Source organism: Deinococcus betulae (genome assembly GCF_020166395.1).
Classification (GTDB): domain Bacteria; phylum Deinococcota; class Deinococci; order Deinococcales; family Deinococcaceae; genus Deinococcus; species Deinococcus betulae.
In genome coordinates, this window is record NZ_JAIQXU010000016.1 from 1 (window position 1) to 57,671 (window position 57,671).

Genomic DNA, 57,671 nt, shown 5'->3' on the forward strand with positions numbered 1-57,671 from the left:
CCCCCTTTTTGCATAGCGTTCTTGGTACCTTCTAAGAACCGACGTGAAATTTATGGTGGCGAAGGCGTCCCAACCCGCGCAGTCTTTTAACCGCAGGTATCTCTAGAAGAAGAGGCACTGAACTACAATGAAATAATTGCTGATGCTATTGAGCAGATATTGCAACATGCAGCTGAATTCGCTTGGATTGAATGCGGTACTAAGGAGAGTATAAATAAATTACTGAAAAATCTCACGATTGATTGATAAACTTTTCCGAAATAATATCTTCCGTAGCTTGACGCAGGGATTCCCTTTCTACGTAGTCTGCCAATTGCCTGATAAGCTCAGGATCTCTTCTAGTAGGCGCAATAATCTTCTTTGGATCAACATACGGGCGGATCTTAGGTTTCAAGAAGGATAATGGAATATTCGGAATCAATCGTTCTTCCTGTTGAAGGACTAGCTCTCGCAGTGGATCTGTAGCGTGCTTCATACTTACGAACTTGCTTCTCCCTAAATTTCGGTCTTTCCGTTTTGCATACTTCAAATCAATGTGTTTAATAGCTTCTTTGGACGAAAATATACTGAGCTATCGCAATTGAGAACCTGAAGACCGTTGAGAAGCCTAATATCTTCCTGAGAACACTCGAAAAATTCCCCTTTTGCTTTATAGGCATCCTCGTCAAAGAGAATGATCATATATTGAGGAGACAAGGGGATAAAAATCTGTAAGCCTTTTGCAAGAAAGCCTAGGCATGGGTGGGTTTTGTTGTAGGCACGGAGAATCTGATTGTGACGGATAACCGGATTGTCGCTGGTCACGAACTGAGCGTCTCTTGAATGAACTAAGATAGGTCTCATTCCATCAAGCGAGATGGCAAAGTGCGACAGATGACCGATTGCAAGGTGAAAGAATCCATCGTACTGAATCCTTAATTGATCCTTGTATTCAGGGTAATTGTTATCGACAATTTGAGATACTAGATTATTGAGTGAATCATCAAGATACCGCTGTTGTCTGGGAGTGCGAAGAAGTGAGAGAATTGCAAAATATCTTATGTACAATTCTATATACGGTTCACGAAGACTTTTAGCACCATCACTAATGACGGTTCGAAATACAGAAGCGAACTCACCCTCAAAATCTTTCAATAGATTTTCAAGCTCAGGACCTTTGCCATAGAGATAAGGGGACTGACATTGATCCTTGAGGCCTATATTATATCGCCATGTTAAGTTATTTACATCTAGCTGATGAATTTGGACTCTTTTTTTTGAAGGGAGGTCAAGCCGGGTAGCGAAGTTCCTCAGATAGAATTTTGGGACATAATGATGTTTCTTATTGTCGGGCATATTTACTGAATATAAAGTGGTTTGGCCATCAGAAACCTCCATTTCGCGTTAAGCCCTGTCCAATCAGTGGCTAGGTTGCATAGCGCAACGCGACTATGCTCACAGCACGCGCCTTTCGTGATCCTGGAACGGGGCGTCAAGGGGTTATTGGGAGATGCACGGCCCAATTGCATATCTCTTCTGCCGATTCTTCGCATGGAATTCGTACTTTCGTTTTCCCTTATGGCCATCAGGACCCTAGATTGGTGCCGGAACATGCCGCCATCTGCTATTTCCGGCACGTTGAGGCCCCCTGTCCTTGGGTTTGGCAAGGCGGGTCTCCGATTCCTGTCGATCTCCACCATGCATCTGCTCGGTTGGTCCTCTCTGATCAACGTGCTCGGGCAACCTTCACCTGCCCCAGGTAAGGCGCCAGCAGCACCTTCAAGCTAGCGGACGAGTGGGGGTCACTAGTTTTCAAGCGGAGCAAAGGCAGGCCGCCACTGCGGAAGATGACGTCCTTGACCTGGTCGCGGTACTTCTGAGCGGCGGCCTCATGGCTGGCCCCATCCAGTTCGATGGCCACGAGAGGGCGGAAATCCTGCCCAGCGTCCACGATCACGAAATCCACGTGCTTGTCCCGCAGGCGGCCCAGCGTGGCCTGATGGGCCGTGCCCTTCCCCTTGATCAGGAACAGGTCGTTGAGGCGCACATTGGGAAAGACCTGATAGGAGGTGCCGGCGAGCATCTGGGTCAGGAGGTCGTACAGGGCGCGTTCACTGCGGGCGAAGAAGTACCGCTTGGCCTGAACGGGCAGGCTGGTGGGGACGGATCGGGTACTGACTCTGGAAGACTTCCCCTGGGCGGACAGCCAGCCCACCAGCACCGAGACGAGCAGGACACCGAGAATCAGCAGGACGATGGACACGGCTCCAGGGTAACGCTGCCCTGGTTCAGGTCAGATGGGTGGAGCCCCAGGCGGCTACAGACACGTCATGACCTGACACCGCTTGACATCCGCTGGGACGCTCAGCGGTCAACCGCCCCTCGCGGGCACATCATCCCCCCACCGCCCCGACCAAAGACGGTGCTGGAAACCTGCGTCGGGTCCACTTTGAGCGTGGCGGTAATGGTCGTGCGCCCAGGTTCGCGGTTGCAGACGGAGCGCAGCATGCCGCTCTGGTCAATGGTGGCGACGTCAGGGCGGCTGCTCGTCCACACCACCTTGCGGCTCACGCTGCCCGGGGCGTCTAGGAACGTTGTGTACCGCTGGAAGTACGGCCAATACCCCACGACCATCAGGTTGTCCGAATTCACGTTGACGATACGGAACTCCCGAATGACGGGTGCGCCGGGCACCGGTTGAAGGCGCGCGACGACCCGCGTGGGTTTCGCCGGCCCACAGTCATCTCGCATCACCTTGATGTTTGGGATGGTCTGTGGCTGATACCAGCGGCGGTTGATCGTCACGGTGTAGCGCTCACCAATCTTCGTCACCTTGAGCCACGCGGCCTCCGTGACCGGCCAGCCGAACTGGCTGAGCACCTGACCCCGTTCGTTTTTGACGATGAGCTCCAGGGCTGGCCGCAGCATGCCTGGACACACCACCGGAGGCGGTGGCGTGACCGGGGCAGATGACGCGTTGGCCAACACGGCGAGAATAGAGAGCAGGGCCATGCCTCACCGTAAGGGCAGGACCTGAGCGCCCGCTGATGGGCCAAAGACGAACGGGCCACTGCAGAGCGGGTCAATGATCAGCGACCCTCCACCACGGCCTGCGCCAGCGTCACGACCTTTTCGGAGTGCCCTACCAAGCGGTAGCCCAGGTGCGCGGCGGTGCGGGCGTGGTCGCGCAGCGCGCCCTCAGTGGCATGGGGAATCAGGCGCTTGACCTCGATCTCTTTTCGGGTCTCCGAGGAGAGGGGTTTGTCACCGGCCTTGCGGTGGCGCCTCTCGAGGGCGGTGGCATCGCTGGACAGCCCACTGACGCCGTCGCCGCGCAGAAGAGTGAGCGGACATGGAGCGAAGGCGCTCCAATTCAAGCGGAGCAAGATGGGGATGCGCTCGCCCCGGGCGCAGTCGAAGATGGGCAGGACGTCATGGGGGGCCGGGCCGGGTGGGGCATAGGGATAGGGGAAGGGGCGCACGGGTCAGGTGTGAGCGTCTGTTCGGTATTGAAGGGAGCCTAGACGAGGTCAGGCCCATCAGCCAGTGACCAGCATCCAGAGGGCATTGACGCACGCAAGCACCGCCGCCGCACGCATGACCCCACGGAGGTAAGCAATTCCTACCGCCCACCAGGGTTGACCCCAGCTCAGCAGTGCGAACTGGCCTACCAACCCCAGAGCGAGAAGGACGAGCTCAGGCAATCCGCTCTCCATGGCGACGGCCAGGACGACGAGGAACTGGAAACTGGTGCGGGTCATGAGCATGGACTTGTTCACCCCTGCACCGTGACTGCACTGGGGGTGACGCGTGTGGGGTGACCCCATCGGACCTGATCAAGTTCGCTGCCAGGCTCTGCTTGCCTGCGCCCCACCACTCACCCTTGCACCTCGGCCAGGACGGCCCCCAGTGCCTGCTGCGCCACCTCCAGCGTGCCCACCTGGACCTGCACCCTGGCCCCCGCCAGCGCCGGGCCCAGGGCCGCTTGCAGCGCGGGCGTTTCGGCCAGCAGCGCCGCCGGCCGGCCGAGGGGACCCACCATGGGTTTGGCGCAGGCGTTCAGGACCAGGGCGCCCAGGGCTTCTACCGTGGGCGCCTGCGCGCTCAGCGCCCACGCCCGCACGCTGCAGCCGCGCGACACGACCAGGGTCAGCCAAGCGCCGCGCCGCTGGCCCTGCGGGGTCCAGTCCAGCAGCCCGCTCGCCTGGGCCAGCGCCCAGGGTTCGCCCAGGGCCCGCAGGACCCCCACCTCGGCCACGGTGCCCGGCGCTTCGACCTGCAGGGCCTGCGCAGACGCCAGGTTGGCCTGATAGGTCTGAAAGGGGATGGCGCCCAGCGCCGGGCCCAGCCAGACGTCGGCCTTCACCGGCACCGGGCCGAAGGTGACGGAGGCGATATCACCCATGCCCTGCCCCACCTCGGCAACGAACGCCAGCAGGTCGTGCAGGTCGCCCAGCTGCCGCCGGCAATCCTGGCAGCGCCCTAGCTCGGTCAGGGTGCCGAAGGTCTGCCCGGGAAACCGATGTGGAGGGCAGTGGGCTGCGCGCGCACCACCCCGCTGCACACGGGACAGACGCCAGACTTGGCCGCCGTCCAGAGCAGGTGGGGCTGGGTCAAGGCCACGAGCTCGGCGGCCACACTGATCAGGTCGTTGAGGTCGCGCGTCACCTCGGCCAGCCGCGCCCCCGTGGCGGCGTCCGGCTGCTGGGCCGCCCACTGCCCGGCCGTGATCAAGAGGGCCCGCGCGTCCACTTCTGCCCGCGCCTGTGTCCAGGCCAGCCGCTCGCGCAGCTCGTCGTCCAGGTCGTGAACCGCTTCTCCCGCCTGTTGCAAGGTGTGGCTCGACGCGAGAAGTGAGACAGAAACCAGCGCTTAGGGCGTAACGCTGCAGAGCCATTGCCCTCTTCCTGTGATAAGTGTTCAACTTTCGTCGAGCAAGCCGGGCTCAGAAGCTGTGTTCTTCAGGCCGGTGGCGTCGATTTCCTGCGATAACATCAATGACAGCAGGCTCAGTTTGAGACGGCAGTGGATACCCACTACACGAGAGGAAATTCCTGAAAATATCGTGTAGAAGAGGGAAAATCCCCTAACTTATTTCTCTAAGCGCGGGTTCCTGTTTCACTTCTCGCGTCAGGGCGGACCATCCAGGGGCGCTGGTCAGTCCGTCAAGGGTTGGAGCCGACGCGTCACCCCCAGTGCAGTCACGGTGAGGGCATGACCACACCACGTTGGCTCGCAATGCTCGTTTTTTTCCTCATTCAAACAGTGATGCCGCTGGCAATGGCCTGGCCGCATCCTGTTCTGGTCGCTGGCGTGTATGTCGGCCTGGCGGCCCTGTTCGGCCTCATGCTCTGGATCCACTGGACGGACCTGTGCATCGGCTGGCTGCACGCCACCGTGCCCGCACTGGTGGTTAACGCCTCCATTGGCACACTGCTGATGTTCCTCAGTCTGTGATGTGTCACCTCCACACACAGCCGCTCGCCTCCGCTCAGCGGTCCCCGTACGCTGAATCCATGACCCATCCCCACCGCCCCCCAGCCCTGCCCCCGGACGATGTGCTGCTCACCTTTGACCGTGCCCGCGGCGACTTCGTGCACTTGGGGCTCCCCGTTCCCCTGCGCGCGTTCACCTGCTGGACCCGCCCCGCCACCATTCCCCTGCCCCTCGATCACACCTGGAGCGCGAGTTACAAGACGATCAGCGCGCAGTACACACCAGCTGATTTTCATCCGGACTACACGGCCACGTTTTCGCTCGCCCCACGCGGTGAAGCCATCATTTCCATCCTGAACGACCGTCTGGAGATTCAGACCGTCAAAACGGTTGGGCCGGGCACCCTCCAATCCCGCGCGGCCGACATCGCCGGGCACATTCGCACCTCTCTGCTGCGACTGCTGCGCCCCGTCGCCGTCACCATCGAGCAGCCGGGCATCGGTCCACGACTCACCGGCCACGCTGCCCACCAGTGGCTCGCCGAGCAGGCCCTGCAGGACGCGGCCCTTCTTCAGCCTCTCCTTGAAGGTCTGGGCGCGGCCGCCGATGCGAAGACCCCAATGTTGCGGCGCTCTGGTCCCAATGTCCTGGCGCTCGCCGGCACCCCGCAGCTCCTCACCGTCGTCTGCACGCCAGACGTAATCCAGGCCGCGCAGGTCGTGGCCCTCATGACGCCGCACCACGACCCGGAGACCCGGTTCAGTGGTGAGTGACGCGGCTCTGCTGCCAGTACCGCAGAAACGCGTCAATCTGCTCCAGGAACGCCACGAACGACCCCGCCTTCACCAGGTACGAGCTGGCATGCAACGTGTACGCCGCCGAGACATCTTCCCGTGCATTCGATGTGCTCAGCATCACCACCGGAATCAGCGCCAGGCGGGGGTCGGCCTTGAGCGCCGCCAGGACTTCGAAGCCGTTCATGCCCGGCATGTTGACGTCTAGCAGAATCACTTCCGGCAATTCAATAGCCATCTGGAGATAAAACAGAGCCTCCGTGCCACTCCCTTTGACGGTGAGGTGGCAGGCCGGGCACAGTTCGAGAAACGCCTCGGTCGCGAGCAGCTGGTCGTGGGGGTTGTCGTCAACAAGAAGAAACCGCTGAGGGGCCGTCATCCCTTCCAGAATAAAGCCCAGCTAAAGATGAAATGAGAGTCGGGCACAGAGAGGAGACGGGCAACAGACCGCCTAAGCCTTGAGCCCAGACCGCGTCAGGAAGTCCTGCACGAACGTCCGCATGCTATTGAACTGGTCGGGTTTGGCCAGCAGCGTCATCCGCGCCGCGGCCGCCTGATCGCGGTGCACCGCCGTCAGATCCTGCCCCCACCCGAACAGCGGGCCTTGGAATCCCTGGCGCCACGCTGGCCACCCGGCATCGCCCAGCAGCCAGGCGTTCACCAGCACCACCTGAGCTGGGTCGTGTGGCGGCCAGTCGGCCAGCGACGTGACGTGCGTCAGTTCCACCTGCGGCGCTACCTGCTGGAGCATCTGACGAAAAAGCGCAGCGTCCACCCCTTTGGGTTCAATGAGCAGGACGCGTGTAAGACCAGCAGACACCGACATGGGCCGCAGCGTACCCGCCCATCTTCTCAGTTCCCTGAGCGGCGTCTCAATGTCGAGTCACCAGACGTGAAGTGACCGGATTGTCTCCCCCTCCCCCATTTGGGGGCACCCCTGCCGCACCAGCGCCCCCTGACCCTCAGGCCTGACAGCGCGGCGGTGTCCTCTCCCCTGCCAGCGCCCCGAGGCTTCCATGAACACATCCGCTGCCCTCCTCGACATCGCCCGCCACCTCACCCCCCAGACCCCGGTGCAGGTCTTGACCCTCAGTGCCCCGGCCCAGCCACCCACGCAAGTTGCCCTCAAAGGCGAGCATGTCTGCGGCATTCAAGGCCCCGTCACTCCGTCCTGGCAAACCACCCTGCGCCACTCCGGCGTGCACCCCGCTGCCCTGCACGACGCCCAACAGCGCGCCCACTCCCTGGATGACGCGCTTGGGTCACTCATCCGCCGCGGTCAGATCACGCCCCACACCCTGCACGGCCTCGCCCGTGACCGCCTCCTGCACGCCCTGTTGCCGCTCCTCCACCAACCGGTCACGGCCACGTTGCAGCCCAGCCTGATGGACCATTGGGGCGGCACCGCCACGCCCCGTGTCCCCCTCCGGGACAGTGTGAGCGAAGTCCTGCGCCTGGATGACGCAGCACCGCCCGCGGTCCCCCTTTCCCAGGCCTACGCCGCCTCGCCAGCCCACGTCCCCGCGGGGGATGACGAGAGCTTCGACCTCATGGTCTACCGCGCCGCTCTGCAAGGGCAAACCCTGCAGACGATGGCCCAGCGCCTGCCACTCCGCTTTGACCAGCTGCGCCGCACCCTGGCGGCTTTAGAGGTGGGCGGCTACCTGTGGCCGGCCACCGGGGCCCCCACGCGGCCGATGGCGCACCCTCAGCTCCAGGTCGGCGACGTCGCCCCGGACTTCGTGCTCGCTGCCCTGGGGGGCGGCGAAGTGCGCTTATCAAGCCTGCGGGGGCAGCGGGTCTGGCTGAGCCTGAACCGGCAAAGCACCTGCGCGATCTGCAACCCCCGGCACGCGGAAGTGATCGCGGTGCAGGACCAGCTGGTGCCCCTGGGCGTGAAGACCGTCAGTGTCTGGGGGAGCGGCTTGAGCGACCTGGGGCGGGGCATTGGGAAGCAGCAGCCACCGTATGCCGTGCTGGCCGACCCGGCTGACACCACCTACGCCCGCTACGGGCTGACCTTCAGCCTGGCCGGCACGCTGGACCCCCGCAACCTGAGCACCATGTCCAAGGGCTTCCGGATGATGGGGCTCTCGGCCCTGAAGTCCGATGGAGAGCTGTTCCGGATGCCCGCGGAATTCCTGATCGGGAAAGACGGCCGGATCGAACGCGTGCATTACAGCGCCTATGGGGCGGATTTCCTGCCCATTGAAGAGGTCCTCGCCTGGGCCCGGCGCCCATGACGCTGGTCACCTATTGGCAGCGCCACATTGAGCGCCGAATCGCCCAGTACCGGATCGCCGCGCTGGGCCTGGACCAGACTGAAGACCTGTCAGACGAGGCCCTGCAGGACCTCTCGACGCTGCTTGAGCACTGGACCGAATGGCAGTACCTCTTCCCCACCCCCTTTCCAGATGTATGGCGTTTCTGGGCCACCCTGGGGGCGCCGGCGGATCAGTTGCCGGCCCTCCGCTTGACGGCCCTGCCCCCTGAAGTGACGAGCACACTCCGTCCAGGGGACCTCTACATGCTGTGGCGCGCCCTGCTGCTGACCGATCTCATTCTGATGCGGCACTGGCTCACGGGACCGGATGTCGCCCTGGGGCGCCGCACCGTGCTCAGTGGACTGCACCAGGGGCTGACGGACCGGCAAAGTCCCGTGGCCGACGTGGTCGCTCTGCTCCAGACTGCGCCGAACCTGCCCCACGAGGGGCTGCACCAGGAAGGGTGGTGGCTGGCCGAACTGCTCGCGCACACCGGGGTGGCCATCACGACCACCTCGCTCAACCGCCGGGTGCCTGGCCTGGGCTCCCGACCAGGGGCTGATTCATGACCCGCCTGCCTGCGAGCTGGGCCGGGGTGGTGGAGGGGTTAAAGCTGGCCCCAATTCCCGACGGGGTCAAGCCCCCACTCGACTTGGCGGCCCTGGCGGCCGCCCTGCAGGCCGGGGTGCGCACGCCTCAGGGCTGGGACGCGCTGCTGGCCCACGCGGCGCGGACTCCGCTCCCAGAAATCGCGCGGCAATGGCAGCGCACCCCCACGCGCGTCGAGCAAATCCGCCGTAAGGCCCGTGCCCAACTGCGCTGCGCCGCCCACGGCCGAGCGGAGGGTGACGTGCTCTGGAACTGGGCCGCCGTGCCCCAGGTGGTCGACGTGCCCGCCCAGGATCAGGTGTGGAGCCTCCTTGTGAGCGCCTTTCCTCTTCAGGCCACACCGCGCCTGGGCCTGCACACGGTCCAACTGGGGCCGGGCCGCTGGGCGCTGTATCAGGGGGACGCCCCGCACACCTTCCGGCACGCGGCTCTGCCACTCGGCGCCGCTGTTCCAGGGCCGGAGGCCGCCGCGCAATTAACGCTGACCCCAGCGCTGCTTGCCGCCGTCTGGCCCGCGCTGGGGGTGCAACAGCTCCGGAATGGACGCTACGTCAGCGCCCTGCCGCAGTGGTCCAGCGCGCACTGGGTGGAGGCCTTGCTTGCGGCCTTGCAGGACATCGGCGAACGGGCGTGGGATGAGCACCTGCTGCTCACCGCCTACCGGGCGCTGCCTGGCGCGCCGGACGTGCAGGACCACACCCTTCGACTGGCGCTGCGCCGCTCGGCCCAGGTGATTCGGGGGCCACAAGCCGGGCTCTGGGTTGCGGTGGCCCCACCCGCGCGGCAGGCTTCGTGACCACCCGACTCACCACAGCGCCACGTCTTTTCACCCAGGAGACCTCCATGACAACGTCACCACTGGACGCGGCCCAGCCGCTCCTCACGCCCGACGAGTACCGCCGGGACCTCCGCGCCGTCGCCCACCGCATGGCCGAGTTTGATGCCGAGCGGCCCACCCTTCAGCTGCTCCTGATCCAAGAGCGGCTGGCCCGGCAAGACGACCCCACCCCCGACGATCTGGCCACCTGGCCGGACACGCGGCGGCAATGGGTCCGGCGCCGCCGCGCAAGGCTGTTTCAGAGCGTCCTCATCCTTGTCCTCGCCGGCGTGGCCCTCTGGTGGCTGTTCTCCTCCGACCTGGCCGGTCTCTCTTGCCTGCTGTGAGCGAACGGGCACCCTCTCCCAGCACCGGACCCCTCATGACGCCGGATTGGCTCCGCCGTCTCCAGGCCCGATTCGGTCGCGCGGTCGCCCTTGTCCCCGCCGCTGAGGGTGGACTGCTGGACTTTCACCTCAGCCCCCACCTGCTCCGCCTCCTGATTGACCACCAAGCCACCAGCCTCCCGCGCGCCGTCGCCGAGTGCGTCATGAACAGCGTGGACGCCGGCGCTGGCCGCATCGACGTCACCCTGCACACCGACCAGCATCACCGGATGCACGCCCTCACGGTTCAAGATGACGGCCGCGGCTTCACCACCCGCCAGGACGTCGAGCAGTATTTCCGCACCTTCGGCTTCGACCACGACACCGACGCTGAACGCGGCCGGCGCCAATACGGCCGGTTCGGCATCGGGCGCGCGCAGCTCTGGGCCTTCGGCGCCGTCCAGTGGCGCACCGGCCCCTTCGAGCTCGGCGTCAATACCCAAGAGCACGGCGTCGCCTTCACCTTGACAGCGGACCTGCCCCAGCAGGTCGGCACCCAAATCCACGCCACCCTCTTCAAGCACGCCCCCACCTTTACCCTTCAGGAGCATCTCGAAGACCACCTGCGCTATGTCGACGTTCCCCTCTTCCTGAATGGCGCCCAGATCAATCAGCCGCCCAGCCAGGAAACGTGGGCCTTTGAGGACGAGGACGCGTATTACGACCTGCGGCCCGGCGGCGGGGTCCACCTCTACAACCTGGGCGTCCTGATCGGCGAAGTGGACGAGAAATTTGCCGGCGGCGGCGTGATCGTCAGCAAGAAGGCCCTCCGCCTCAACTTGACCCGCACGCGCACGATTGAACGGGACGAGTTGGGCACCCGCATCCTGGCCACCATGCACCGCTTGGTGCTGGCCCACGTCAAAGCGCAGGCCAAGTTGTCTGAAGGTGAGCGGGCCTTCCTGGCCCGCGCGTATCTGAAGGGTGAAGTGGCGTGGGCCGAGGTGCAGGGCCTCAAGCTCATCACCACGGTTGACGACCGCGACCACACCCTGAGCGCCTTCGCCAATCTGGTCGCACAGCGGGGGCTGGTCGGGGCCGCCACGCGGGGCGAGGCGCTGGCGGACAAGGCCTCCCAGCACGGGCTGGCGGTGGTGCTCGCTGAGCGCACCCTCACCCGGTGGGGCGTGTCGAGCGTGACCGGATTCAAAATCGCTCTGTGCCGCGCCATTCTCCCCAACGCTGATGTCGACGAGGCCACTGTGGCCGACCAGTGGGACGCGAGGGACGCAGCCGAGCAGGACTTCTTTGAGGCCATCCAGCACGGCGTGTGGGCTGAGAACCTGGCCCAGCACGTGGATGACCGCGTGTTCCGGCACGCCCAGATTCCCCGCGGAGAGTGGACCGTTGAAGAGCGCGCCGTGCTGGCGGGCTTGCAGAAAATCGTGCCGCGCGCGGCCCAGGCGCTGCGGCTCCGGAACGGCAAGCGCAAGGTGATCCTGGGCGACAGCACGGGCGCTCAGGCCTGGACCGACGGCCGAAGCTTTATCGCCCTGGACCGGCGCCTGGTCCCGCTCGCCCAGCGAGGCTTGCCCGGCTTCACCCGCTTAGCTTTGCTGATCCTGCACGAGATGACGCACGCGCAGGAAAGCCTGGGCAGCGACGTGCACGACGCGGCCTTCTACTCGGCTTATCACGACGCGAGCCTGACGGACGTGTTCGGCCCCGCACCTCAGGACGCCCTGGACGTGTATGTCACCCGGCTACTGGACAAGCAGCTGCCGCTGAGCCGGGCCGCCCTGAGAACATCCAGCGTGCAGTACAGAGTGCGGAGCCTCCCCGACTTGCTGGCGCAGCATGGGCGGCGGGACCGTCCCTGGGCCTGCACGGTGCGGCACCACACCTGGCACGGGCGGGTGCTGATCATTCACGAGCTGCGCCGAACCGAGGAACGGCGCTGGTGGGGGCAAGCGTCTCTGGTGCGTGGCACGTTGTATGCCCAGGATGGGGCATGCCTGGGCGAGCTGGTCTTGACCGAGGAGGTGGACCTGGCCGTCTGGGTTGAAGAGTCACCGCCCAAGACCCTTCAACCAGCGCCGCCGATCCAATTGCCGAAGGCGCTGTCCAGGGCGGTGCAAGGGCGGCTGAGGGCGTATATCCAGGCAAGGACCGGCCCCGTACAGGTGCACGTCAGCTGCAAGGTGGACGGTTCAGGGCCCCGGTTTCGGGTGGGGTTGCATATTCCGTCGGCCCGAGACGCGTACTGGAGTGTCACCCCGACGCACCTCACGGCGGCGCCGACCCTGGCGGCGGCCGAGCGCTTGGCGGAGTTGGCCCAGGTGTGGCTGCACGCACAGGGCCGAGCGGCGACACCTGCTGAGCCGGAGCCGTCAGAAGCGCCACACGAGCCACCACGGCCTGACTTGGCCGGGGTCGACACCCCACCGCCCTTGTCCACAGGAGTCACTGCATGAACATGGACCCAGATGTTCGTCCCCCCGCCCACCCCACGGCGCCGGTCACCGCGTCTTCTCAGGCACAGGCCAAACTCGGCGCCACTCGGGCGCACCCTTCAGGAGGGTCTTTCATGCTCCAGCAGCTCTCTGCACTCTTTTCACGCCGCCCGCAGGCGCCTGACCCGGCTCAAGCCGCCCTGCAGGCGGCGCTGCAGGCCCTGACCTGTGCGGCCGCTGAACACACGCTGGTGAGGGGCGAACTACACGTGGACCACACGCCGTCCGGCGAGCCCCGGGTGTTGGCCGAGGCGCTGCTTCAGGATGCGCAGGGCCGCTGTCACGTGCTCACCTACGGTGAGGCAGCCACCGACTTGAGAGACACCCTTCAGACCCCAGACACGTATCAGCCTGGAGTCCTGGCCACGGGCCCGTCTCACCTGGCGTTCTGGTACACCCTCCAGTCGACCCCGGAAGGGTTGATCGCGGTCCTGAAAGACGAGCAGCCCCGGTGGACACGATGACATCGGTCGCCTTTGAGGGGGCGCGGTGACGGCCCCTGCCCCGCGCCCCATGAGGCCTGAAGCGGAGGCGGTCTTACGGGTCATGCAGCAGCGGCCGCTCGACTGGTGGTACACCCGCAATGTCGGCATTCAGGATGGCCTCACCGGCCGTGGTCGCGTCTCCATCTGTTATGTGGGCCTGGCGGTGCTGGAAGACCATGGCCTGGTCACCCACCGCTACGAGCCCGCCCCGGGTGAAACCGAGGCAGAGGCCCGGCAGGCGGTCACCGATGGGGTGGCCGCGCATGACGCGGCCCGCGCCGCCCTGCCGTGGTGGCAGCGGTGGTGGGCGCCCCCCGAGCTGGGCCGGGAGGATGAACCGCGCCGCCGCAGTCAGTACCGGCTCACCGAGAAAGGACGCGGCACCGTGATGCCCTCGCCCGTGCCAGCAAAGGCCCGGTTTCAGCTGGGCCAGCCGCTGATGCCTGTACCGGTCCCGCTGCCCGTCAACCGGTGAGCACCCGGTGGCCGTGGCCACCACCTCAAGGAGACCCATGACCCCTCATGACCAGCATGAACCCGTTCGACTCCACGACGCCATCGCGGCCGCCATGCGCCGCCGGCAGCTCAACACCGTCGGCGACTTCGCGGACGCCAGTGGCCTGTCCCGCAACGAGATCTACGCTCTCCTTCGACCAGACGCGACCCCCAGCCCCCAGACAGTGCAGACACTGAGCACAGCACTTGATCTCTCGGTCCTTGAAGTCCGGGCGTTGTTGACGCGGCCACCACATCTCCAGGTGGAGCCTCACGTCCATCCTGGTCTTCAGGCTGCGTATGACACGCATGTCGGTGTCGACACCGTGGAGATGTTTGCTGCTCGACACCAGCTCTCGCCCCTGATGGTGGCCCTGGCCCTGGAAGGCCGCGTGGTCACCCTGACGGTTGGGGATGTCACCCAGATCGCCGCCGCGCTCGGCTTCGCCCTCATCCCGTTCTTGCAGCAGATTGAGGCTGGAACCCAGGGGCCGGGTGAAGGCGCTAGGCCCTGACGTGGGCGCCGGGGCCAGACGCAGGGCACTTCGCCTTGACCGGCGATAAAGGGTGTGGTGTGCTGCACATCCAGGCGGCCGGATGGGGATCTGGTGGAGAACTCGCGCCTGGTGAGGGTCCCCGCACAGGGACCCTCTTCCATTGGTATAGGTTTGGCGAATCCTGCATACCGTGCTACACTGTGCAACATCAAAGGCGACCCATCGGTCGCCTTTCTTCATTCCAACCCTGGTCAGCGGCACCGGCATCACCGCCCATTCGGTCACCCCGGCAGCAGGCAAACTGCGCTAACGTGCAAGCCACGACCTTTGTCCGTTCAGTGCCCCGCAGACCACCGCACCCCCTGATCTGAGGAGAGACCCCAGCGTGACCCGGCGGATTCCAGCGCATTTCACGGGCGAGCAGCAGCACTTTATGACTATCGTCCGCGACACTGGTCGGCACGTCTTCCTGCGCGCCACCGCCGGCGCGGGGAAAACCACCACCCTGGTCGAAGCGGCCTGGCATCTTGGGCGAGGCGTCTACTTCGCGTACAACCGGCACGCGGTGGCAGACCTCCAAGCTCGGCTCCCGCCCCGTATGCGCGCCCTGACCCTACACGCGCACGGCTACCGCCTGCTGCACGACGTCGCCGCCGGGCCCGTGCAGCTCCAAGACGACAAAGCCCGCAAAGTCGCCGCACTGACCAGCACAGGGACGCGCAAGGTCCACAGCGCGGCCGCACGCGCCTGGAGCATCGCCCGCGAGGAGCACTGGCTGACCCCGACGGCTGACCAGGCCCAGCAACTGGCCGACCGCGCCGAGTGGGAAGGCAAACCGGAAACACTGGTGACGCTCATTCCCGCCATGCACGACACCGGGCTCCGCCTCTGGTTGGAGCAGGGCTTGGCCGACTTCACGGACATGCTCTGGTTGCCCGTCACGCAGGGCTACGGCGCTGGATCACTGCCCTTAGCGCTGGTGGATGAAGCCCAGGACTTAACCCCGCTCCGCCAGCAGTATGTGCTGCATCTGCTGGGCCTCAGGGGACCGCATGAACGACCGGGACGCCTGATCTTCGTCGGCGACAGCGACCAGGCGATTTACGTCTGGAGTGGCGCGGATAGAGAAGCCCTCAGTCGCCTGAAAACAGCCGTAGATGCCGTCGAACTGCCGCTGAGCGTGTCCTTTCGCTGCCCGCATGAGGTCGTGCGGTACGCGCGGGCGCACTCCGACTTCATTCAGCCGGCGCCAGGTGCGCAACCAGGGCGTGTTGAGCACGTCAGTGCAGCCGACGTGACTTACATCCGGGGCGATGTCGTGCTGTGCCGTACGAACGCGCCCTTAATTCGCCTGGCCCTGGAATTGATGGCCCAGCAAGTCAGCGTGGCCGTGACCGGGCGGGACCTCGCCCAGCGGCTGCGCGACGGCCTGGAGGGGACGCTGCCCGCCCAGGGCCCCTTTGCCAACGACGCCGTGACCGAGCGGGTGCGGACGTACCTGGCGCCATTGGCCGACCCCCTGGCCACCCGCTCGGCTGACGGCGATCAAGGGGCCAAGCGCGCGCTGACGGAACTCCTCGACGTCGCCCGCTGCCTGCGCTACATCGCCTGGGTGGTGTCCAGGGGCACGGGCGAGGGAACCCTTCAGGACGCGCTGGCTCTCCTCGCTCAGCTGTGCCGGGAAGACAGTGACGCCGACGTGCTGCTCACCTCTGTGCACCGCGCCAAAGGCAAAGAATGGCCGCGCGTGACCATCCTCTATCCGGAACTCATGCCCATGAGTCAGGGCGACCCGGTTGAAGAGCGTGCCGTGCAGTTCGTGGCGGTCACGCGGGCCCAGCAGGTGTTGCGGTTCGCGTACGGACAGGAGCGCTGGGCCGCGCAAGAGTTTGCCTCGCCCGGTATTCTGCCAGCAGCGGAGCTGAAAGCTCCACCTGTTGTTGCAGTCTGCCCAGCTGCTCAAGTGCCCACGGTGGGCCGTCCAACACCATTAGCACCGTCCAAGAGGCGTCAAGCTGAACCCCCTGACTTCTCTGCGCCCGGCGTGCCCCCGCTCCCTGCACAGAAACCGGCAGTCGTGCAGCTCGTAGACCCCCGGCGAGCCTGGCCCCTGCTGGGCGGAGAGACCCCTATTCCACTGGCCCTGCTCCAAGAACGCCTCCAAGCACTGGCCGAGGAAGAGCGCGCCCTGTTCCGCTGCTGGGCCGGCGACAGCTTGCACCTCCTGGATGGGGTACAGGCCCCCTTCGTGGGCATCCACCTCGCGCACCTGGAGTTGTACGAACGCGCGGCTCGGCAGGCGCGGGTCGCGGTGCCGACGAAGCCGGGGACCGGCATCGTCCTGTGCGTGTACGAAGGGCCTCTGCTGCGTCTGCGGCTGGCCCGAAAGATTCGAGTGACCAGCCGCGCCATTCGCCTGGCCCTGGGCGAACAGGAATACAAATTTGACCGCGCGAGCGGGGAACTGGTAGACGGGGCCGCGCCCCTGACGCCCTTTATCTGGCCCGCCGATCTCCGGCGCCTGCAGGCTGGCTAGCTGGCTGGCCCGCTCACCCGCCACAATGCCGGGATGACCGGGGACGAGATGGAGATCATCGAGGTGCTGGAAGTGGACGGGGCGCTGGCCAGCGTGCGGCGCCCTGACACGCGTCTCGAAGTCTGGGCGCTGGTCAAGCTGCCCAGCGGCGTGGTGCCGGGCGACCGGGGTGCAGTCCTGATGGAGGTGCGCCTGTAGATCGAAGACGACGTGCGGCGGGCGCCGCTGTTGCCGGTCAGCGGCGCCGAGCGTCAGATACTCCGCAGGCTCCTGCGCGGCACGGACCACATGCATGAGACTGTGGACGCCCTGCGAGCAAGCTTGACAGAAGGCTACCTGGACCCAGCAGACCGTGAAGGTGCTCTACGGCCTCATCAAAGAGCGGCTCAAGCGCCTCTCGGACCGGGGTAGGCCGCTGCCAGGCAATCTTGTGCAGGTCTATTACCGCCTACGACTAGGGGGTGTTTTAAGGAAGCTGCTACCAAGTGCAAAGTGAAATGTTTTCACAAGCAGGGACCTGAGAAAGTACCTGCTTCAAGCAGTGTCGGCACTTTCTTCAAGTGCTGCTTGGGCATTTCTGGAAGCAGACCAGGTGGCAAGTGGCTTGCCAGGCCCGAAGTGCCATCGCTCTTGGCCTATCCGGTCCTTCCAACTTTTGAAGTGAATCATCGCCTGCCGCGTCCTACAGGAGAAATTCGTCACTTCGCGTTTCTTCAAACACCCCATTTTGTCGCAACTCGGCCTGGACGCCCACTTCCACGAATTGCACACTATACCGTCCAGTCCGCTGAATTTCGGCCTCAAAGCCGTTTAAAACTGTCCGGACCATTGGAAGGATCTCCGGTCGTCAGTTAGACCATCACAGCTGCGTCAAGGCATCTGTGGGCCGGCCTCGGGGAGTGCTTCGGCGCTGTCGAGGCTGTCGAGCAGCAGGGTCATCACCCGCTCCAATGCCTGAGGGGACGCTGGGTGCAGAGCGCTAAACCGCACCTCCCATTCATTCTTCCGGTCCCCGGCCCGGGCTGGATCCTCTAACTGTCGGAAGACCTCCAGCAGTTCACGGCACCGCGCTGGCTGGTCAAACGGAGGAATGGCCGGAATGACCGATTTATTCAGTGAGAGTGTGCCATCGCTATAGAGGTACATCAGGCTCTGTGAGGAAGCCGGATGACGGAGCTGAACGGAACCCATCTTCTGGCCCCGGCCCCACTTCACCTCTACTTGCCGGGCAGCCGCCACGTCCAGCAGGCGATGCATCAGAGTGAGCCCCACCAACTCACCACGCTCAGTCAGCTGCGCCGCCAGTCGCGCCTGCGTCCAGACCTCGCCCGGCTTCGAGCTGGCGGTAAGGCCTGGTTTGCGGTCCTGCGCCCTCACGCTCTGTCCCACCACCTGCGGGACCAGCACCTGCGCGCCGCCTCCACGGAACTGCCGCACCTCGACGCCCAGCACCTCGATCTGCGCGAACGCCCCATTCAAGAACTCGATCACCCGCCGCAACTCCGGTGGGATGAGGTCCGCCACGAACAGCAGCCGCAGGCGACCCTCGCTCAGGTTCTCCTCGGCCCGTGCCCAGAAAGTCTCCACGTCGCCATCCCAGATGGACTGCACTTCCTGCACCGGATCGAGTCCCTGCGCGGCGCAGCGGCCCTCGAAGGCCGCCCGCAGCCGCGAGCCCGGCCAGTACCTGCTGGCGTGCGCTGCGTAATCCAGCATCTGCCCAATGACCTCGCGCCGAATGCGGGTATCGGTGCTGCGCTTGACCTCAATCAGGGTGGGGCGCGCGTCCTGATCCAGAAACAGGTGATCAAGCGCCCAGCGGCCCACACCGTCCAGCTGGTCGGGCACGGCAATCTCTGCCTCGATCAGCAGCCAGCGGCGGGGCGAGCCAGCGTCGATCTGCTCGCCGGCTAAGAGCGCCGGGTGGGCGCTCAGCAGGTCCTGCAGGATGGCTTCGGAGTCGTAACGTTCCTCGCGCATCTGGGTAAGTTGCCCTCCCTGAACCTGGTAGACGATGCCGTTCACCCGATCAGCATAAACATCAAGTAACAAGGGGGGGTTTTAAGGAAGCGGCTACGAAACGCGAAGTGACGAATTTCTCCTGTAGGACGCGGCAGGCGATGATTCACTTCAAAAGTTGGAAGTACCGAATAGGCCAAGAGCGATGGCACTGCGGGCTTGGCAAGCCACTTGCCACTTGGTCTGCCTCCAGAAATGCCCAAGCAGCACTTGGAGAAAGTGCCGACACTGCTTGAAGCAGGTACTTTCTCAGGTCCCTGCTTGTGAAAACATTTCACTTTGCACTTGGTAGCAGCTTCCTTAAAACACCCCCTATTTGGCGAGCGCTCAGAAGACGTGTTGGCGGCGCTGCTGAGTTTGCAGGCCTTCGCACAAGGGGAAGACCGCCTGGGTATGCTCCTCGCCCGTTGGCACCCTTACAGCGAGGGGCGTCCTGAGCGGCCCGCTCAACCCTTGTGGGCGTTGGCGCAGTACGAAGCTCTCACCGGTGATGTCCGACCTCCTGAGCAGTCGCCTCACTGAGCTGGGCTGCCGAGTGCGGAGGTGATAGGTCGCTGCTAACTACCCTTCAAAACGGACTATAGGCAACAGAAAGTCGGCTCCTGTACGGTGTTTCTGCGTTGAAAACCCCTGGGAGCCGACCACCTCACGATACCTTGCAGACCGCCTTGCGGTCTGTTTTTCCGCTGGACGCTCGCCGTCTTCACGGCACTGATTTCAGGCGCGTATCGTCGTCCTGTACCGCTTGAAGATGCGCATGCCGCACTCCCAGGATCGTTGACGACTCGGGATCAGCGGCTGTGCCGGTTCGTCCAGTTCCCGTTTCCTGAGGCGCTGTTCCCCCGATTCGCCTTGTCCTTCCTCTCGACCGGTCCAGTTGACCTTATTCTCGACCACACCAACTGGAAACTTGGCCAGCGAGACGTCAATATTCTCCTGCTCTCTGCCGTGTGGAACGGGTTCAGCTTGCCCCGATGTGGACCTTGCTCCCGCACGGTGGGGCCAGTCGTTCCTGGACACGGGAAGCGCTTGTAGAGCGCTTCCTGAAGCGCTGTCCAGATCGGGAGATCCGGTGTCTGCTCGCGGATTGTGAATTCATTGGGCAGCACTGGTTTCGATCTGACTACCAGTCAAAACTCCTGACAGCCATGGAAAAGTCGGCTCGTGTAGCGTGTTTTCTGCGATGAAGACACGACCCTCACGATACCTTGCAGACTGCCTTGCGGTCTGCGTTTCCTATTGACGCCCGTCGTCTTGAGGTGTTGGCGGCCCTGATCCTCGCGATGATTCAGGCGCGCAGCGTCGTCCTGTACACCCTCAAGACCCATGTGCCGCTTCCTGGCTCGCTGGAGACGCGATACCAGCGGTTGCGACGCTTTGTCCGCTTTGACGTCCCCGATCACCTGTTTGTGCGCTTTGCTTTGTCATTCCTCCTAGACGGCGAGCTGCACCTGATTCTGGACCGGACCAACTGGAAGCTGGGCCAGCAGGGGATCAATATTCTTCTCCTGTCCGCCGTCTGGGACGGGTTTAGTCTGCCGCTGCTGTGGACCCTGCTCCCCCACGGGGGGAGCAGTTCGCAACAGGTGCGCGAAGCGCTCCTGACCCGATTTGCCCTGAGCGACGCATCGGAAGCCTGCTGGCGGACCGGGAGTTCATCGGCAAAACATGGTTCACCTTTCTGGATGGGCACGGCATTACCCCCTGTATCCGCCTCCCGGCCACCGCCACCATCGGGACCGGCAACCTGCCGGTCTGGGCGTGCTTCAAAAAACTCCAGACCGGCGAGATTCGCCGCTGGCACCGCCGGATGGTCGTCTACGGCGTGTCCTTGCGCCTGTGTGCCACGAAGAATGCCGCTGGCGACGTCCTGTACCTCGCCTACCGAGGCCACGCTTCAGTGAACTTGCGCCGTTATGCGCAGCGCTGGCAGGCGGAAAACCTGCACTCTGCTTTGAAAACCAGAGGCTTCAATCTGGAAGACACCGGTCTGACGCAAGCGGAGCGCGTGTCGACATTGCTCACCTGCGTGTCCGCCGCCTTGATCTGGGCCTGCGTCACCGGCCAGCTGCTGGCCGCCAAGCAGCTCGTGAAACGCAAGAAACACGGACACCGTGTGGTGTCCGTGTTCCGACTGGGCCTCGACCATCTTCAAGATCTCCTGCTCCACCCCTCGCCTTCGTCCTGGCGCGCCCTTCACGCCCTCATGCCCAGTTTTGACTGGTAGTCAGGGTGCAGCGGCTTGCTGCCGAGAGTGAAAGCGGTGAGGACGTAGCTTTGCTGCTGGCTGCCGTAGTTGTTCCGTAGTTGCCAAGCAAAGAATCCGCCGTGCGGCGGACTCTTGGGGAAGCAGTCGGAAAACAGTTATCAGGAGTGTGGTGCAACGGATGGAATGAGTCTTGTCACTCCAATCCACTCTGGCGGACGAATAATTTGAAATTCCGCCTCTACTGGAACAGATAGTTCAGAAGGAATCCAGTTTGTCCAGTTTATACCCTCATACTGGCTTAGCTGTTCAACATTAAGGCTGATTAGATAGCCCATCTTTGAGAAGTTTTTCCATGAGGCCAATGCAACATCCAAGAAGCTTTCCAAAGACATAATTACGGAATCTAAGTCTCCGTACCCGCCAGCTACATACCCTTGAGTGAATTGGCTGTCATCGAGATTTGCGTCGCATTGATAGGTCAGATAGCGTAGATATACTGAATAATCACCATTTGATTTGTGGATTTCCGTTGCTCTCGGCGTTCTGGCATCTTCATCAAATCGGAGATCAACGCATAGTATCCCGCTACGCCTTCCTAGATATCTTGTGAAGTCATCTGCATCCATGTCATAAACCTAAGCGGCTTCTCATTAAATTTAGCACCCACCCGTCGCAATCTTGATAAGACCATCCTTGCCATCTTGGGATTTGGGGAATTTAACATTGTAGTGAGGGAAAGTACTATCAGCACCGGCAGGGTGAACTAGACCATTCTGAGCAAGCTGGCCCGTAATCAAACCACGTGTAGGATCAGTATTGATACCAATCAAATCACCGCGATAAGTAGGGAATTTGAAAATACTATCTTCCATACCAAATTGAGTAGGTAATGGCCTAGCACCCGGAATCGCATTGAGAATTTGTCGTGCCTGAGCAGGGTTGCTAACAGTGACAGTTCCTCCGTTACGAATCGTTTCAACATATTGGGCCACCCGCTCAGGCGTAAGTGGGGCGGTAGGTCTAAAAGTTGTGGGAACTGGAACATTGTAGCTAGTTCCGCCTGCATTATGCACCAACCAGCCGTCCTGCCCAACGTAATACGTATGCGCCTCGCTGACGGTGAGGTTGAACATCTCCTGGGTCTTTTGAACGTTGATGACGTTGGCAACAAGCCCAACCGTGCCATCAGCCTGCTTGATCTGATCACCAATTTTGAGGTGACCGGCGCCAACCCACTGGTCACTGAGGTCCTCATGCCCCTCCGACTTAGGCCGGGCCTGAGTATCCGAGCGCTCCGTGACGTAGAAGGGATGCTCTGGCGTCGTTTCAATGTATTCCAGCTTGTGGCTCTGGTCTGGGTCGGTCAGCGTCAGGTATGTGATCGCTGGATCAACGTTCTTGTGGACGGCGGTGATCGGGTAGTAGCCGTTTTCTCCAGTCTGCTCGTTGAACGCCAAGACTGGCGTGCCAATCGTCAACGCCGAAATCGCTACCAGACCAGACAATGTCTGAACAGGAGTCGAGGGTGAGAATGAGTTGATGCTAGCAGCAAGATTACGACAGGTTCTTCCAGCAGCAATATCATCAAACCTACGGCGAATCAGTTCTGAAAGGGAGCGAGCGACTCTTGCCGTATTCACCGTGAGTTCCCCCAGGCGACCCGCCCGAATAAACTTCACACCACTGTTAATAGCCTTAAAGACAAGTAAAGCGTCTGCGGGAAGTGTAGCGAAGACAAAGAGAGTCTCCTTCAATTGATCCTCATACTGGTCTTGATAGTAGTAGGCAGCGGCTGTTGCTAGCAGAGCCTCTTTCATCAGCTCTCTTCCCTCTACATTTCTACTGCCTAGAACGCGAATGTTCTGGGCCATACTTAAGATGGTGGAGGTCGCCGTCTTCGTCGCCGCAGTCAGAGCTTTAACATTTAGCCCGAAGCCTCCACGTGTCGCCGCTTCTGTTTTATCAAGAAGTATCTCAAGTCCTGTATAAAATACCAGACGATCCGCAGGTGACATGGCTTTGTTGGTCCAACTCACGATGTCATTGACAGCGTCCCACACTTCCCTCATCGCCGGTTTGCCCTGTTCATCAAAGAAAATTATATTTTTAGCTTTTTTGAGAATCGTCTGCGCCATTTTATCCGCAGCTTCTTCTTGTTCAGCCAATTGTCGCCTCAGTTGTGCTTCATTGGCAAGTGCGAATTGAGCGAGACCCGCTTCAAAACCGTAGGCAGAAATGTAATCTGCCGGGCTAAAGGTTTGAGACAATGATTCAACCGCATAGATAGGATGCTCATACCCCTGACCATCATCAAAATCGCTATCTATGTCGGCCACCAGAATATCTGTCGATCTGTCGCCAGAAGATTGAGGTGGAGTAACTGATTGATCAGTTGATTTTACAATTTGTTTTTCGTTTTGATTTGAACCAACTCGGACTTCTTCAAGAATACCCTTCTGTTCAACAGGGGGGCGAATTTGACTTGGGTTGACCAAGTTTGGGAGACTGGGTGTAAGAATATTATTAGGCTGAATTTTGAGTTGTTCGCTTAACGAAACAATTGGCGCAGATAGTGCCACTACCTGCCGAGGCACTGCGAATGGTTGGACACCCATCCAATAGTAGCCATCCAAGCTCGTATCTATCAGTGAAACGCTTGCAGACTGCGTTCTAAGTTCGTTCGTTCGGTAAGTGTCGACGCTAGAGCAGGGCTGAGACTTGCAGCTGTAGACGAAGGCACCAGCTCCACTGAGAATCAATTGAATTTTACCAGCTGCGTAGGTGAGGCTGCTCCAATCTCTAAAAACGGCATGCTGCCTTTTTTCAGCATCTGTCGTTCCGGAGTCTTCACTAATTTGAGCCGTACTTGTGAGAATAAGATTTCCAAAGGGATCATATCTAAAATCATTATAGCGGGCATCTACACTATTCTGAAACTGTGGGAAGAGGTTATTTCCCGTTTTATAGAATTGGGTCACCCGTCCATCAGCATCATACCGTTTGAAGAAATTTGACTCCTGACGAACAGCAGTACCACCGATAGCCAATCTATTGCCTCTGGAATCCAATTTATAGGCGATAAATGACTGATCAGGGTATTCAGTCGTCAGTAAATCGCCATCCAATGTGTAAGTATTCTTACTGACCTCACGCATTTGGCCACGCGCCCTCACAGTTTCAAAGTTGGCCCCCTGTTGGTCATACCAATAGTCTTGCTGAACTGTTGTATTTGAGCCATAGAGGTTATAATCGTAGACCGTTTTAATAGGCTCTTCAGGTTTTACGAAAATGCCGTCAGATGTATGATTGAGTGTTTCCGATTCTGCCAGGGCACTAGAAATCCCATTTTTACCATAGACAAATCGACCAGTATTTTTGCGCTTGTACTCCAGTCTACCTATATAATCATGATAACTTACAGAAGAAACGATTGTGCTTTCATACTGCCTATTGCCGCCAACCGTTATTTTAATTTCTTGAGAGTATGCAGATTCATTATCTTGCGTAAATCGAGCTTTCACCGTGCCGTCTTGAAGATATTCAGTGTAAATAGTGCCAGGCGACGGACTCCTGAAACTACCATCACTGTCGTAGACTTCTATCTCTCTTCCCAAATTATCATATTTTCTTACCGTCCTAAAGCCTAAAACTTTTGAACTGTCTCCAGTTCCACTGTGTCTTAGACGCCCATCAAGATAATATGTATAAAATTGATTTCTATTAGCTGTACCATTGCTTTTATCCTGCATTGGCATATCGGCGGAATCTAGCTTAGGGAGACCTTTCTCTTCGGTATCCGAGCTCTTAATTAAATCTCTCGGATTGTATTCTGTTTTGGTAGCCGAATCACTTGAGGCTAAAGCAATTCCCTCGCCGCCCCCATGCCAATTTAAATAATTTCCAATTAACTCACTCCGATAACGGACATCTATCTTTTTAGTCTGTAATATTTCCTTGTTGCTCACACTATATTGAAATGCGAATAGATTCTGTTTGATATCTAAATCAATAGCGGTTTTACTATCTGATTGAGCTGGTGTGTCCCAGGAGCTAATCAAGTTACCGTTCTGGTCATAACTCCAAAATGACCAGTAGGCAGGAGTCATAGACCAAGCCTTCTTCTGCTGCTGAATCTTGTAAATCTCAGAGCTACCATTAAACTGCCTAAAATACTTTTGTCCAGCACCGTTGAAGGAAGTATATTTTGTATATTCCCAAGCCCCTTGAGGCCCATAAAGGACTTCGCTGGTCTGAAGTCCGCGTGCATCGTAAGTCAGGCCTTGAGCGTTACCTTTTTTCGGACGAACACTGGGATCATAGGGATCTGTAGCGCTTGAATTTGAGAGGAGATTGCCCTCATAACTATAATTGGTTTTAATGACCGGTAGTCCATCAAGACGGTAAGTGGTGATTTTCCAATTGGTGCTTGTCTGGTTTCCTACTCTGGGCCTGCTTTCGCTAATGATTTTTCCAAGAGTATTATAGTTATATTCAGTAATCAAGCCGTTTTCTGATTTAGCAATCAGGTTTCCGACAGCGTCATACTGATAACTACTCACCAGACCATCTTTCAATCCAGCCGCCTGATCTACTGCATTACCACTTCGTGACTTTTGATGTCTCTTGATCAGGCGTCCAGCCCAGTCATATTCCATACTCGTTGGAAAGCCTTGAGCATCAACAGTTTCTACGATTTGCCCATTGCTATGATAGGAATGCGTAACAGTTGCAGCATTGCCATTTTGATCTTTCGGGAGAGTAATTTTGGTAGGCTGACCAGCGAAGTTATATTCATAAGCTGTCACAGAGCCTTTGTCTAGGCCTGCCTCGACATCCATATGAGCGCGATAAATTTTCTGTGGAAATATTCTGGAACCGTAATCACGGTATTCTGTAACGACAGAATTATCCCCGAAGTTATTCCCCGGTTCCGATATTGACTGTAGCAATCCATCTGCAGTATAGGTGTAGGATTTAACTGTAACTCCCCGCTCGTCAACCTCGGCAGTCGGGCCAAACACACCGTATTGCACACTCTTACTATTTCCACGTCCATCAACAGTTTGAACGATATTATCAAGAGCATCATAAGCATTTAGGACAACGGTTCGATCAAAACCTTGATGGCTCTGTGACCACTGGGGCTCATGCTTCTGCCAAACCTCACGATCAGTCTTGATAATATGTCCAGAATTATCGTAAGCTAATTTTGTTTCATAGCCTTCAGGATCCAAAGTTCTAACCGGGCGACCTTCGGAATCATAAAACGTTTTCGTCCATGCGACAACGGCATTCTCAGGAAGGGTCATAGATTGGGGCGTAACGTCAGATCCACTGAGTAGAACACCTTTGGATTTTTGATTATTTAATTCATCATATTCAAAAACTTCAAAAGGCCGTCTGCCGTCGATATAGAGGTTGTACTGGTTGGCTAACGGAGTTGACAGCAACTTGGGAGCAAGCTTGCTAATAAGATTTCCGCTACTATCATATTTTAAGTATGTACTTCGACTTGATTCATTTGTGCTATTCATCACCAATCTACTATCAGTGATCTTAACTGGTCGGTCATAGGCATCAAAGTAAGTCCGGGTAATCCCTGTAGGAGTCTCTGTCAAATATTCTCTACCAAAAGAATCATTATTATGTTTTACGGTAGATGTTTTACCATCATTGTTTATTACGCTTTCTTCGCTGATTTGACCGGTTTGATCATAAGAAATCAATTTATTAGTTGAATCAGGTAGAATTAATCTGATAGTTCGATCTAGCGTATCATAGTCAGTGGAAGTGATGAAACTACCATCTACTGTTGACCTGACCTGACGTCCATATTTATCGTATTCATATTCACTTTTATAGTGGATGGCCTCTAAATTAAGTGTATTGGGGGTAGCGACACCTTTTTTAACTCCGACAATACGACCGAGTTTGTTTTCACTTACTCCATATTCGTACACCGTTAAGTTAGACGCCGTCCCATTCCATTCAGCTTGAATCTCCCCACTATCATGATAGATCCATTGACGTGCCAAGAGCTGCGGCCACGGCCCACTGGTCGGCTGTTCCCAAATAGCCTCCCAAACACGCTGACCAAAGCCATTGTAGCTGTACCAAGTATGTCGAACGGCCTTGTCACTCTCGGCACCACGCCACTTATAGACGTAAGCTTCAGGTTCATATGTGAAGACGACATTTCCGTATTCGTCGTAGAGATAGCCCGTCCCAACGCCATCCTTGTCCAGAAAAACAACTTGGTCAGGATATATTTTAACTTTTCTTCTCGCGTCGTAATGAGGCGTAAAATTAGTACTTGGGTAGACGATTTCCCCTGTTTTTACTCCACTATTGTAGCCATAACCTACATTTTTATACGGTTTACCGTCTACATATAAAACAGTGTTGGTTGTGCGCCCATGAATGTCAATTCCAGTGTGAAAACTGCTTTTTAATTTATTGCCAGAATAAGTGTTCTCAGCAATGATCCGATTGGCTTTGAACACAACCTCTCTTGTATCGACACTCTCATGAGGAACGTATTCATATAATTTTTTATTTTCCTCATAGTTGTACGTGGCATCAGTTGCCACTTCCAGATTTGAGAGTCCTTGACCTTCAGCTGCATCCTGTTTAATTGACTTAACCTGATTGTCGTCGTCATATTCGTATCGAGTGATCCGCGTGTAACCTGTCGGTGGAGGATCCGACCAATTGGCGTCTGACTTATATTCAGCGAATGTTTTTAAGTTCCCGTGGGAATCGTATGTGTTTTGTATCTGCTTGCCACCAGGCAGAGTTTGAGCAACAACACGCCCAGCAGCGTCATAATAGGTGCGAGTATTCTCGCCTTTCCCATAGCCGTTCCGTGGATCAAGATCTACTTTCGTTATGGGATTAAAATTTCTTACGCTTTTATTGCGTAGCCAGCCGTTGGCGGTGAATTGAAAAACAGTGACTTTATCACCCTGTTCTTGAATAACCTGCAGTCCATCTGTTTCGGCGGACGCACTGTATGTAAAAGTAAGATTAGGCTCGCTTTCGGTCTCGGCACGAATGACACGATTTTGGTTGTCGTAAAAGTAAGTGGTTGATTTCCCACCATCAACACCTAGACCGCCTTCGTTATGGCTTTCCAGGACAGGTCTCACAACACTGCGGAGTAATATTTCCTTGTTATTTCCAAGGATATAACTCAGATCAAACCAGCGTCCAATCATTTTGCCATGTCCATCGAAAGTACGATGAACCATATAAGAGACCACACGCTGATTACCGATGATCTCATAAGCATACTCAATGCGCCGACGCCAGCTTCCAGAATCAGCTGCGTCCTGAAGCAGCATATTGACAGCGATCAGTGTTCCTAATCCTTCATCCCATTGATATGTGGTGACCCGCCCCCAACGGTCTTGCACTTTACTCAGATGACCGTTGCCGGAAGATGTATAAGTGAATTCCGTTTTTGGAACATCTGCTCCTAGACCATCTGCACTCTTCTTCTCTTTAGCTCCACTATATTGCTCAAAAAGAGATTGTGTAAAATCAGCATATTCTCCGTCATCATAAAATGTAGTTCTTTTCCCGTCTCGGTCGTATTGATGAGCAATAAGACGACCATTAGGGAGGCGGTACGTGACGAGCCATTTTTCATCTATTCGAGTTCCAGCAAATGGCTTACTACGATAAAAGCTAACCGACTTTAAGACTTTTTCATAGCGCTTAAAGATCCAACTCGGACTGCTAGATAGGTCAATACTTGACACTGTACATTGAGTCGGATAATCCATAAGCTGAAGCGAGACATTTTCATTAGATAATTCTGGGGCCGCCGTACCACGCTGCTGGATGAATTCCTGAAAATTCTTTGCTCCACTCACAACATGAATTTCAACACTTCGTGTTCCCGAAGCATTCTTAACAAAGCCAATCAGATCAGGTCGACCATCTCGATCCCAATCATTAATATCAAGATCCCAATTGTCACTCAACGCAGGCAAGGCAGTAACGGTTTGTACCAGAAACTTTTTGAATCCATCTGCGCCCGAGAGGATGTGGACTTCCACTTTTCCCAGGGACGCGTTTCTCACAAGCGCAACGAGGTCGGCAGTGCCGTCACGATCCCAGTCGGTAAAGCGAATAGTTGTGGACGGGGGTAAAGGACCGAGGCCTGTACCCGTTTGCAAGAGAAAATCGGAAAATTTACTTTTACCGTCAAGGATGTGGACTTCAACGCTGTTGGTCCCCGTATTGCTGAGTGGGGTGCCGGCGATATCCAGAATGCCGTCCCCGTTCCAGTCAATAATATTAAAATTCCAATTTGCAATTGGCAGCGCAGTGGCCACATTTAAAATATAGGTCTGAAAATTTGACGCTCCAGAAGCAATATGCACTTCAGTCTTGTTGCTCTGCGTTCCGGTACGCTGAATTTTAATTAAATCAGGGAGGCCATCCCTATCCCAATCAGCCAGACGATAGACTTGATTGGCATCCAGATGCATGACTGTGCCCGTCTGGTTGAGATGAGATGTATAATTCTTTTCTCCATCTAAAACATGGACTTCAGTTCGGTTCGTACCCGAATTTTGTTTGACAAAGTAGGCGATGTCAATTCCCCGATCTGTACAGAGCGCCGCCTGACCGCTGGCGACCACGCGTTCATACAGTTCCTGACCGCCGTCTCCAGTGCCCACGCTCCATTCGCGAGGTTGAGCAGGGTTGTCACTATTAAAGCCGTAGAGCCGCAGGAGGCTTGTGGTCTGTGTCTTAGGTGACGGGGTAATCGTGCTACTGGCACTTTGCGTCGCAGTGCCATTGGTTGTTCCCGTCGACATCGGCTGCGGCCCTACAGGATCGTTACATGGTTTTCCCGGCTGGCAAGGTGTCACTGGCGGATCAATGGTCCCACCACTCCCAGTGCCACCAGTGCTACCACTTCCAGTCCCGCCGGACCCGGCCACTGTTCCTGAAGGCAGCAAATTGTTCCAGTTCAACGTGGCCGTTTCAACATAGGCGTTACCAGTCGCCACGTTAACCGCGTCACTGATGTCACCGAATGAGGGATCATTGAAGGCGGCAAAACTCGCGGGCAAGCCGGTTACGCCTGGGCCGGCCCGTACGAAGATCTGGGGTGCGGCCAAGGCCACCACGCCAGGCAGATGGGTTGTCGTCAGGAAGAGCAGCGCGAGGAGAGCCCCGCCGTAGCGGCGGGGAATGGATGATGAAACATGAGATCGTCGTTTGCGTATCGTCATACTTCTCACCCATAGCACAAGCGTGGAAGTTGCGTTGCCTGATTTGCCCATTTCATGGGGCAGCGCTGGACAGACCATCCCTCTGACACAGTGGTTTTAGCCCGGTAGGCTGGCGAGCTGTGTTTGACCGGAGGCTATACCGCCACCGGTTCCCCTTGAGCGCCATTGGAGTGGTCTGCCCCATTACTCCACTGTGCCCTGAACCCTCAAGCGGCTGGGTGACTACGAATGAGGTCTTGACTCTCACCATCGCCCAAATCGGCGGTAGGGCTCGGTACGTGTAGTGTCCGCGTCCGTCAAGCACGAGGAGAACACCACCTGGGTGTGCTCCTTGCCCGTTGGCACCCTTACAGCGAGGGGCGTCCTGAGCAGCCCGCTCGACCCTTGTGGGCACTGATGTCTGACCTCCTGAACGGTCGCCTCACTGAGCTGAGTTGCTGAGTGCGGAGGCAGTGGGTCGGCTTCAGAGAGGCACACTGGTCGTCCACAGTTCAAAGGTGAAACGGCCGTCGTTCCATTCCAATAAGCCGTCCTGCAGCACATAGGGCCAGTCCTCAGGCGTAACTGGGGAGGCCCAGGGCTGCTGCTGAAAGGCGAGGTGGACATTGAACCCACCGTGCATAGGAGAAATTCGCCTGATGGTATACGCGCCCGTCATCTGCACGCGTGCGGGAAACCCTTCGTCATCCCAGCCCCCACCTGCTTCCGAGAGGTCTGTCACCATCTCCTCTGCACCTTGCTGGAGACAGGACAGAACCTCAGGCCAGTGGCTGCTGAGGAAATGGCGATCCTCTGCGGACAGCTTCTCAAGGTCAGCCACCCTGTTTAAGGGCTCAAGTTCAACGGGATGAAGCTGAAGCCGGGTCAGGGCACTCTGAGGTTCGAGGTCAGGCGCCATGTGGTCGTGTTGGCTTGCAGGGTCCCACAGAAGGGTCAGCAGGTAACGGCGGTAAACCACCTGGCGACCATCGTCCAGGGACAGCAATTGGCAGATTTCAGTCTCAATCCAGACGGTGTTGGGCGCATGGGTGGCCCAGGAGAAGACCTGCCGACCGATGAAGTACGGCATGGGTTCGACATTTGGCATCTGGTCGCCGAAGACGCGCTGAATGCAGATTTCAATGGCCCCGCGTTGCTGCTGCGCCAAGTCTTTCAGGTTGGCATCGTCCAGCGGAAACGTGACGGTGTGATTGGCCCACGCTGGAGCCGGGCACCAGAACGACGGGGAGTCCAGAGTCACAGATCGAGTATGCCCTGAGATTCGAGCCCTGAGGAAAGGAGTTTCGACTTCATGGGCTTAGGAGACCGTTTCAGAAGGAATGAGCTCTCTCCCGAAGATCATCCGCGTCGCTCACGTTTGCCAATCTCGTCTAAGAACACTGTCCTCTACGACAATTTTGCGGCAATCGTCTAGTCAGACCAACTCCGTTCAGCCGCTTGAAGTTGAGCGCTCTCATCCCTTGAGACGTCGTCATAGGGGTGCGACACACTTGGGGAATTCTGTCCACAGGCTGTGGCCGTTAACTGCAATTCAGACCAGAGCCACAGGGGAAAAACCCGTTCCAGCCATGTATCTCCGCATTCAGAACTGTCCGGCCAACATCCGAAGAGGTCTGCGACACACTTGGGGAAATACTCGCCTGGGAGCACGACAGACTTGGGGGATTTGAAGCTATATGTGCGACACACTTGGGGGAAAGGCGTCAACGAGTGTGCGACAGACTTGGGGCGTTCAGGCTCCTTTCCTGCGACACACTTGGGGGATTTCCTCTTCAAATGTGCGACACGCTTGGGGCATTCAGCCTCCTTTCCCGCGACACACTTGGGGGATTCCACCCCTTTTCCGCGACACACTTGGGGAATAAATCGGAAAAATGCCGTTATAGCCACCTACGGCTCGCCCGCTTGATGATGATCATCAATTCTTTTTCTTTAAAACAAAATCACTGAAAGGCACCAATCAGCGGGCATTTCTCTCAAACCGGATAGACTGCAGATCACCGGAGCCCCGATGACCACTGAGCGCAGACGCAAAGCAAAATCGAACCGTCTCGCACAGCACCTGACCGAGGCGAATGTGGCTCGGCTCGGCCTCATCAGCATTCAGGAGCGCATTCCGGCAGACTTCACCCGCTGGGAAGTGGAGTTTGAGGTGGATGGCCGTCAGGGTCAACTCTCCTGTTTCAGTCCAGCCGAGTATGGGGGCGTTCCTCATGGCCTGGACGGTGACCTGGCCAACGCCCTGATTGACCTGTTTATCGAGCAGGGCGCTTCGGAGGATGGGGTGGTGACCACAACCGCCAGTCAACTGCTCCTGAGGGCGGGACTACACAACAACGGGCATTACCACCACGTCCTCACGGCTTCGCTCCGGCGGCTGAAGCAGGCGACCTACACCATGAGTCACGCCTGGCGTGACCACGAGCAGCAGCGCTGGACCAGCGGCACCTTCAGCTACATCCTGGCGTACGAGGTGACCTCGACAGAACGCGACACCGTGACGGAGGGGGCAATCCTTTCAATCACGCTGGCGCGCCAGATCGTGAAGTCGATCCGGTCGAAGTACGTGAAGCCCCTGGACTATGTGCTTCTGACCTCGCTGGAGCGGCCGCTGACCCGGGCGCTGTACCGCCTTCTGGATGCCCGCCGTTACGACGCGCAGGAACTGGTGCCGTCAGCCAGCGTCTATCAGGTCAACCTGCTGGAGTGGGCTGCAGAGTGCAAGATCGTCGATCAGCGCACCGATAAGATTCGGCGAACGCTGGAAGGTGCCCACACGGAACTGAAGGAGCGCGGCTATCTCCAGGACGTGCTGATCGAAGGGCGGGGCCGCAAGCAGACATTGACGTATGTCTTTGGGGCCACGGCTGTGGAGCGCACGGAAGACCCTGAGGTGGTCGCGCAACTGGTGGGTCACCGCGTGGCCCGGCCAGTGGCTAGGAAACTCGTGGCTACGCATGGTGAGGCGCATGTGTTGGCCCGACTCAAGCGGTTCCGCGCGCTTCTGGCGTCTGGGTACAAGGCCCGCAGTCCATCGGCGGTCCTTGTGGACGTGATTCAGGATACTGAGGGGAAATATCAGGATCCGCTGCTGACTGGGGAGATTCATACTCCTACCAAATCGGCCGTGGTGGCGGTGCCAGCGGTTGACGTAGAAAAGGAAGAGCAGCAGCGAACCGAAGCTTTTCAGGCGCTGCCGCTGCTGGCACAGGCTGATCAGGCGCTGTCGACCCTCCAACTTCTTTTGAAGAATCGGTTGGACACGGCCCAGTATGCTCAGCTCAGAGACGCTCTGGCAGATGGGCGGGCAGACGCTGGCCAGGTTGTCAAAGCCGTGACGAAAGCCGTGTTCGAGCGTCGGGTCGATGAGGCAGTGCAGGACATCTTTCTCCTCATAGGCAGTGAGAGCTCTTGAGATTCTTCCACGTCGCTACTGCACCTCAGTGCTGTTGGTTGACGGAAGCTCATGTAGCTTCCTGACAGTCTGCGTGTCGTGGAGGTGCAGCCTTTGGCGCCTTACCAACCGGACCAGGGATGTTCGACTATCTCCAGCGTCCAGCTGAGATCTGTTTGGCAGTTTGCCGGTGGTGCCCGTGTCAGCTCAAAGGTGCTGCAGGTGCGGCAAGACCTTTGACAGACCGCGCAGGATTGCCCCCATGCGATCTTGGATATCTGCTTCATGCACCTTGGTCGCTATGACCAAACCCAGCTGTCGACAAGCAAGTGACGTTCCTGGCCACTGACTGTCTTGCCACCGTCATCTCCATAGGGTCTGCCGGCCTCGGTCGTTTCTACCGATAGGCTGTCGATGACCGCTGCGCTTGGGGTCGCCTCGCGACCTTCTCGCTGACGTACCTACTCCCGAAGGGTGACGTGTCGCGTCTCCCAGACGCCGCTTCGTTGCCAAAGGCGGTGGTCGTCAGAGATCGTCTGCTCTGGCGGCATGGCCTGGCGGGCCATGCCGCTGTGCATGACAGAGAAGATGACGTTCAGAGGCTCTCGCATCGGCCACCTCTGGAGGAAGCGGGGAAAAAAGACGTTTCACTCGGCGGCCGTGAGACCGTTTGGGGACGCAGGGCGGATCAGAGGCGCACCACCTCCGACCCTCACCGTGTCCCCTCTAATCCTCAGGGAAAACGTGCTGGCCCAGGTTTCTCAGACGCACGGTCAGCACAGATCAGTCATTCAGGGCTGCGTCGGCGCTGCGGTCGGGGCCAGCGCGGGCGGCGTTTCATTCGCGCTCATGACCAATCTGGGCGTCACCACGATGATCAGGTCACTCCGGCGCGTGTCCGTGCGCGTCGTCGTGAACAGTTTGCCCAGCAGCGGGATATCCCCCAGCAGCGGTACCTTCTGCTCTCCCGTCACCGTCCGGTCTTCCATCAGGCCCCCAATCGCAATCGGTTCCCCGTTCCCCACCCGCACGGTCGTCGTCGCTTCCCGCGTGCTGAACTGCGGCACCCCCTGACTCGTCGTCCCCGTCGGCACACTCACGCTGATCGTCAGGTTCGTTTCCACCGTTCCGTCCGGGGCCACCTTCGGCGTCATGCGCAGCGTGATCCCGGTCGTGATGCTCTGCACGCTCGTTCCCCCACTGCTGTTCGACGTCACCACTGGCGTCGTCTGCGTCGAGTTGATGCGCGCTTCCAGCCCGTCAATGGTCGTGATCCGGGGCCGGGCGAGCACCTGCGCGGCCCCACTCGTCTTCAGCAGGTTGATGCCGATGCTCAGACTGAGTGGACTGCGGCCAATCGTGCCGATCTTTTTCAGCGACAACCCTTCGCCCTCGTTCAGCTTGAAGGTGAAGATGCTGTCGTACTGAATCCCCAGGCTGTCGGTCGTGTCCCGGTTGACTTCCAGGATCTCCGCCTCAAACTGAATCTGCGGCCGGCTGGTGTCCAGCTGCCCAAGCACGCTCAGAATGAGCGTGCGGTCCGCTGGATTGGCAATCACGATTAAGCTGCGCTGCCGGGTGTCCACCACCACCCGGGTGCCCGGGTAGATGGTCTGGAGGAGGCCCGCGACCATGCCCGGCTCCGCGTAACTCAGTGGATAGAAAATCGGGGCACGCTCATCGGTGGGAATCGGCGAGACGGCGCGCTGGCCCGGGGGGGTCAGGATCAGACTGCGGCCGTCAGGACTCAGGGCGTACGTCGTGCCGTCCGGAATCACGAATTGGAGCGTGCCGTCTTCTCGGGTCCAGGTCAGTCCGTCGGGCAGCGCCGTGCCGGGGGCCAGCACGGTCTCTGGCAGCACCAGCCGGCGGGTCAGGGGGTCGGTCTGATACCGGATCTGGTCGGTCGACTGGATGACGATGGTGTCACCCGCGCGAATCACAGTGACGGGTGTCGGTGTCGTTGCCGCTGCGGCCACGGGAGAGAAGGCGAGCAGGAGGGCCAAGGTCAGGGTGTGCAGGCGCATGGGGTGTCCTTCCGTCGTGGCAAGCCCACGACCATCAAAGTAGAGAGAGGGTGGTCGCACCGCCGCTTGCGGCGGTGCGGGCCGGGTGACTCAGCGGGGCAGGGTCAGGGGGGTCTGGCCTGTGGCCGGTTCCAGGGTCAGGTCGGCCTGGCCGACCTGACCTTTCGGGGTGGCGCGGGTCAGCGGGCGGCTCAGCAGCTCCCCCGCTTCCCCCAGGACGCCGTCGGCGTCCTGGTCGGTGCCGGCCTGGAAGCTCACGGGTTGGTCTGGAGGTAGGCTCTGCAGGGTGAACTGCCCGTTCGTGGTGCGGGCGTACGTGATGACCTGCCCCTGCTCGTTGAGCGCGACCACGTAGGTGTCGGGATCCTGCTGGGTCGCGCGGGCGTTCACCAGGCCCCAGCCGGTGGTCAGGTCCAGGCCCGGCACCCCGAGGTCTGTGGCACTGCTTTCGAGAAGGGCCTTGACGGTCTGTCGGGGGGTGCCCTGCGCGAGCAGCAAGGCGGCGATCCCGGCCACCTGGGGTGAGGCCATGCTCGTGCCCTGCCGCAGGGCGTAGGCGGGCTTCCCGGTTGCATCCAGATCTGTCGAGAGGATGCCGTCCCGCTCGCCATTGCCGTCCTGATCGGCATTTAGGTCGCCCCCGTACGCCGCGATGCGGGTGCCCGGTCCCCGGTTGGCATACCCCGGCTGATAGGTGGTCACGGGGCCGTTCACACTCGTCACCGCGATGACCCCAGGAATGTTGGCGGGCGCGTACGGCAGACCCCCGTCGTTGCCGCTGGCGGCCACTACAAGGACACCCGCATCCAGGACCTTCTGAACCGCCTGGGTCAGCAAGTCGCTGTACTCCGGGGTGCCCAGCGACAGGTTGATGACTTGCGCTGGCGTGGGATTGGGGTCGTCTGGCTCCAGACCGGCGGCCCAGAGCAGGCCCCGGACGAGGGCACTCACGGTGCCCCCGCTGGGCCCAATGACCCGCACAGGGAGGAGCTTCGCGTCCGGAGCGGCGCCCTGCACCTGACCGTTCGCGCCGATCAGGCCCGCGACATGGGTGCCGTGACCACTGACGTCCTGGGGCACGCGGTCGTCGTCAACGAAATCCCGTCCAGGCAGCAGATTCGCCTGCAGGTCGGGGTGGCTGAGGGCCACCCCGGTGTCCACGACAGCCACCGTGACGCCCTGGCCCTGGGTTCGGGACCAGGCGTCGGTCACCCCGAGGCGCGACCAGTGCCACTGTCGGTCGGTCGTCGCCAACGGTTCGACCCGGCGGTCATCCTGAACGCGAACCGGCTGGTCGTACTCAGCGCCGATCCCTTGACGCCGCAACTGAGCCAGGGCGGCTGTGGCGGCCTGGACAGTGGTGTAGGTGGCCACCTGACGGTCTAAGACCGCGCGGCTGGACACGAGGCCCGTCTGAGGCACCCGTGCCTCAGGACCGACCAGCAGGACCGCCGTGGGTTCGGGGGCACTGGGGACCCGGGGGGCGGGCTGGCCCAGGCCCGCCAGGCTCTGCGTCCCTGGGCGCCTCACGGTGCCCGTCACCTTCACCGCTTCCTTGCGGATCGTGACCGGCTCACTGGCCCGTTCGCCCACCAGCAGGCGGACCGTCAGGACGCCGTACAGCTCGGTCGCCAGATTTGACCCGGTGGCCGAGCTGTTAACCATGACGGTCAGTGTCTGGCCACTCACTGTGGGAGACAGTCGTTGGCCGTTGACCTCCAGCACCGCTGCCTTGACCTGGGTGCCCCATCCATTGCCCTGCACGGTCAGGGTGCGGCCGTCCAGGGTGACAGTCTCGAGCTGGGGCACCACGTCGAGCGTAACGGTCTGGTCCTGGACGGTGGAGAGGCTGACCTCGTAGAGGTCAGCCCGGACAGTCGTGGGGAGGGTAAACACCAGGCCATCAGCAATGGACGTGGCCGTCAGCGTGGTGGCCTCGCCTTGCTCGGTCTTGAGCACGACTTGCCGGGCGTCCTTGGGTAGCCGGCCGTAGAGGGTGACCTCTTGCCCGGGGGTGGCGGGCGACGGCAAGGCGGCTGTGAGGACAACCTCGTCCTTGGTGGTCGGCGTTTCGTCCCCACAGCCGGTGAGGAGGCCCGTCAGGAGCAGGAGGGCGGCACTCGTGGCGTGCCGCTTCACGGCACGACCAGGCGGCGCTGTTCGCTGTAACTCAGGCTGACGGCTTTCCCCCCTTCCATCCGGACCCCGGCCACCCACCAGTGATAGGTGCCGGGCAGGAGGGGCTCACTCTGAGCGGGATACACGGCACTGAGGTCCGAGGTCAGCTTGTCGGGGTAGTTGGTCCAGACCGTCTTGGCGCCGTCGCGCGTACAGGGCCGGTCACACACGAAGAACAGGTAGCCACTCACGCCCTGCAGGGCGGGCCAGGTCAGGATCGGGCGTCCGTCGGCCACCGTCTGGCCGTTGGCCGGACTGGCCACCTGCTGGGCATCAAGGAAGACGGCCGCGCCCGCTGTGGAGGTGGCCGACTCCGCAGTAGCGGTCCCCAGGCTGCGGACGGTGCCGTACACCCGGTCGCCGATGTCACTGTCCTTGAGTTGGACCTGAAAGCGCTCGGACGCGACACTCCCGGCGGAGGCCGCCTGGTTTTTCATGACCTCGTAGGGCCCAGCCACGCTCTTCTTCGACATCAAGACCCGGTAGCCGGTGGCGCCGTCAACGGGTTTCCAGGACCACTCGGCCCACAGGGTCCGGTTGGTGGCCACCTGAGCCTGAAGAGAGGCGGAAGAAACGGCAGCCACTGGAACCGCGGCGCTTGCGCCACGGATCTGATGGGGATCCAGCCGGCTGAAGGGCGAACGGGACTCCACGGCGAGCGCGGAGAAATCGGCCGGAAGATTGTAGGCGACCAGGTACTCCAGCGTCGGCGCGCTGGCGTTCTGGAGGGTGACCCGGACCGGGGTGCTGACCCCTTCGGCCCCATCGACCAAGCCTTTGGCGTAGATCTCGAGGTCGCTGCCGACGGGATACGCCGCTGTATTCCAGCGAATCAGGTAGGGCCGACTGTTCGCACTGCCTATGAGTACACCTGTCTCTTTGCTGTCGCGCTTCCGGGCATAGACCCGAACTTCACCCTTGACCTCGTCGTCCAGGCTGACCTGAACGGCCGTGGTGCCACTGAGGACCGCGTCGTTGGCGGGGGTCACGACAGCGACGGTCGGGGGTGGCCCACCATCCCCACAGGATGAGAGCAGCATCAAGGTGGTCAGCGAGACCAGTGGCAAACGCGAAGCCATAGGGATCAGCTTTCCATAGTTTTAAGGGGCGTGTTGCCCCACATCATGCACGCTGTCCTTCCAAACAGACAGCGTCAGGACGCCGGGCAGATGAGGCAACAACGGCCTCACATTTGTGATACGGGTGAGAAGTATGACGATACGAACACGACGATCTCATGCTCCACCCTCGACTCCCCGCCGCTACGGCGGGGCGCTGCTCGCGCTGCTCTTCCTGACGACGACCCATCTGCCGGGCGTGGTGGCCTTGGCCGCACCCCAGATCTTTGCGCGGGTTGGGCCAGGCGTGAGCGGTCTGCCCGCCAGCTTTGCGGCGTTCACCGATCCCTCCTTTGGCGAGCTGAGTGACGCCATCAACGTGGCCTCGGGCAATGCCTATGTCCAAACGGCGAATCTCAACTGGAATAACCTGCTGTCCCCAGGAACCAGTGTCAGTACGGGCGGGACAGGAGGCTCCAATGGTGGTGGCACAACGACCCCGCCCGCCACCCCACCGCCGCCGCCAACGCCCTGTAAACCGGGGAAGCCTTGCATCGACCCGGTCGGACCACAGCCAGCGTCGACGTCTGCCTCGCAGGCCAGCACAGCGAGTACGAGCAACACGAACACGACGCCAATCAAAACGCAGACCACGGGGCTCTTGCGCCTTTTTGGCTTCAAGACAGCGCCAGGCTCACCGACGCTCAATGAATATGCCCTGGGATTGGGCGATGGTGGCCAGCAACTCTTCCGACCAGCAACCGCAGCAGAGGTCAGTGCTGGACCAAGCTGGGTGAAGGAGCGGTATGCCAACAAATCTGGCGTGGTGTTCTTTATCAGCAAACCACAGAACGGGGTTCAAACAGATGAAACCTGGCTGCTGGGGTACACCCTGAGTAGTGGCCGGATCATTGCGCACTACTACGACCACCAGGGCACGCGCACGACCTTCTACGACGATGGTGAGTTTGCTGATTACACCCAGACGCCACATGAGCAGTACCGGGGCGCCAAGGACAAGACCGATCCCGATGGCCTCGCCACCTCAACGCCCAAAACTGAATTTACGTACACTGGGCCTGGAAACGGGCATCTGCGCAGAGTGAAGGACAGCTGGGGCCGCGTCACGACTTACCAGTGGGACGAGAGCGCCGGCGTGATTAAAGCCGTCAACATGCTCCTCCGGGACGAGAACGACGACACTAAATGGGCCCGCCGCACCGAGTATGACTATGGCACTGAGGGCAATCAGCGCGTGGTGACGAGCGTGACGTACCGGACCAGTGATGGTCGGGGCGGCACACTCTCTCGGGAGTTCAAACTGGCCTATCAGACTGGAGCCAACAGTGAAGTGCTGCTGACCAGCATCAAGCGTCCTGTGTTGGGAAGCCAATCCAGTAAAACCACCACGTACTTCTACGACACTCAGAACCGAGTGATTAAGACGACGGTCCTTGGTGAGCCCGATCTCACCTTGACCTATGGCCAGTCACCAGCCGAGCCGCAGGGCGCGGGGGGCCTCATGGTGACCCAGACCCAGCAGGACAAGATCACGGTCTATCACTTCTCACCAGAGGGCTGGCTGCGCCGGTACAGCGTGCGGGATCTGAACCCGGTGAGTGCAGAAGACAGGGATTCGACTAAAGGGACAGGCCTCACCACGGTCTCGACGTATGACGCCAATGGTCGTGTGACCGCGCAAACACTTCCTGGGGGAAAGCAAGTCCGGAACACTTATGACCGTCACGGGAATTTGGCAACGACGGCGGAATACCGGGCCGCAACGGACACGACTCCCGAACGGCAGACCACGTATGTGTACGACGATGACAATCAGGTCAAGAGCGTAACGCAGGAAGCGACGGCCAGTGGGAGTCAAGGACGCTTCAATGACCAACTGGCGTCGGATGCCACATACAGCTACGAAGCTGTACAAAAGGCCTACACATATGTCTCTCACGCATCGGTGCCGATCGACAATCAACGGTTTGTCGCCAATCAGTTGATCGGAGAGGCTCTCTCCGTCGGAACGGTACTCAAGCACACCACCCATACGGCGCTCGACATTCGCGGGCGAGTGACCGATGTGCAGTTATACCTCGGTGGCCAGAACACGCCGTACACCAATACAAGTTATAGCTATCCAACGGAAGGAACGACGCAGTGGTTGGTTTATCCCAGTGCCATGACGGTGGTGGGTCATGACAAGGGTCAGTCCATTCGCCAGTACGCTGACCAACCGTCTGTCAAAAATGACAATGGGCTTAGCACCGATTATTTCTACGATGAATATGGAAATGTTGTTCGAGAGTATATCAGTCAATCTCACGTCTATAAATGGGATGGGACAACCGCACGCATTGCTCAGCGGCATCATTGGTGGGCCTATAACGGCTTTGGACAGCCCGTATGGGACAGTTTATGGGAATACCATCCCGAAACTGGATTATGGCCTCAATTGATTAGTCGGCAATGGCTTTATCACAGCAGTGGTGAACTGAATGTACTTTGGGATGGTACACCGAAGCATGTCACGAAGTACGGCTACTTCGAAAGTGGAAACAATCTAGGTCGAGTAAAGAGCATTTCCGAAGGAATGGGAGATGACAGCGCTTCTGATGTTGCCACATCACATAAGATGACAATCTTTGACTATGATGTTTATGGTCGTCCGAACAGAGTTAAGGTAGATGGCTTTGAAACCAAAACAACCTATGACACATTGGATCGCCCTGTAGAAGTCAATCAACCCGATTATACGACTACAATCACGCGTTATGATTTGAATGGCCAACCGTGGATTGTTACAACACGTAGCAATGATGGGTATTCCTTTATGTTTACACATAATACCGATTCGTTCGGGAGGGAATATTTGACGGAAACGCCGACGGGAAATATCCGGACCTACTATGACGCGTTTGACCGGCCCGTGAAAATTACGGATGACCGTTTGACCATGAATGCGGCTGGAGCGGACCGGAGCACGTACTTCAAGTATGATAGTGCGGGCAATCTCATTAAAAAACTCAGTCCTGTGCTCAGCAGTGCCTCTTCTCAAACACCTCTGGCTTATAAGGATGCTCGCCGGCCCTATGAAAGCTACGAGTACGATCTGCTGGACCGTCAAACAGGTAAAGGCATTATGGTGAGCGGGGCCGCTATTAATCCTACCGATTTTGTAGCGCCGACCAGCGCTACGCTGGCCTGGACTCGCACAAGCTACGACGTATTCGACCGACCTTCTACTGTCACCGATCCAGATGGCTACGAAACCTTACTAACGTACGACAACAGTGGAAATGTCGTGACGACTGAACGCGAGGTCTGGAAAAAAACCGAAGCAGAATACGACACGGTCAAGAATTTTGACCGGATTACGACTCGCACGGCCTATGACGCCCTTAGTCGTCCTGTCCAGACTGTCGATGGGCGCGGCAACAGTAAGAAAGCGCAGTACACCTTCTTTGGGCCAACTGCTGAGATCAATGAACGCGGGATCACGACCAAGCAGTACACCTATACCCCTGACGGTCTCTTGCAGGCCACGCTTGAACCGGATCCCCAGTCGGATAGTGGCATGGTGACCACCGAATACCGGGAGTACACCACACGGCAATTCCCTGCGAAGATCTACCGCGCGCTGATGACCACTGAAGCTGCCCCCAATACGGGTGCACTGACCAGCTATGAATATGATTTCGCTGGTCGACCCACTCAAACCATCCTACCTGCAACTTCAAACGTGCCTTCAGCCACCATTACCCAGACTTACCATTCAAATGGTCAGGTCAAGGCCATGACGGACGCCAACGGCTTCCCAACCACCATGGAATATGACTGGGCCGGCCGGCTAATCGCCAAGCATGAGAAGGCCCGCGAGGGGAGTCCTACAGACAGTGCTGCTGGCCTAGGGAATGGGCTTCATTCCACGTATAACTACGATGCGAGTGGCAATCTCACCAAGAAAACTGAGCGTGGGCTCATCACCGAGTACAAGTCCAACAGTCTGGGCAAGGTCATCAGTGAAAGTCATCCCCGAGTGGGCGAAAGCACGGCAACCAACTGGAAGCTGACCACTTACCGACTGGATGGACTGCCCACTGCTAAAACAAGTTTTTCGTACCAGGGCAATCTGGCTGCAACGCCAGACATCCTGACAAGAACTGATAGTCGCATTACACATACTACGGGCAATATGAATCTTGTTGAGTACTCTCTTCGAGGTCTGCGAGTTAGTGAGACTTCTTGGGGAACGAATCATGCTCGGGAATATCTCCGAACTGAATTTGTCAATGGATTAGGTCAGCGGTATTTGCAGAAATTTATTGGTGATACGGGAATCTATGCTGAGCAGAAGAGTGATGAGGCGACATTATTAGGCCATGCCAATAGCGTCAGCTTCTGGCGGTTCGACGAAAACAGTAATCTCCTTGAGAAGTGGGACACGCCCATGAACGGAGATTCAGGCTCCGTTCGGGATGCCACGGATAAACAGAATTGGTTCATCTATGTCTACAGTCCCAGCAATAAAGAAACTAAGCAGACCCGATCGATTCGCATCCGCGCCAAGAGCGGTGTGCCAAGCAATGTTCTGACAACCACGTATGGTGGAGCGGAAGGGATTTATCTGGCAGCCAGCGGGTCTATCACAACGACCAGTTATACCAGGCGGGATCAGATAGAAAAGAGCACGACAGAAGGAAAAGCACTTCCATCTATCTCCTTTTATGGTCGACAGGATCGCTTAAGTGATACAGGTCCAAGCCGTCATCAGCGATATAGCTACTATCTAGATGGTCGTGTACAGACCGTCTGGACGGGAAATGGATATACAGATCAAGCCAGAAAGACGATAGACAGTTACGATCAGCGAGGTCGCGAAACAAGCGTTTCGGATGAGAATAAGGGTCAGAATCTATCGGCCAATGGACAGGTTTCGACTGTTTACACAGCCGATGGTGAAACGAAGTCCAGTGTGACCCAAGACGGCGTCCTGGTTTACGAAAGTACAGTTCGTCCTTCGGTGGGCGGCCTCATTGGCTACGAGAAGACAAAGCAGCGCCGAAAAGAAGAGCCAATGTACGCTGGAGCACCCGATAGATTTTATTATTGGAACAGCGAGACGAAGATAGGATACGGGGGGAATAACACCAATGGGACGGCTCGTCCGAGTGATGCCGTCGCTGAAGAGAATAATATATCGAGGGCAAGCGAGAGCAAAGATAAGGATTACTATACTAGAGACGCAATTAAAGAGTATAACTCGTACGGCCTCCTTGCGAGCACCACTATTAAAAATGTATGGAAACACTGTAGGTTTAAAGATGGTTCTGGTAATTGTACTGATTATGTTAATGGTGACGAGCCAAGAGAAATTAAATTAGGAAATGAATACACACTAGGTGATGGTTTCCTTTTTAGAGAAGGGAAGGCGGGTTCCAGAGAAGATTATGTTGCATCCAATGAGTATACGCTAGATTCAGTTGGCAACAGGCTTGCTTATGGCGGGTATAAGAAGCGTTATAATCCTCAGGGTCAAGTCGCTTCTTACAATTTGAAAAGTAATTCGACAATAGGCCAATTTGGAAATATGGATGATGGATCAAGATATAATGATTTCAGATATGATCCATATGGTGATTTAGCACTTACGAGTACGGGTCAAATTAGTGAAATGGGGGATCGGGAATACGGTATGTGGCTAAAAGAGTACGCCATTTTCCGTGATTTCACTGATATTATTAAAGTGGGTGGCGCTGTCCAAACGATGAACCGTTGGGCTGGCTCATATATGCAGGATTGTGACAAAGGTCCAAACGATTGTAAAATCTTTGACTACTATTTCAATAGCGTTCTTCAATACCGCGATGCGACATATTCACTATTTGACAGCTTTGATGATGGCGTCGCTTGGAATGGTACACAGATCTTTGCGATTGTTCGCTCGGTCAACTCATTAGACGCACCTCTTAAATCTCTGAGCAATACTCTCAAGATTAATCCATTGGATATCACTGCTCCGACGCTGCCCAAACTCGTTGACCCGACTAAAATTAGCCCAGGTGTCAGTGGAAAAAGCACAGCAGATGAGGTACGGCCTGTAGAAAAGGCGAAAACTGTTGTCGATCAAAGTCCGAAGCAACTGGTGCAGGTGGGCGAGCCAACGGTAGGACCAGTCGTGGAGAAGACAGAGGAAACGGTCCTGATGCAAGAGGTGCCGCCCAGCTTTGATGATGGTCAGGGTTTTGCTATGCCACTGTATGCCAATAGTCTCATTGAGGTACTGGCATCCAACGAGGATTTGAGGAGTCAATATAGAAATTGGTTGGATCAAGTCACCACGGTAGACGATTACAGCTTAAAACAAATCTTGGACGCCGAGAAAACACTTGGCGACGCAGATCGAGCAGCTCATGAGGTCGCCGTCGCAACGCTCGATTTAGCGCGGAAGAATGGTTTGGGTGCACGAGCGTTACAGAATCTTGAGGACATCTTTAAATCGACCAGCAGCTTAAGTCCTATTGAAAGGCTAAACAAAAATGCCATTGTCTCACTCTCCGTCTTTGCGGGATCTAAGGGCGTCGGTAACGAATACTTAGGCCAGTACTTGGAGAAGGTGGGAGACGCTGCACGAAAGGCAAATGCTTCGAAAAGTCCCGCCAGTCTTGGTGCAAATATGGATGCTTTCCTCAATGCTGTTGACTCGACAGTACCGGGCTGGGGTCCCGTGATTCAAAATGGTCAGATAGGGTCCGAGTTAGGCAAGAAGAGAGGTGCAGGACCATTCCAGTTTTCCGATGGGATTTTTGCGCTGCTGAGCGTAGAAATGGTCCAGATGAACAAGGTGTATAGCGGTGAAATTCTTGACGGGCTGGTCATTGCCGGCATCTCTGTCGGGGGCCGGGCAGCCGCTTCAAGTATCCGGGGTAGGTCAGCAGCGAAGGCTAAATACTACGGGCCATCAACACCGAATGGGACGCGTCTGGGATGTGGTAGGAACTCGTTTAGTCCGTTAACGCCAGTACAAACACTCACGGGTCTGGTAGCGATTTCGGCGTTGACGATTGGCACGCCAGTCTTGGCGTTCAATGAGCAGACCGGGGAGAATGGGTACTACCCGATCACCGCCGTCCACAAGAATGTTGATCCAGCGATTACCTATCTGACGCTAACGGACCCAGATCAGCGACACAAACTGGAATTTATCGAGACGACGCCGGAGCATCCCTTCTACGTCACGGAGCGCTCGGATACTCAGCCTCGGCCCAAGCCGGAAGGGCATAGAGAACTCAGTGACAAATGGGTGGGTGCAGGCCACCTCAAGATTGGCGACAAGATCAAGCAGGCCGACGGTACGCTTGGCTTGGTCGCCAACGTCATCAACGTTCAGAAAACCCAGGAGATGTTCAACCTCACCGTAGACGAGGCGCACACCTACTATGTCGGCCAGGACGGCTGGTTAGTTCATAACGAAGGTAATGGACTTACCAACATTCCCCAAGGGACCAAAATCTATAAATACGTTAATGAAATTGATTATGAAAGATATATGAGAACTGGAATGATTACAGCGTCTGACGGACGGGTGTTTCTAACACTTGATCAAGTGCCTGAAAGATTCGCAAATCAACTTCTTTTTGCTGGTAGTCGTCAAGATACTTATGCAGGAAAAGGTAGTCATGTTATCATTATGCAGGTGACAAACCCAGAAGGCATTTGGGTTGATCCGTCCAAAGCCACTCAATTCAATGAGATTATTCATATGAATACATTGAGATTTGGCCGAGGGGGAGTTCAAGTCGTTGGTGGTGGAGTTAATACATTTGATAACTATGTTGACGGGACGATGGATCTACTCGAAAAAATAACCTGCCCCACAAGGTAATGCATAGGAGTTAAATGTCTAAACATGATCTCTCTTTAAAATTAATAGGTGGGTCTGATGATATTGAGCTTTTTGCGGCACATGAGACTATATTACGCGCTCTGATAATAACTAAATTGTGTGATTTACCTGAGTCAGATAGAGTTATTGATAGTTCTATTATAAAAAGTATTGCCGATTCTCTTACTCGGGACATGGATAATCTTGGAGCCAAGATAGGGATACGCCCCAATGGTTCTCAAAAAAAGTTTCTTACTGTTTCAGGCTGTACTGATAGATCCTATGTTGCGCTTCTTAATAGAGTTTGCTGTGGAAGTCAAAGTCGCATCAGAGAATATCTGAATTCATCTCACGATGACCAAGCGGTAGAATACATAAACTATCTATTCTCTCCCTTCATTATCGACAGTATACTAGCTCTGAAATTTAAAAGTGATGTCGCTAACTTGAGTCAATCCATGAATGAGCCTTCTTAGATAAGAAGAGGGTCGCCAAGCCGACTCATTACGCTTGCAGCAACTGAGCCCCAACTGCCAGCCGCTCCACCTTCCCTTCTGGGACGTGGGGCGGCTCACTGTGACCTGCGCCCCGCAATCGGATCCACCTGAAATCGGAGGAATTTGGCACACTCAGGGAACAACGTTCTCCAGGAGAGTCACCATGGGAGGAGCACGGCAGACCGAAGAGCAGATTGCCTTAGCCCTGCGGCAGGTCGAGACCGGCACCTCGGTCGGAGAAGTCTGCTGGAAGATGGGCATCATCGAGTCGACCTTCTACATCTGGCAGAAAAAGTATGGCGGGCTGGGGGTCGCCGAGTTGCAGCGGCTTCGTCAGCTGGAGGAGAACCGCAAACTCAAGCAACTCATGGCGGATCTGAGCCTGGACAAGGCGATGCTACAGGAGGTCATCTCAAAAAAGCTGTGAACCCCCGCCAGCGGCGAGCATGTCGCGGTCTCCAGCTGGCGCGCTCTACGTACTGGTACGTCTTCAGGAAACGGGTGGACGAGCCGGCCATCATCCAGCGCATGACCGAGATTGCGGGCGGGCGTGTGCGCTCTGGATGCCGACGCATCCACGTCCTGATGGCTCGGGAGGGCTGGCGCATCAACCACAAACGGCCCCCTCGGCTGTACACCCAGACCAGGCTCAATCTCAGGATGAAGCGACCGCAACGACACATCAGCGCGGCACGATCCAATGAGGTATGGGCCATGTACCCAGCTCTACGACGGCCGGCGGCTGCGGGCCTTGACGGTGGTCGATGTCTTCCCCTGGGAATGCCTGGCCATACTGGTCAATCAAAGTCTGAAAGGGACTGACGTCGTGGCCACCATGCGGCAGATCAGCGAAAGCAGAGGGAGTCATCAGCGGATTCAAGTCGACAATGGCAGTGAGTTCATCAGCAAGGTGGTCAATCTATAGGCCTACCAGTATGGCGTATCGCTGGATTTTTCCCGTCCAGGAAAGCCCATAGACGATCCGTTCATCGGATCGTTCCACGGCAGTTTCCGGGACGGATGCCTGAACACCCACTGGTTCTTGACGCTTGAGGATGCCCGCCGGAAGGTCGAAGAGTACAATGCGTTCAGGCCGCATTCCGCACTGAAAAACCTCGCGCCCAGCGCGTTCGCAGCGCAGTTCGCCTCGCTCCACGTCCAGCCGGAGATTCCGATTTGACCTGGACCCGTTATTGGGGGCAGCTCAGATGCGGCTCGATTTGCAATCAGACTGGCACCGGAAACAGAGGCAAGGTCACCGTACCTTTGCGCGGCCCGGCTGTAAGTCAGTGGCTTCCTCATCCGTAACGTTTGCACTTGCTGCCTTATAACTCAAGCAGGTGCTTCCTCAAGCGGTCGTCTGCCCATTTGCCATAGGTGCGTGCCGTTTGAACGTCGCTGTGCCCCAAATGCTCTGCGACATCTTGAAGTTGAAATCCTGCTCGCACCAGCTGTGTGCCTGCCGTGTGCCGGAGCGCGTGAAGACCCAGGTAAGGAATGCCTACTTGACGACACAGGGTTCGCAGGCGACTTCGCGCGGCCTCTGGCGTGCGGCCAATGACAAGCTCAATTGGATGCTGCTCCCTGAGCACCTGCAAATCCAAGATGAGCGAGGTCGGTAGCAACACCCGCCTGGTTTTCCCTCCTTTGCCGTTGACCACAGTCAAGGCGCCGCTGTCCAGATCGACATTGCTCCAGGTCAGGTTCGTGATCTCAGAAGCCCGCAGTCCGGCAATAGCCCCGAGCCGCAGGAGCACTCGCATCTCCAAGGAAGCGGCGGCGAGGAGCAGCTGCACATCCGCTTCCGGATAAGGCTGCCGCTTGTCCCAGGGGCGGCGTTTGTCTTTCTTCGGTCTGGTGTCGGTAAATGGGGTGTCTTTCGTGGCTTTGGCCCAGCGGAGGGCCGCGTACAGCGCCCGTGCGCCGGCTAAAAGAACGCCAACGCTAGACGGCGACTTTCCTGCTGCTTCTAGTGACCGCACCCACAGGTCAGTGTCTTCTGATGCCGGGTGCATCACCTTCACGGCATTGTCAGTGGCGTAACTCAACCAGGTCTTGGCCCCCAACCGGTATTTGCGCAGGGTCTCCGGGCTGACATGTCCATGTGTGCGGACATGGTGGGCTTCTAACAGCTCCAGCAAGGTGGCTGTGTCGCGTCCGGCGACAGCCGCAACTGCCCGGCGCCGGCGCTCCTCCAGGGGCAGCGCGGCCCAGGCCCGCAACGGCGCAAGTTGTCCGTGCCGGTACAGGTCGAGGGTCATCTCCCCTCCCTCATCTGGTCCCTGGATTCTTCGGCAAGATTTTTCTTGAGTGCCGCCACACGCTCCAGAAGATCGGCAATATCGGGCAAGCTGGCCAGGCTGGCACTGGCGAACAAGATGCCGAAGCTACCCAGGAGCAGGACGGCAACGGTGATTAAGAGGGTCTCAGCTGTGATGGGCAGTCCGACCAGCGGAATCTTCACCTCGTTGTCCTGCAAGTACTTGCCCGCACTGAATATCCCGAACATCAGGAACAGCGCACCCACGACGCCACCCGCTTTGTTCGGCCCCAGAATCACAGATATGCGGGAGGTCAGGCGCTGATCAGCGGCGCGGGCCGAGGCGGCCACATGAAGAAGGGCGGGCCGGGAGAACGCGTAGAGGGCCCGAATCAGTTCCGCTTCGCGCGCGGCCGAACTGTTGAGCAGCTGCGGGGTCTCCAGTCGTCTGTGCTTCCACTCTCTGAACAGACTGGACCCACCCAGCCAGGCGCTAATGACGACACAGACCAGCGCGAGGAGCGCAAAAGTGAGTGGAATCCACGGATTTGGAATGGGCAGTTGGGTCAGGGCGAGCCCAACGACGACGCCGCACCAATATCGGGTGGCCAGTTGTTCCTGCTGCTCACGTGGCGTCGGGGCGGTCCGGGGCCTGAGAGTCTGGCCCTCAAAGGGGATCAGCAGAGCGTGGATATTCGTCACTTCTTGTAAGACTTGACCCTCAGCTGTCTCTGCCGGGGTGGCGGGCGGGGTGTCAGCGGCCAGTGGTTCCGCTGTGGGATGACTCATGCCAGCTCCATAAATTCACTGTAGCCGACCCACCTTGCTGGTAATGTGTCTTACCAAAAGGATAGACAATGGAGCTCAGTGAGGTGAGGTCTCTAGTCCTGGGTTCAAGGATCTCCCATTCAACGCTATGTCCCTCGTTTTGAGCGGGCTTGCCTGAGCGGTTTGGAAACTGAGACAGCCGCCGGTCAAACACGGCAAGACAGGCGGAACTAACGGTGAGAGTGAAGTGCAGGCTACTGGTCAACACTGTTGGTGTCGTCCTGTAGTCTGCGGCGCACGGCCTGGAACGCCCGGTGCGCCGCGTCAGCCACCAGGAACCCCTCGTAGTCCTGACCCCTATCGTGCACGCTGACGTGTAGCAGTACAGGTAATGCGTTTTCCGTGCCCACCGTCGCGAGTGCATCTGCCGCCGACCAACGAACATCTGGATCCTCGTCACTTAGCAGCACCCGAGTGAGCAGTGCGCTCGACGCCTCTCCAGGGAGCTCCCTCAGCTTGTCGCAGACGGCGCAGCGCCACTCCTCACTCTGAGAGGTGAGGACCTCGGCCAGAAACGTCAGGCCACCCGGATGTGGGAGATGCGCGAGCAGACTGAAGGCCTGGCCAGCCAACCACTGGTCCTCTCTCTGTTGGTAGAGCGCACAGAAGAAGGCGTGCAGCTGGTCGGGGTCAAAGCGTTTAGCGTATTCAAGGGCTTCGCGCTGGACCGCGTCAAAGGCCTCTTCAGCTGCGCTATCGAAGGTGGATGGGTCGGCCTGCGGATTGAGTTCCAATTGAACCTGCAGGAAACAGAGCAACCGTTGGCGCGCGGCCTCATCAAAAGAGTGGGCCATGCACCAAGCTTAGCGTCCCTGGTAAACGGTGACAGAGGCGCAGGCGCAGCTGAGCTGTGTAAGTAGAGTTCCGAAGTGCGACCAGCATTTTGATCAGTAACCAACTGTCTATTTGGCATCCCAACGGGACCATAAGTGTCATTGAGCACAACTGGTCGTAAGAGAGGAAGTGCTGTGACGCAGCAAAAATCAGACCTAGAATTGTCTATAATTAAATAGATATCTATATAACTAGATAATTAGGTATTTTTCTGATCTGGAGGAGATTGATGTTACCCTTCTGTAACCTCTGGACGAGGGTGGCCTTCCAGAACCTCTCTGGCGGTCACTCTTGATCCGCCTCTCCATTCTGGAGTTTGTCCATCTCTTTCCTATCTCTCAAGGAGCTTCTGTGTCGACTCTGCCCCCCTCTTTGGACGCGTCCACGGTCTTGAATGATCTGAAGTACATTGTTCACTTTGCCGAACAGGGCACCGGCCTCCGTGTGATCAGCGCTGTCGTCGATTTGACAGCCGTGACCAGCCGGACCGGCGGAGGCGGCACGCCACCCATCGCCCTCCTGTCCAAAGACGGGATTGGTGGTGACATGACACGGGCCGATACCCAGCGCATCAGCTTTGCCCTGAAGCGCGCGGCCACACCTAGCTTCAGCCAGTTGCCTGGGCAACTGCGGGAAGCTGTCGAGATCGTCCGCACTGGTTTGGCCGCCCTGGCCACGTTGCGGGACGATTTTGATGCCACGGCCAAAATGGAGTTCAAGTTTGAACTGACGAGCGAAGGGAAGTTCAGCTTCTTCGTGCGCCTGGGCGCCAAGGCTGCCGACACCCATAGTCTGACTGTTGAAGTGGAGGCGGCCTCGGCCCGGACGTGACGTCTGGCGCTCAGCCGTTGGCGGCCGTCTTCGGCCTGGCCATTCCCCCACGGCATCCTCGGCTGGGCGCCCTTCGGGCGGCGGCTGACGCTTTGGCTGCGCTGCCCTTGACCGTCTCGGCGGCGCTGGCACCGGTCGGCGTCCGCACCGAACCCATGCGCTACGAGAATGGTCTGTTCGACTCTGCGAAAGTTGAGCTTGGCGTCCGCATTGCGGATGACGGGATCTTTCCTGGCCTGACACTCCTGCACGAGGTGGGCCACGCTCTGGACTATCTGGTGTTTGGTCAGGGTCAGGGCTACGCCAGCCTGACCCGGGCCGGCTCAGACTGGCAGACCTGGTATGCCGCCTGCTTGCGGTCGGACTCGGTTCGGCGCATCCGAAACCGACTCGCTGATCCTGATTTCGTGCAGGAGGCCAGCTTCGCCGCGTATCTGCTGGAACCCCCAGAACTGTTTGCCCGGTCGTTCGCCCAGTGGGTGGCCAGCCGGTCGCCGGTCGCCGCCATCCACGCCGATATCTCACAACTGGCACAAAGTGACCTGCCCCAGCAATGGCGGCCAGCCGACTTTGTTACGCTGGACGCCGCGCTGGTGACACTGTGTGGCGCAGCCGGAGGTGTGACGTGACGACCCTGACCAAAGAACAGGCCAAGGCCCAGCTGATCTCAGTCCTGACCAGGGATGGTGTAAAGGCTTCAGCGGCAGAAGTCGCGGCTGATGGCTTCCTGTTGGATCTTGAAGAGGGCAGGTCGCTGCACTTTCGAGATGTCGGTACGCTGCACATGCAAGAGGGGGCTGTCGTGGTGTCAGCTCAGCCGGCCGGCATGGAACTGGGTGTTGGCACCCGCCGCTACCAGAAGCAGTTGACACGCCCCCGTGTGCTTGAGCAGCCGCCAACCTTAAGTGATGAAGCGGCGACCCGCCATTTTGAACAGGGTGGCTACCCCCGCCGTGAAGCTGAGCGCGCGGTCCAGATTGGTCGGAGCCGACGCCGCGCTGGATAGCTCTGTTCATTGAAGGAGGCTGGTCGCAACCAGCCTCCTTCCGGTTGTTTGGCAAGCCGCATTCGACAATGCGGCTTGACCAGAAGCCTCCTTTCCAATAGGTAGATAAATAGGTATCTAGGTATTTAGATATGTGATTTGCTGCTAGACTGTGTGTGTGAAGACCATCGCCATTCTCTCGCTCAAAGGTGGGGTCGGCAAAACGACAACCAGCGTGTACCTCGCGGCTGTTGCCGCCTCGGCGGGCCATTCAGTGACGATCGTGGACGCCGACAGTGAACACAGTGCACACCGCTGGTCAAGCCATGCCGAACTTCCGTTTGAAGTGGTCGCTGGAGAACCAGACCGGCTGGCCCGTCAGGTCAAAGCTCCCCGGACAGCTGGTCATCTCGTGATTATTGACACGCCGCCCAACTCCCGCGAACTGCTGATGCGTGCAGCCAGTCTGGCGGATATCGCTCTGGTCCCAGTGGCGCCGACGGGTCTGGAGATTGACCGTCTGCGCCCAACACTGGAACTCTTGGCGGATATGCAGGCCCAGAGAGAAGAACTGGATGTGGCCATTCTGCTCACGCGGTACAACCCAAGACGCCGCCTGGCCAAAGAGGCGGAAGAGGCGCTGACAGGTCTTCCTGTGCTCAGCAGCCGTATCCGCGAACTGGAGTCCTATAAGGCGGCTTTCGGCGCCGGCCCTACGGATCTTGGTGAATATGCCGCTGTGTGGAATGAGGTGATGGCATGACGAAACGTCCTAAGCTCGGGGCCGTATTTTCAGGGGAAGCTACGGCGAAGGTAGTGGCCAACTCGGTACCGACAGCGAGAGCCGCAAACGCTGAGGAAGTGTCAGTCGAAAAGATTGTCCAGCTCAACGTGGCCGTGCCGGAATCTCTGCGCCGATTAGTGAAGATCAAGGCCCTTCAAAGTGGCCAAGATATGAATACAGTGGTGAAAGAACTCCTCACCGCTTGGGTCAAGGAATAGGTAGCTAGAAACCTATTGACATAGAGAGCTATTTTGGTCGAGGTGTGACGATGCAGAATCTGGTTGCAAATTTGCTGGTCAGAGAGCTCCAGTGAAGCGGCGCAAAAAGTACGTCCAGATCTGGGATAAGGCCACAGGCAAGAAGGTTCTCTTACACCGGAAAATTGCCGAGGAACGTCTGGGGAGACCTCTTTTACCGGGAGAAATTGTCCATCACCGAGACGGCGACAGCAGCAACAACGATCCAGAGAATTTGCTGGTTTTGCCCAGTCAGCGTTACCACGCCCATGTGGAGTATCACCTCCGGTGTGAGAAGCGGGGAATGCCCAACCTCTTTCCTGAATTTTTTAGAGGGATCAGGGAGCGTCAGCCAGGCTCCTTATTTGACAGCGTGCTCTGTTAGAGGCTGCGGTTCTGGCAACTTAACTCCATTAGGCTAATGAGTCGTGACTGATCGGAAACTGTACCGCCACGGTTGTGGCAAGTTGTTGGGGTATGGTGACGCGGTGTTGAGCGACCAGAAACTCCCCGGCTGAAGAACTGCTGCTGGAGCGGGGCATCTACGTGACCCGTGAATCTATCCGTACGTGGTGCATCAACTTCAGCGATCTCTTCGCTCAGAGCCTCCGCCACCGAGAACCACGTCGTGGTTCTCGGTAGCACCTCGATGAAATGTCGGCGGCGTCAAACACTGGCTCTGGCGGGCGGTCGACGAGCATGGCTTCGTGTTGGACGTCTTGCTGCCGCAACACCGAGACATGGAGGCCGCCAAATCGTTCTTCTCCTGGCTGTTGAGGAAGTACGACGTGTCGGAGGTCATCCATACTGACAAGCTCTGGAGTGATGGTGCAGTCTTTCAGAAAGTTCCCGTGCTCCACGCTGTGGAGCACGTCCAAGTCATCTCCTCCGCCCGACGCAACGATCTGATTGAGCAATCCCACCGTTCCACACGACGATAGGAACGTCAGAAGGTCACGACGACGAGCACAGGGCTTCCTCGGGCGTGCACGCTCGAGTCTCGAACCTTCACCACCCCCCTCGCTCCACTGTCCCCGCTCGCCATCTTCGCTGCCAGCAACAATCTGCGTTCAAGACGTGGCAGGAAGTGGTACAGCGCGTGGTCTGAACTTCAGACCACGCGCTGTACTAGAGCTTCCCGCTTTCTGACCACCAGCAACTTGCCACAACCCCAGCAGGAGTTCCTCGACGTCCCGATAACTCAGCGTGAAGCGGCGGTATAGCCAGACGGCGTACCCAATGACCTCAAGCGGGAAAGCGAGCAGGAGTGTATCCGTTACTACGAAATGGATGAGCCCCGATCACCTCAACAGGTTCAACCCATAGTGGAGAAGACGTGCTCAATCAGCGAACTTCCTTGCAGCGCATCGTAAACATCAGCGACCTGACGGGCCGCACTGGGACCCAGACGTACGCCGACTTCGAAGTTCATGCCCAAGCCGTGGCCGGTCATGTTAGCCGAGCCAAGCACCACCTGTGTCTGGTCAGCGACTGCGAGTTTGGCGTGCAGCAACCCGCCAGTATGGCGGGCACTGTAAACGCTTAGAGACGCGCCGAGGCGCTCGGCGGACTGGCGCAGGGGCTCCACGGCGCGGCTTTGCAGACTTGCAAGGTCGTGCAGGTCCTGGGCAATCAACGAGGTGCGCACACCACGCGCGAGCACGCGCAGCAACGCCTCGCTCACGACCGTGATGCCTGACAGCGTCAGGAACGGGGACATCAGACGCAGTTCCTTCTGAGCGGCGTCGATGGTCTGGGTGAGTCCATCAAGGTAAGGCGTGGGTGGGTGACTGCTCGGGATCGCAGCACTCAGAGCCGTATTCAGAGACTCCGGGAGGGTCCACAGCAGGCCGCTTCCCCTGTCTCCGGCGAGGTCTCCGAGCAGCGCCGCAAGTGGCCCGGGGCGTAGGAGGTCGCCTTCGCCGTCTAGAGCGCCGGCCGCTTTGAGGCGCTGCCACAGCGCCTCGCGACTGCCCTCGCCGAGCAGATCCTCCACCCAGGCGAGGTCGCGGTAGGTCATGGGCCGACCAGCTTGGGCCCACAAGGCCCGGGCTGCGCGGGTGAGCTGGTCATCCGTGAGAGTCAAGCTAGTGTTCACGCCCCACCTCAGCTTTCGTCTTCCGGGGTAAGCAGCGCGTCCTGCCAGTAGCCGTGCGTGATAGTCCTGGTGCCAAAATCCTGACCGTCAGGGAGTGGGCCGCCGTAGAGAGTGGCGCGGGAAAGCAAGCCGTTGAAATGCGTGCAGTTGAACTCGCGGTGCAGGCACCCGGCACAGGTGCCGCCATCGCGCGCGCAGAGCGGATCGTAGATGCAATCGCGGCCCTGCTGGGCGGCCTCGCGCAGCCATAGCGGCAGGCGCTGCTCGAAGAGAGTTAGGAGCCCGCCGATCTTGCTCTCAGTAAAGCGGTTGGCATACAGCACGAACGACAGGCTTTCAGGCAACAGGTACTCGCCGATGCTAGAGATCGCGTAGCCGCTCCACTCCATACGCTGAGCCATGACGTGACTGATTGTGTGGATCAACGTCTGTAAGGCCGCCGAGGCGGGGTGCAGGGTGCCGTCGTCGCGTCGAGGGGTCTTAAGAGCGCCTCGCCACAGCCATGCCCAGGCAGCGACCGCGTCGGTGGGCACCGCGCCGTGTATCAGGCGATTGTCAGTCATCCAGCGGGCGACGCGCAGTGGGTCGAGTTGGAACCACAGTGCCTCGGTCTCGGTGGGCAGTGCGAAGATCGGAGAGCGCGGGTCGTCGCTGCTCCGGTCGGCGGGAAAAGGGTTGAGCATGCTCGCTTTGGGCTTCTTTGTGACGCGGGTGTACCCAAAGGCGGCCTGGGCGATAGGGAAGTTCTCTACGGCCTCGGCGTGGGCGATGCCGAGTCGGGTCATGATATCCAGGGCGTCTTTCAGGAAGCGGTCAGCCTGCGCCGTCTGGCCGCGGCGACGCAACTGCGTAGCGACGGCCTCGGGGGTCGTCAGGGTAACGTTGTCGCGCAGGGTGACGTGCTCGATGAGCTTGCGTCCCGGCACGCCCCCGGTGAGCGCGCCGAGGTGGTGGTGCACAGTGTTGATGGCAGCATGCCCAGGGGGATTGGCTTTCTCCGCGTCGTGCCGGAGCACCTCGGGGTGGTTAGGATCAAGTGCGCGAAGCGCTTCGATGATGCGGTCGGCGGTGGAGCCAGCCTGCCCCTCCCACTCAGCGCGCTTCTGAGCGACGTCCAGCACGGGTTCCGCGAGGACACCCCAGGTGCGGGCAAGCAGCAGCGTCTCGGCGTCCTCAACTTGTGTGAGGCGCTGCTCGTGACCCTGCTGGAGGTTGATGAAGGTGGCGATGAGGGGGTTGTAGAGCCCAGGCTCAGCGACGGGGTACACACGCATCTTGCGGTCCGAGTCGGGCCGCCCAGCCGCAAGGGAAGCCTCGCTGTACTTACATGTACACGGTGTCTGGAAGAGGCCTTGCAAGGGCGTAGCGCACGCAGGGTTTAGGCACACCCAGCGGGCGAGCGGCGTGCGACCGGGGTCGTACAGGCGCATTTCCGTGCCGCCGCAACGTTTGCACTTGCGGCCCTTAGGCAGATAGAGCGTCTCCAGGCGCCCACAGTTGTGCGCCTGCACGTACCGGAGCTGCTTCATGGTCCCGTCGCAGC

The 57,671-nt window shown here is 58.5% G+C and carries 43 protein-coding genes and 4 pseudogenes (1 of these 47 running past the window's edge); 25 read left to right on the forward strand and 22 right to left on the reverse strand.

All coding sequences use genetic code 11. The features are described 5' to 3' along the window. Positions 1-232: 232 nt before the first annotated feature. The 8 genes from K7W42_RS12610 to K7W42_RS12645 all read right to left on the reverse strand — a co-directional run bounded on the left by K7W42_RS12610 (position 233) and on the right by K7W42_RS12645 (position 4,812). Positions 233-475: a hypothetical protein gene (locus tag K7W42_RS12610; protein ID WP_224575066.1), complete on the reverse strand. Its 243-nt coding sequence runs from the start codon at positions 473-475 to the stop codon at positions 233-235. 50 nt (positions 476-525) lie between these two features. After that, positions 526-1,335: a DUF4238 domain-containing protein gene (locus K7W42_RS12615; protein WP_224575068.1), complete on the reverse strand. Its 810-nt coding sequence runs from the start codon at positions 1,333-1,335 to the stop codon at positions 526-528. 370 nt (positions 1,336-1,705) lie between these two features. Next, complete coding sequence (locus tag K7W42_RS12620; protein WP_224575069.1) at positions 1,706-2,242, reverse strand: DUF2726 domain-containing protein; 537 nt, start codon at positions 2,240-2,242, stop codon at positions 1,706-1,708. Positions 2,243-2,343: 101 nt separating this feature from the next. Further along, on the reverse strand, positions 2,344-2,991 hold the full coding sequence (locus K7W42_RS12625; protein ID WP_224575071.1) for an Ig-like domain-containing protein: 648 nt from the start codon (positions 2,989-2,991) through the stop codon (positions 2,344-2,346). 77 nt (positions 2,992-3,068) lie between these two features. Continuing rightward, positions 3,069-3,461, reverse strand: a complete 393-nt coding sequence (locus K7W42_RS12630; protein ID WP_224575073.1) for a hypothetical protein — start codon at positions 3,459-3,461, stop codon at positions 3,069-3,071. A gap of 57 nt (positions 3,462-3,518) precedes the next feature. Continuing rightward, positions 3,519-3,758, reverse strand: a complete 240-nt coding sequence (locus K7W42_RS12635) for a hypothetical protein (protein ID WP_224575075.1) — start codon at positions 3,756-3,758, stop codon at positions 3,519-3,521. Positions 3,759-3,856: 98 nt separating this feature from the next. After that, complete coding sequence (locus K7W42_RS12640; RefSeq protein WP_224575076.1) at positions 3,857-4,384, reverse strand: hypothetical protein; 528 nt, start codon at positions 4,382-4,384, stop codon at positions 3,857-3,859. A gap of 86 nt (positions 4,385-4,470) precedes the next feature. After that, entirely contained in the window at positions 4,471-4,812 is a 342-nt protein-coding gene (locus K7W42_RS12645; protein ID WP_224575077.1) for a hypothetical protein, read from the reverse strand. A gap of 381 nt (positions 4,813-5,193) precedes the next feature. On the opposite strand from K7W42_RS12645, the gene K7W42_RS12650 reads away from it, so the two are divergent. Together K7W42_RS12650 and K7W42_RS12655 are read left to right on the forward strand one after the other, a co-directional pair. After that, the gene (locus tag K7W42_RS12650; protein WP_224575078.1) at positions 5,194-5,436 is read left to right on the forward strand and encodes a hypothetical protein; all 243 of its coding nucleotides are present in this window, start codon (positions 5,194-5,196) and stop codon (positions 5,434-5,436) included. Between the two features lie 59 nt (positions 5,437-5,495). Beyond that, positions 5,496-6,188 (forward strand): hypothetical protein, encoded by a 693-nt coding sequence (locus K7W42_RS12655; protein ID WP_224575079.1) that lies wholly within the window; start codon positions 5,496-5,498, stop codon positions 6,186-6,188. Here the strand turns inward: K7W42_RS12655 and K7W42_RS12660 are convergent. Beyond that, a complete protein-coding gene (locus K7W42_RS12660; RefSeq protein ID WP_224575080.1) occupies positions 6,175-6,588 on the reverse strand; it encodes a response regulator in 414 nt (137 codons plus the stop codon). The genes K7W42_RS12655 and K7W42_RS12660 overlap by 14 nt on opposite strands. A 72-nt stretch (positions 6,589-6,660) precedes the next feature. Beyond that, positions 6,661-7,035 (reverse strand): hypothetical protein, encoded by a 375-nt coding sequence (locus tag K7W42_RS12665; RefSeq protein ID WP_224575081.1) that lies wholly within the window; start codon positions 7,033-7,035, stop codon positions 6,661-6,663. Between the two features lie 190 nt (positions 7,036-7,225). Between K7W42_RS12665 and K7W42_RS12670 the strand changes: the two genes are divergently transcribed. From K7W42_RS12670 to K7W42_RS12715, 10 genes are all read left to right on the forward strand, one after another. Continuing rightward, a complete protein-coding gene (locus tag K7W42_RS12670) occupies positions 7,226-8,452 on the forward strand; it encodes a redoxin domain-containing protein (protein WP_224575082.1) in 1,227 nt (408 codons plus the stop codon). Further along, entirely contained in the window at positions 8,449-9,042 is a 594-nt protein-coding gene (locus K7W42_RS12675) for a hypothetical protein (RefSeq protein ID WP_224575084.1), read from the forward strand. The genes K7W42_RS12670 and K7W42_RS12675 overlap by 4 nt, the downstream gene beginning before the upstream one ends. Further along, complete coding sequence (locus tag K7W42_RS12680; RefSeq protein WP_224575086.1) at positions 9,039-9,878, forward strand: hypothetical protein; 840 nt, start codon at positions 9,039-9,041, stop codon at positions 9,876-9,878. The genes K7W42_RS12675 and K7W42_RS12680 overlap by 4 nt, the downstream gene beginning before the upstream one ends. A gap of 47 nt (positions 9,879-9,925) precedes the next feature. Continuing rightward, positions 9,926-10,246, forward strand: coding sequence for a hypothetical protein (locus tag K7W42_RS12685; RefSeq protein ID WP_224575088.1), 321 nt, complete (start codon positions 9,926-9,928; stop codon positions 10,244-10,246). Positions 10,247-10,281: 35 nt separating this feature from the next. After that, positions 10,282-12,699, forward strand: coding sequence for an ATP-binding protein (locus K7W42_RS12690; RefSeq protein ID WP_224575090.1), 2,418 nt, complete (start codon positions 10,282-10,284; stop codon positions 12,697-12,699). Between the two features lie 113 nt (positions 12,700-12,812). Then, positions 12,813-13,202 carry a hypothetical protein gene (locus K7W42_RS12695; RefSeq protein ID WP_224575092.1) on the forward strand — a complete coding sequence of 130 codons (390 nt, stop codon included), beginning with the start codon at positions 12,813-12,815 and terminating at the stop codon, positions 13,200-13,202. Positions 13,203-13,227: 25 nt separating this feature from the next. Continuing rightward, a complete protein-coding gene (locus K7W42_RS12700; RefSeq protein WP_224575094.1) occupies positions 13,228-13,698 on the forward strand; it encodes a hypothetical protein in 471 nt (156 codons plus the stop codon). A 37-nt stretch (positions 13,699-13,735) separates the two neighbouring features. Further along, entirely contained in the window at positions 13,736-14,233 is a 498-nt protein-coding gene (locus K7W42_RS12705; RefSeq protein ID WP_224575096.1) for a helix-turn-helix domain-containing protein, read from the forward strand. A 367-nt stretch (positions 14,234-14,600) separates the two neighbouring features. Beyond that, positions 14,601-16,751 (forward strand): UvrD-helicase domain-containing protein, encoded by a 2,151-nt coding sequence (locus K7W42_RS12710; RefSeq protein WP_224575098.1) that lies wholly within the window; start codon positions 14,601-14,603, stop codon positions 16,749-16,751. Positions 16,752-16,784: 33 nt separating this feature from the next. Then, positions 16,785-16,949, forward strand: a complete 165-nt coding sequence (locus tag K7W42_RS12715; protein ID WP_224575100.1) for a hypothetical protein — start codon at positions 16,785-16,787, stop codon at positions 16,947-16,949. A 672-nt stretch (positions 16,950-17,621) separates the two neighbouring features. On the opposite strand, the gene K7W42_RS12720 is transcribed toward K7W42_RS12715, so the two are convergent. Beyond that, positions 17,622-18,776: a PDDEXK family nuclease gene (locus K7W42_RS12720; protein ID WP_224575101.1), complete on the reverse strand. Its 1,155-nt coding sequence runs from the start codon at positions 18,774-18,776 to the stop codon at positions 17,622-17,624. A gap of 614 nt (positions 18,777-19,390) precedes the next feature. Between K7W42_RS12720 and K7W42_RS12725 the strand changes: the two are divergent. Both K7W42_RS12725 and K7W42_RS12730 read left to right on the forward strand, forming a co-directional pair. Further along, positions 19,391-19,885, forward strand: a pseudogene (locus K7W42_RS12725) (transposase family protein); the annotation flags it as partial. Between the two features lie 93 nt (positions 19,886-19,978). Next, positions 19,979-20,997, forward strand: a pseudogene (locus tag K7W42_RS12730) (IS4 family transposase). A gap of 140 nt (positions 20,998-21,137) precedes the next feature. Here K7W42_RS12730 and K7W42_RS12735 read toward each other — a convergent pair. From K7W42_RS12735 to K7W42_RS12745, 3 genes are all read right to left on the reverse strand, one after another. Continuing rightward, positions 21,138-21,605, reverse strand: coding sequence for a hypothetical protein (locus K7W42_RS12735; RefSeq protein WP_224575103.1), 468 nt, complete (start codon positions 21,603-21,605; stop codon positions 21,138-21,140). A gap of 30 nt (positions 21,606-21,635) precedes the next feature. Then, a complete protein-coding gene (locus K7W42_RS12740; protein ID WP_224575105.1) occupies positions 21,636-30,230 on the reverse strand; it encodes a polymorphic toxin-type HINT domain-containing protein in 8,595 nt (2,864 codons plus the stop codon). Positions 30,231-30,693: 463 nt separating this feature from the next. Beyond that, complete coding sequence (locus K7W42_RS12745) at positions 30,694-31,377, reverse strand: hypothetical protein (RefSeq protein ID WP_224575107.1); 684 nt, start codon at positions 31,375-31,377, stop codon at positions 30,694-30,696. A gap of 864 nt (positions 31,378-32,241) precedes the next feature. On the opposite strand from K7W42_RS12745, the gene K7W42_RS12750 reads away from it, so the two are divergent. Next, positions 32,242-33,645: a replication initiator protein A gene (locus K7W42_RS12750; RefSeq protein ID WP_224575109.1), complete on the forward strand. Its 1,404-nt coding sequence runs from the start codon at positions 32,242-32,244 to the stop codon at positions 33,643-33,645. A 770-nt stretch (positions 33,646-34,415) separates the two neighbouring features. On the opposite strand, the gene K7W42_RS12755 is transcribed toward K7W42_RS12750, so the two are convergent. The 3 genes from K7W42_RS12755 to K7W42_RS12765 form a co-directional block, all read right to left on the reverse strand. Continuing rightward, positions 34,416-35,651: a type II secretion system protein GspD gene (locus tag K7W42_RS12755; protein WP_224575111.1), complete on the reverse strand. Its 1,236-nt coding sequence runs from the start codon at positions 35,649-35,651 to the stop codon at positions 34,416-34,418. A 90-nt stretch (positions 35,652-35,741) separates the two neighbouring features. Continuing rightward, positions 35,742-37,790: a S8 family serine peptidase gene (locus K7W42_RS12760; RefSeq protein ID WP_369411355.1), complete on the reverse strand. Its 2,049-nt coding sequence runs from the start codon at positions 37,788-37,790 to the stop codon at positions 35,742-35,744. After that, entirely contained in the window at positions 37,787-38,908 is a 1,122-nt protein-coding gene (locus K7W42_RS12765) for an Ig-like domain-containing protein (RefSeq protein ID WP_369411356.1), read from the reverse strand. Before K7W42_RS12765 ends, K7W42_RS12760 begins: the two co-directional genes overlap by 4 nt. Positions 38,909-39,041: 133 nt before the next feature. Here K7W42_RS12765 and K7W42_RS12770 point away from each other — a divergent pair, with 133 nt between their 5' ends. From K7W42_RS12770 to K7W42_RS12780, 3 genes and pseudogenes are all read left to right on the forward strand, one after another. Continuing rightward, on the forward strand, positions 39,042-46,775 hold the full coding sequence (locus tag K7W42_RS12770) for a polymorphic toxin-type HINT domain-containing protein (RefSeq protein WP_224575113.1): 7,734 nt from the start codon (positions 39,042-39,044) through the stop codon (positions 46,773-46,775). Between the two features lie 14 nt (positions 46,776-46,789). Next, positions 46,790-47,251 carry a hypothetical protein gene (locus K7W42_RS12775; protein ID WP_224575115.1) on the forward strand — a complete coding sequence of 154 codons (462 nt, stop codon included), beginning with the start codon at positions 46,790-46,792 and terminating at the stop codon, positions 47,249-47,251. Positions 47,252-47,435: 184 nt separating this feature from the next. Further along, positions 47,436-48,452: pseudogene (locus K7W42_RS12780) on the forward strand (IS3 family transposase). Positions 48,453-48,597: 145 nt separating this feature from the next. On the opposite strand, the gene K7W42_RS12785 reads toward K7W42_RS12780, so the two are convergent. The 3 genes from K7W42_RS12785 to K7W42_RS12795 all read right to left on the reverse strand — a co-directional run bounded on the left by K7W42_RS12785 (position 48,598) and on the right by K7W42_RS12795 (position 51,154). Beyond that, positions 48,598-49,533, reverse strand: a complete 936-nt coding sequence (locus K7W42_RS12785; RefSeq protein ID WP_224575117.1) for a tyrosine-type recombinase/integrase — start codon at positions 49,531-49,533, stop codon at positions 48,598-48,600. Further along, complete coding sequence (locus K7W42_RS12790; protein WP_224575119.1) at positions 49,530-50,321, reverse strand: hypothetical protein; 792 nt, start codon at positions 50,319-50,321, stop codon at positions 49,530-49,532. Before K7W42_RS12790 ends, K7W42_RS12785 begins: the two co-directional genes overlap by 4 nt. A 233-nt stretch (positions 50,322-50,554) precedes the next feature. After that, positions 50,555-51,154 (reverse strand): HEAT repeat domain-containing protein, encoded by a 600-nt coding sequence (locus K7W42_RS12795; RefSeq protein ID WP_224575120.1) that lies wholly within the window; start codon positions 51,152-51,154, stop codon positions 50,555-50,557. 331 nt (positions 51,155-51,485) lie between these two features. Here K7W42_RS12795 and K7W42_RS12800 point away from each other — a divergent pair, with 331 nt between their 5' ends. The 7 genes and pseudogenes from K7W42_RS12800 to K7W42_RS12830 all read left to right on the forward strand — a co-directional run bounded on the left by K7W42_RS12800 (position 51,486) and on the right by K7W42_RS12830 (position 55,138). Then, entirely contained in the window at positions 51,486-52,025 is a 540-nt protein-coding gene (locus tag K7W42_RS12800) for a hypothetical protein (RefSeq protein ID WP_224575122.1), read from the forward strand. Beyond that, on the forward strand, positions 52,022-52,654 hold the full coding sequence (locus tag K7W42_RS12805; RefSeq protein ID WP_224575124.1) for a hypothetical protein: 633 nt from the start codon (positions 52,022-52,024) through the stop codon (positions 52,652-52,654). The genes K7W42_RS12800 and K7W42_RS12805 overlap by 4 nt, the downstream gene beginning before the upstream one ends. After that, positions 52,651-53,031 carry a hypothetical protein gene (locus tag K7W42_RS12810; RefSeq protein ID WP_224575126.1) on the forward strand — a complete coding sequence of 127 codons (381 nt, stop codon included), beginning with the start codon at positions 52,651-52,653 and terminating at the stop codon, positions 53,029-53,031. Before K7W42_RS12805 ends, K7W42_RS12810 begins: the two co-directional genes overlap by 4 nt. Before the next feature lie 157 nt (positions 53,032-53,188). Continuing rightward, positions 53,189-53,773 carry a nucleotide-binding protein gene (locus K7W42_RS12815; protein ID WP_224575127.1) on the forward strand — a complete coding sequence of 195 codons (585 nt, stop codon included), beginning with the start codon at positions 53,189-53,191 and terminating at the stop codon, positions 53,771-53,773. Then, positions 53,770-54,012 (forward strand): hypothetical protein, encoded by a 243-nt coding sequence (locus tag K7W42_RS12820; RefSeq protein WP_224575129.1) that lies wholly within the window; start codon positions 53,770-53,772, stop codon positions 54,010-54,012. Before K7W42_RS12815 ends, K7W42_RS12820 begins: the two co-directional genes overlap by 4 nt. A 91-nt stretch (positions 54,013-54,103) precedes the next feature. Beyond that, positions 54,104-54,415, forward strand: a complete 312-nt coding sequence (locus K7W42_RS12825; RefSeq protein ID WP_224575130.1) for an HNH endonuclease — start codon at positions 54,104-54,106, stop codon at positions 54,413-54,415. Between the two features lie 43 nt (positions 54,416-54,458). Further along, positions 54,459-55,138 (forward strand): annotated as a pseudogene (locus K7W42_RS12830) (DDE-type integrase/transposase/recombinase). 207 nt (positions 55,139-55,345) lie between these two features. Here the strand turns inward: K7W42_RS12830 and K7W42_RS12840 are convergent. Both K7W42_RS12840 and K7W42_RS12845 read right to left on the reverse strand, forming a co-directional pair. Continuing rightward, positions 55,346-56,050 carry a phospholipase D-like domain-containing protein gene (locus K7W42_RS12840; RefSeq protein WP_224575134.1) on the reverse strand — a complete coding sequence of 235 codons (705 nt, stop codon included), beginning with the start codon at positions 56,048-56,050 and terminating at the stop codon, positions 55,346-55,348. Positions 56,051-56,136: 86 nt separating this feature from the next. Beyond that, positions 56,137-57,671, reverse strand: the 3' portion of a protein-coding gene (locus tag K7W42_RS12845) for a DUF8724 domain-containing protein (protein WP_224575135.1). The gene runs 379 nt beyond the window's last position; only the last 1,535 of its 1,914 coding nucleotides appear in the window; the start codon falls outside the window, past its right edge; the stop codon is at positions 56,137-56,139.

What these genes read in the sequence shown, in the direction of transcription:
- K7W42_RS12695 (WP_224575092.1), top strand. Translation starts at nt 12,813, where the DNA reads ATGCTCCAGCAGCTCTCTGCACTCTTTTCACGCCGCCCGCAGGCGCCT.
- K7W42_RS12660 (WP_224575080.1), bottom strand. Translation starts at nt 6,588, where the DNA reads ATGACGGCCCCTCAGCGGTTTCTTCTTGTTGACGACAACCCCCACGAC.
- K7W42_RS12765 (WP_369411356.1), bottom strand. Translation starts at nt 38,908, where the DNA reads ATGGCTTCGCGTTTGCCACTGGTCTCGCTGACCACCTTGATGCTGCTC.
- K7W42_RS12615 (WP_224575068.1), bottom strand. Translation starts at nt 1,335, where the DNA reads ATGCCCGACAATAAGAAACATCATTATGTCCCAAAATTCTATCTGAGG.
- K7W42_RS12770 (WP_224575113.1), top strand. Translation starts at nt 39,042, where the DNA reads ATGACGATACGAACACGACGATCTCATGCTCCACCCTCGACTCCCCGC.
- K7W42_RS12650 (WP_224575078.1), top strand. Translation starts at nt 5,194, where the DNA reads ATGACCACACCACGTTGGCTCGCAATGCTCGTTTTTTTCCTCATTCAA.
- K7W42_RS12665 (WP_224575081.1), bottom strand. Translation starts at nt 7,035, where the DNA reads ATGTCGGTGTCTGCTGGTCTTACACGCGTCCTGCTCATTGAACCCAAA.
- K7W42_RS12755 (WP_224575111.1), bottom strand. Translation starts at nt 35,651, where the DNA reads ATGCGCCTGCACACCCTGACCTTGGCCCTCCTGCTCGCCTTCTCTCCC.
- K7W42_RS12670 (WP_224575082.1), top strand. Translation starts at nt 7,226, where the DNA reads ATGAACACATCCGCTGCCCTCCTCGACATCGCCCGCCACCTCACCCCC.
- K7W42_RS12680 (WP_224575086.1), top strand. Translation starts at nt 9,039, where the DNA reads ATGACCCGCCTGCCTGCGAGCTGGGCCGGGGTGGTGGAGGGGTTAAAG.
- K7W42_RS12705 (WP_224575096.1), top strand. Translation starts at nt 13,736, where the DNA reads ATGACCCCTCATGACCAGCATGAACCCGTTCGACTCCACGACGCCATC.
- K7W42_RS12675 (WP_224575084.1), top strand. Translation starts at nt 8,449, where the DNA reads ATGACGCTGGTCACCTATTGGCAGCGCCACATTGAGCGCCGAATCGCC.
- K7W42_RS12715 (WP_224575100.1), top strand. Translation starts at nt 16,785, where the DNA reads ATGACCGGGGACGAGATGGAGATCATCGAGGTGCTGGAAGTGGACGGG.
- K7W42_RS12690 (WP_224575090.1), top strand. Translation starts at nt 10,282, where the DNA reads ATGACGCCGGATTGGCTCCGCCGTCTCCAGGCCCGATTCGGTCGCGCG.
- K7W42_RS12625 (WP_224575071.1), bottom strand. Translation starts at nt 2,991, where the DNA reads ATGGCCCTGCTCTCTATTCTCGCCGTGTTGGCCAACGCGTCATCTGCC.
- K7W42_RS12740 (WP_224575105.1), bottom strand. Translation starts at nt 30,230, where the DNA reads ATGACGATACGCAAACGACGATCTCATGTTTCATCATCCATTCCCCGC.
- K7W42_RS12685 (WP_224575088.1), top strand. Translation starts at nt 9,926, where the DNA reads ATGACAACGTCACCACTGGACGCGGCCCAGCCGCTCCTCACGCCCGAC.
- K7W42_RS12640 (WP_224575076.1), bottom strand. Translation starts at nt 4,384, where the DNA reads ATGGGTGATATCGCCTCCGTCACCTTCGGCCCGGTGCCGGTGAAGGCC.
- K7W42_RS12820 (WP_224575129.1), top strand. Translation starts at nt 53,770, where the DNA reads ATGACGAAACGTCCTAAGCTCGGGGCCGTATTTTCAGGGGAAGCTACG.
- K7W42_RS12655 (WP_224575079.1), top strand. Translation starts at nt 5,496, where the DNA reads ATGACCCATCCCCACCGCCCCCCAGCCCTGCCCCCGGACGATGTGCTG.
- K7W42_RS12795 (WP_224575120.1), bottom strand. Translation starts at nt 51,154, where the DNA reads ATGGCCCACTCTTTTGATGAGGCCGCGCGCCAACGGTTGCTCTGTTTC.
- K7W42_RS12785 (WP_224575117.1), bottom strand. Translation starts at nt 49,533, where the DNA reads ATGACCCTCGACCTGTACCGGCACGGACAACTTGCGCCGTTGCGGGCC.
- K7W42_RS12790 (WP_224575119.1), bottom strand. Translation starts at nt 50,321, where the DNA reads ATGAGTCATCCCACAGCGGAACCACTGGCCGCTGACACCCCGCCCGCC.
- K7W42_RS12840 (WP_224575134.1), bottom strand. Translation starts at nt 56,050, where the DNA reads ATGACCTACCGCGACCTCGCCTGGGTGGAGGATCTGCTCGGCGAGGGC.
- K7W42_RS12735 (WP_224575103.1), bottom strand. Translation starts at nt 21,605, where the DNA reads ATGGATGCAGATGACTTCACAAGATATCTAGGAAGGCGTAGCGGGATA.
- K7W42_RS12750 (WP_224575109.1), top strand. Translation starts at nt 32,242, where the DNA reads ATGACCACTGAGCGCAGACGCAAAGCAAAATCGAACCGTCTCGCACAG.
- K7W42_RS12775 (WP_224575115.1), top strand. Translation starts at nt 46,790, where the DNA reads ATGTCTAAACATGATCTCTCTTTAAAATTAATAGGTGGGTCTGATGAT.
- K7W42_RS12610 (WP_224575066.1), bottom strand. Translation starts at nt 475, where the DNA reads ATGAAGCACGCTACAGATCCACTGCGAGAGCTAGTCCTTCAACAGGAA.